This is a genomic window from Hydrogenophaga sp. (assembly GCF_019635465.1).
Lineage (GTDB): Bacteria > Pseudomonadota > Gammaproteobacteria > Burkholderiales > Burkholderiaceae_C > Hydrogenophaga.
Window position 1 is genome coordinate 109758 of sequence record NZ_JAHBZK010000003.1, and the last position, 54424, is coordinate 164181.

58 protein-coding genes and 1 pseudogene (1 of these 59 running past the window's edge) are annotated in these 54424 nt (G+C 66.6%); 32 read left to right on the top strand and 27 right to left on the bottom strand.

Annotation, left to right across the window (positions count from 1 at the left end):
• The 6 genes from KF871_RS03425 to KF871_RS03450 all read left to right on the top strand — a co-directional run.
• Positions 1 to 340: the end of an AAA family ATPase gene (locus KF871_RS03425; protein ID WP_291138346.1), read on the top strand. It extends 431 nt beyond the left edge of the window; the window shows 340 of its 771 coding nt (coding positions 432-771); its start codon lies beyond the left edge, outside the window; the stop codon is at positions 338 to 340.
• 19 nt (positions 341 to 359) lie between these two features.
• Positions 360 to 905, top strand: a complete 546-nt coding sequence (locus KF871_RS03430) for an alpha/beta hydrolase (RefSeq protein WP_291138349.1) — start codon at positions 360 to 362, stop codon at positions 903 to 905.
• Complete coding sequence (locus KF871_RS03435; RefSeq protein ID WP_291138352.1) at positions 905 to 1822, top strand: ParB/RepB/Spo0J family partition protein; 918 nt, start codon at positions 905 to 907, stop codon at positions 1820 to 1822. The genes KF871_RS03430 and KF871_RS03435 overlap by 1 nt, the downstream gene beginning before the upstream one ends.
• A gap of 81 nt (positions 1823 to 1903) precedes the next feature.
• Entirely contained in the window at positions 1904 to 2524 is a 621-nt protein-coding gene (locus KF871_RS03440) for a response regulator transcription factor (protein WP_291138354.1), read from the top strand.
• A gap of 5 nt (positions 2525 to 2529) precedes the next feature.
• A complete protein-coding gene (locus KF871_RS03445) occupies positions 2530 to 4272 on the top strand; it encodes a hybrid sensor histidine kinase/response regulator (protein ID WP_291138357.1) in 1743 nt (580 codons plus the stop codon).
• 113 nt (positions 4273 to 4385) lie between these two features.
• Positions 4386 to 6488 (top strand): hypothetical protein, encoded by a 2103-nt coding sequence (locus KF871_RS03450; protein WP_291138360.1) that lies wholly within the window; start codon positions 4386 to 4388, stop codon positions 6486 to 6488.
• A gap of 63 nt (positions 6489 to 6551) precedes the next feature.
• Here the strand turns inward: KF871_RS03450 and KF871_RS03455 are convergent, their stop codons facing one another.
• Positions 6552 to 7976: an FAD-linked oxidase C-terminal domain-containing protein gene (locus KF871_RS03455; protein ID WP_291138363.1), complete on the bottom strand. Its 1425-nt coding sequence runs from the start codon at positions 7974 to 7976 to the stop codon at positions 6552 to 6554.
• 67 nt (positions 7977 to 8043) lie between these two features.
• Positions 8044 to 8259 (bottom strand): hypothetical protein, encoded by a 216-nt coding sequence (locus KF871_RS03460; protein ID WP_291138366.1) that lies wholly within the window; start codon positions 8257 to 8259, stop codon positions 8044 to 8046.
• A gap of 174 nt (positions 8260 to 8433) precedes the next feature.
• Between KF871_RS03460 and KF871_RS03465 the strand changes: the two genes are divergently transcribed.
• The 3 genes from KF871_RS03465 to KF871_RS03475 all read left to right on the top strand — a co-directional run bounded on the left by KF871_RS03465 (position 8434) and on the right by KF871_RS03475 (position 10006).
• Positions 8434 to 9003, top strand: coding sequence for a cob(I)yrinic acid a,c-diamide adenosyltransferase (locus KF871_RS03465; protein WP_291138369.1), 570 nt, complete (start codon positions 8434 to 8436; stop codon positions 9001 to 9003).
• A complete protein-coding gene (locus KF871_RS03470; protein WP_291138372.1) occupies positions 9000 to 9344 on the top strand; it encodes a hypothetical protein in 345 nt (114 codons plus the stop codon). The genes KF871_RS03465 and KF871_RS03470 overlap by 4 nt, the downstream gene beginning before the upstream one ends.
• 137 nt (positions 9345 to 9481) lie before the next feature.
• Positions 9482 to 10006, top strand: coding sequence for a hypothetical protein (locus KF871_RS03475; RefSeq protein ID WP_291138375.1), 525 nt, complete (start codon positions 9482 to 9484; stop codon positions 10004 to 10006).
• Positions 10007 to 10043: 37 nt separating this feature from the next.
• On the opposite strand, the gene KF871_RS03480 is transcribed toward KF871_RS03475, so the two are convergent.
• The 3 genes from KF871_RS03480 to KF871_RS03490 form a co-directional block, all read right to left on the bottom strand.
• Entirely contained in the window at positions 10044 to 10469 is a 426-nt protein-coding gene (locus KF871_RS03480; RefSeq protein WP_291138378.1) for a hotdog fold thioesterase, read from the bottom strand.
• 2 nt (positions 10470 to 10471) lie between these two features.
• The gene (locus KF871_RS03485) at positions 10472 to 11842 is read right to left on the bottom strand and encodes a solute carrier family 23 protein (protein ID WP_291138381.1); all 1371 of its coding nucleotides are present in this window, start codon (positions 11840 to 11842) and stop codon (positions 10472 to 10474) included.
• 84 nt (positions 11843 to 11926) lie between these two features.
• Entirely contained in the window at positions 11927 to 12613 is a 687-nt protein-coding gene (locus KF871_RS03490) for a TetR/AcrR family transcriptional regulator (protein WP_291138384.1), read from the bottom strand.
• A gap of 104 nt (positions 12614 to 12717) precedes the next feature.
• On the opposite strand from KF871_RS03490, the gene KF871_RS03495 reads away from it, so the two are divergent.
• Positions 12718 to 14799: an acetoacetate--CoA ligase gene (locus tag KF871_RS03495; RefSeq protein WP_291138387.1), complete on the top strand. Its 2082-nt coding sequence runs from the start codon at positions 12718 to 12720 to the stop codon at positions 14797 to 14799.
• 126 nt (positions 14800 to 14925) lie between these two features.
• Positions 14926 to 15921 carry a tripartite tricarboxylate transporter substrate binding protein gene (locus KF871_RS03500; RefSeq protein WP_291138390.1) on the top strand — a complete coding sequence of 332 codons (996 nt, stop codon included), beginning with the start codon at positions 14926 to 14928 and terminating at the stop codon, positions 15919 to 15921.
• A 31-nt stretch (positions 15922 to 15952) separates the two neighbouring features.
• On the opposite strand, the gene KF871_RS03505 is transcribed toward KF871_RS03500, so the two are convergent.
• The 3 genes from KF871_RS03505 to KF871_RS03515 all read right to left on the bottom strand — a co-directional run bounded on the left by KF871_RS03505 (position 15953) and on the right by KF871_RS03515 (position 17872).
• Positions 15953 to 16855: a DMT family transporter gene (locus tag KF871_RS03505; RefSeq protein ID WP_291138393.1), complete on the bottom strand. Its 903-nt coding sequence runs from the start codon at positions 16853 to 16855 to the stop codon at positions 15953 to 15955.
• A 64-nt stretch (positions 16856 to 16919) separates the two neighbouring features.
• Positions 16920 to 17354 carry a MarR family winged helix-turn-helix transcriptional regulator gene (locus KF871_RS03510; protein ID WP_291138396.1) on the bottom strand — a complete coding sequence of 145 codons (435 nt, stop codon included), beginning with the start codon at positions 17352 to 17354 and terminating at the stop codon, positions 16920 to 16922.
• A complete protein-coding gene (locus tag KF871_RS03515) occupies positions 17351 to 17872 on the bottom strand; it encodes a flavin reductase family protein (protein ID WP_291138399.1) in 522 nt (173 codons plus the stop codon). The genes KF871_RS03510 and KF871_RS03515 overlap by 4 nt, the downstream gene beginning before the upstream one ends.
• Positions 17873 to 17948: 76 nt before the next feature.
• Here KF871_RS03515 and KF871_RS03520 point away from each other — a divergent pair, with 76 nt between their 5' ends.
• The 3 genes from KF871_RS03520 to KF871_RS03530 are packed head-to-tail and all read left to right on the top strand — an operon-like array spanning position 17949 to position 21099.
• On the top strand, positions 17949 to 18998 hold the full coding sequence (locus KF871_RS03520; RefSeq protein ID WP_291138401.1) for a peptidase M29: 1050 nt from the start codon (positions 17949 to 17951) through the stop codon (positions 18996 to 18998).
• Positions 18995 to 19810 carry an alpha/beta hydrolase gene (locus KF871_RS03525; protein WP_291138404.1) on the top strand — a complete coding sequence of 272 codons (816 nt, stop codon included), beginning with the start codon at positions 18995 to 18997 and terminating at the stop codon, positions 19808 to 19810. The genes KF871_RS03520 and KF871_RS03525 overlap by 4 nt, the downstream gene beginning before the upstream one ends.
• Before the next feature lie 23 nt (positions 19811 to 19833).
• On the top strand, positions 19834 to 21099 hold the full coding sequence (locus tag KF871_RS03530) for an acyl-CoA dehydrogenase family protein (RefSeq protein ID WP_291138406.1): 1266 nt from the start codon (positions 19834 to 19836) through the stop codon (positions 21097 to 21099).
• Here KF871_RS03530 and KF871_RS03535 read toward each other — a convergent pair.
• A complete protein-coding gene (locus tag KF871_RS03535; RefSeq protein WP_291138409.1) occupies positions 21072 to 22424 on the bottom strand; it encodes a D-amino acid dehydrogenase in 1353 nt (450 codons plus the stop codon). The two genes, KF871_RS03530 and KF871_RS03535, sit on opposite strands and share 28 nt — an antisense overlap.
• A 126-nt stretch (positions 22425 to 22550) precedes the next feature.
• On the opposite strand from KF871_RS03535, the gene KF871_RS03540 reads away from it, so the two are divergent.
• Both KF871_RS03540 and KF871_RS03545 read left to right on the top strand, forming a co-directional pair.
• Positions 22551 to 23468: a LysR family transcriptional regulator ArgP gene (locus KF871_RS03540; protein ID WP_291138412.1), complete on the top strand. Its 918-nt coding sequence runs from the start codon at positions 22551 to 22553 to the stop codon at positions 23466 to 23468.
• Positions 23469 to 23578: 110 nt separating this feature from the next.
• Positions 23579 to 24229, top strand: coding sequence for a TetR/AcrR family transcriptional regulator (locus tag KF871_RS03545; RefSeq protein WP_291138415.1), 651 nt, complete (start codon positions 23579 to 23581; stop codon positions 24227 to 24229).
• A gap of 63 nt (positions 24230 to 24292) precedes the next feature.
• Here the strand turns inward: KF871_RS03545 and KF871_RS03550 are convergent, their stop codons facing one another.
• The 3 genes from KF871_RS03550 to KF871_RS03560 form a co-directional block, all read right to left on the bottom strand.
• On the bottom strand, positions 24293 to 24715 hold the full coding sequence (locus KF871_RS03550) for a universal stress protein (protein WP_291138418.1): 423 nt from the start codon (positions 24713 to 24715) through the stop codon (positions 24293 to 24295).
• A 70-nt stretch (positions 24716 to 24785) separates the two neighbouring features.
• Positions 24786 to 25595 (bottom strand): metallophosphoesterase, encoded by an 810-nt coding sequence (locus KF871_RS03555; protein ID WP_291138421.1) that lies wholly within the window; start codon positions 25593 to 25595, stop codon positions 24786 to 24788.
• Positions 25592 to 26566 carry a LysR family transcriptional regulator gene (locus KF871_RS03560; RefSeq protein ID WP_291138424.1) on the bottom strand — a complete coding sequence of 325 codons (975 nt, stop codon included), beginning with the start codon at positions 26564 to 26566 and terminating at the stop codon, positions 25592 to 25594. Before KF871_RS03560 ends, KF871_RS03555 begins: the two co-directional genes overlap by 4 nt.
• A 105-nt stretch (positions 26567 to 26671) precedes the next feature.
• Here KF871_RS03560 and KF871_RS03565 point away from each other — a divergent pair, with 105 nt between their 5' ends.
• On the top strand, positions 26672 to 27211 hold the full coding sequence (locus KF871_RS03565) for a hypothetical protein (protein WP_291138426.1): 540 nt from the start codon (positions 26672 to 26674) through the stop codon (positions 27209 to 27211).
• Between the two features lie 70 nt (positions 27212 to 27281).
• On the opposite strand, the gene KF871_RS03570 is transcribed toward KF871_RS03565, so the two are convergent.
• The 5 genes from KF871_RS03570 to KF871_RS03590 form a co-directional block, all read right to left on the bottom strand.
• A complete protein-coding gene (locus KF871_RS03570; RefSeq protein WP_291138430.1) occupies positions 27282 to 29138 on the bottom strand; it encodes a phosphoenolpyruvate carboxykinase (GTP) in 1857 nt (618 codons plus the stop codon).
• 363 nt (positions 29139 to 29501) lie between these two features.
• The gene (locus KF871_RS03575; RefSeq protein WP_291138433.1) at positions 29502 to 29642 is read right to left on the bottom strand and encodes a hypothetical protein; all 141 of its coding nucleotides are present in this window, start codon (positions 29640 to 29642) and stop codon (positions 29502 to 29504) included.
• 59 nt (positions 29643 to 29701) lie between these two features.
• A complete protein-coding gene (locus tag KF871_RS03580; RefSeq protein WP_291138436.1) occupies positions 29702 to 30124 on the bottom strand; it encodes a PaaI family thioesterase in 423 nt (140 codons plus the stop codon).
• A 3-nt stretch (positions 30125 to 30127) separates the two neighbouring features.
• Positions 30128 to 31588, bottom strand: coding sequence for a mechanosensitive ion channel (locus tag KF871_RS03585; RefSeq protein ID WP_291138439.1), 1461 nt, complete (start codon positions 31586 to 31588; stop codon positions 30128 to 30130).
• Positions 31589 to 31680: 92 nt separating this feature from the next.
• On the bottom strand, positions 31681 to 32880 hold the full coding sequence (locus tag KF871_RS03590) for a threonine ammonia-lyase (protein ID WP_291138442.1): 1200 nt from the start codon (positions 32878 to 32880) through the stop codon (positions 31681 to 31683).
• 153 nt (positions 32881 to 33033) lie between these two features.
• Here KF871_RS03590 and KF871_RS03595 point away from each other — a divergent pair, with 153 nt between their 5' ends.
• Positions 33034 to 35421, top strand: a complete 2388-nt coding sequence (locus tag KF871_RS03595; RefSeq protein WP_291138445.1) for an AAA family ATPase — start codon at positions 33034 to 33036, stop codon at positions 35419 to 35421.
• 63 nt (positions 35422 to 35484) lie between these two features.
• Here KF871_RS03595 and KF871_RS03600 read toward each other — a convergent pair whose 3' ends face one another.
• The 3 genes from KF871_RS03600 to KF871_RS03610 all read right to left on the bottom strand — a co-directional run bounded on the left by KF871_RS03600 (position 35485) and on the right by KF871_RS03610 (position 38326).
• Positions 35485 to 35829 (bottom strand): hypothetical protein, encoded by a 345-nt coding sequence (locus KF871_RS03600; protein WP_291138448.1) that lies wholly within the window; start codon positions 35827 to 35829, stop codon positions 35485 to 35487.
• A gap of 188 nt (positions 35830 to 36017) precedes the next feature.
• Entirely contained in the window at positions 36018 to 37910 is a 1893-nt protein-coding gene (recQ, locus tag KF871_RS03605) for a DNA helicase RecQ (RefSeq protein ID WP_291138451.1), read from the bottom strand.
• Positions 37907 to 38326, bottom strand: a complete 420-nt coding sequence (locus tag KF871_RS03610) for a rhodanese-like domain-containing protein (protein WP_291138454.1) — start codon at positions 38324 to 38326, stop codon at positions 37907 to 37909. Before KF871_RS03610 ends, recQ begins: the two co-directional genes overlap by 4 nt.
• 71 nt (positions 38327 to 38397) lie before the next feature.
• Here KF871_RS03610 and KF871_RS03615 point away from each other — a divergent pair, with 71 nt between their 5' ends.
• The 11 genes from KF871_RS03615 to KF871_RS03665 all read left to right on the top strand — a co-directional run bounded on the left by KF871_RS03615 (position 38398) and on the right by KF871_RS03665 (position 49063).
• A complete protein-coding gene (locus KF871_RS03615; protein WP_291138457.1) occupies positions 38398 to 39471 on the top strand; it encodes a homocysteine S-methyltransferase family protein in 1074 nt (357 codons plus the stop codon).
• Positions 39472 to 39695: 224 nt separating this feature from the next.
• The gene (locus KF871_RS03620) at positions 39696 to 40646 is read left to right on the top strand and encodes a TerC family protein (RefSeq protein ID WP_291138460.1); all 951 of its coding nucleotides are present in this window, start codon (positions 39696 to 39698) and stop codon (positions 40644 to 40646) included.
• A gap of 141 nt (positions 40647 to 40787) precedes the next feature.
• Positions 40788 to 42008, top strand: coding sequence for a PAS domain S-box protein (locus tag KF871_RS03625; RefSeq protein ID WP_291138463.1), 1221 nt, complete (start codon positions 40788 to 40790; stop codon positions 42006 to 42008).
• Complete coding sequence (locus tag KF871_RS03630; protein ID WP_291138467.1) at positions 42005 to 42697, top strand: response regulator transcription factor; 693 nt, start codon at positions 42005 to 42007, stop codon at positions 42695 to 42697. The genes KF871_RS03625 and KF871_RS03630 overlap by 4 nt, the downstream gene beginning before the upstream one ends.
• A 143-nt stretch (positions 42698 to 42840) precedes the next feature.
• The gene (locus tag KF871_RS03635; protein ID WP_291138471.1) at positions 42841 to 44202 is read left to right on the top strand and encodes a CmpA/NrtA family ABC transporter substrate-binding protein; all 1362 of its coding nucleotides are present in this window, start codon (positions 42841 to 42843) and stop codon (positions 44200 to 44202) included.
• Between the two features lie 275 nt (positions 44203 to 44477).
• Positions 44478 to 45884, top strand: a complete 1407-nt coding sequence (locus tag KF871_RS03640) for a CmpA/NrtA family ABC transporter substrate-binding protein (RefSeq protein WP_291138474.1) — start codon at positions 44478 to 44480, stop codon at positions 45882 to 45884.
• A gap of 66 nt (positions 45885 to 45950) precedes the next feature.
• Positions 45951 to 46817, top strand: coding sequence for a nitrate ABC transporter permease (ntrB, locus tag KF871_RS03645; RefSeq protein WP_291138477.1), 867 nt, complete (start codon positions 45951 to 45953; stop codon positions 46815 to 46817).
• Between the two features lie 49 nt (positions 46818 to 46866).
• Entirely contained in the window at positions 46867 to 47676 is an 810-nt protein-coding gene (locus tag KF871_RS03650; RefSeq protein WP_291138480.1) for an ABC transporter ATP-binding protein, read from the top strand.
• 36 nt (positions 47677 to 47712) lie between these two features.
• Positions 47713 to 48156 carry a cyanase gene (gene cynS, locus KF871_RS03655; RefSeq protein ID WP_291138483.1) on the top strand — a complete coding sequence of 148 codons (444 nt, stop codon included), beginning with the start codon at positions 47713 to 47715 and terminating at the stop codon, positions 48154 to 48156.
• A 136-nt stretch (positions 48157 to 48292) separates the two neighbouring features.
• Positions 48293 to 48763 (top strand): nuclear transport factor 2 family protein, encoded by a 471-nt coding sequence (locus KF871_RS03660; protein WP_291138486.1) that lies wholly within the window; start codon positions 48293 to 48295, stop codon positions 48761 to 48763.
• Between the two features lie 63 nt (positions 48764 to 48826).
• Positions 48827 to 49063: a hypothetical protein gene (locus KF871_RS03665; RefSeq protein ID WP_291138489.1), complete on the top strand. Its 237-nt coding sequence runs from the start codon at positions 48827 to 48829 to the stop codon at positions 49061 to 49063.
• An 18-nt stretch (positions 49064 to 49081) separates the two neighbouring features.
• Here the strand turns inward: KF871_RS03665 and KF871_RS03670 are convergent, their stop codons facing one another.
• Positions 49082 to 49954, bottom strand: a complete 873-nt coding sequence (locus KF871_RS03670) for a pirin family protein (RefSeq protein ID WP_291138492.1) — start codon at positions 49952 to 49954, stop codon at positions 49082 to 49084.
• Positions 49955 to 50321: 367 nt separating this feature from the next.
• On the opposite strand from KF871_RS03670, the gene KF871_RS18760 reads away from it, so the two are divergent.
• A complete protein-coding gene (locus KF871_RS18760) occupies positions 50322 to 50726 on the top strand; it encodes a DUF2314 domain-containing protein (protein ID WP_367172034.1) in 405 nt (134 codons plus the stop codon).
• Between the two features lie 211 nt (positions 50727 to 50937).
• Here KF871_RS18760 and KF871_RS03675 read toward each other — a convergent pair whose 3' ends face one another.
• A complete protein-coding gene (locus KF871_RS03675) occupies positions 50938 to 51234 on the bottom strand; it encodes a hypothetical protein (protein WP_291138495.1) in 297 nt (98 codons plus the stop codon).
• Positions 51235 to 51390: 156 nt separating this feature from the next.
• On the opposite strand from KF871_RS03675, the gene KF871_RS03680 reads away from it, so the two are divergent.
• Positions 51391 to 51834, top strand: a complete 444-nt coding sequence (locus KF871_RS03680; protein ID WP_291138497.1) for a helix-turn-helix transcriptional regulator — start codon at positions 51391 to 51393, stop codon at positions 51832 to 51834.
• A 22-nt stretch (positions 51835 to 51856) separates the two neighbouring features.
• Here KF871_RS03680 and KF871_RS03685 read toward each other — a convergent pair whose 3' ends face one another.
• Positions 51857 to 52054, bottom strand: a complete 198-nt coding sequence (locus KF871_RS03685; RefSeq protein WP_291138500.1) for a transposase — start codon at positions 52052 to 52054, stop codon at positions 51857 to 51859.
• Between the two features lie 30 nt (positions 52055 to 52084).
• Between KF871_RS03685 and KF871_RS03690 the strand changes: the two are divergent.
• A pseudogene (locus KF871_RS03690) lies at positions 52085 to 52231 on the top strand (DDE-type integrase/transposase/recombinase); the annotation flags it as partial.
• Between the two features lie 5 nt (positions 52232 to 52236).
• Here the strand turns inward: KF871_RS03690 and KF871_RS03695 are convergent.
• The 4 genes from KF871_RS03695 to KF871_RS03710 form a co-directional block, all read right to left on the bottom strand.
• Positions 52237 to 52860, bottom strand: a complete 624-nt coding sequence (locus KF871_RS03695; RefSeq protein ID WP_291138502.1) for a hypothetical protein — start codon at positions 52858 to 52860, stop codon at positions 52237 to 52239.
• Positions 52861 to 53079: 219 nt separating this feature from the next.
• Positions 53080 to 53238, bottom strand: a complete 159-nt coding sequence (locus KF871_RS03700; protein WP_291138505.1) for a hypothetical protein — start codon at positions 53236 to 53238, stop codon at positions 53080 to 53082.
• Positions 53239 to 53243: 5 nt separating this feature from the next.
• Positions 53244 to 53870, bottom strand: coding sequence for a hypothetical protein (locus KF871_RS03705; protein WP_291138508.1), 627 nt, complete (start codon positions 53868 to 53870; stop codon positions 53244 to 53246).
• Positions 53871 to 53972: 102 nt separating this feature from the next.
• Positions 53973 to 54236, bottom strand: a complete 264-nt coding sequence (locus KF871_RS03710) for a hypothetical protein (RefSeq protein WP_291138511.1) — start codon at positions 54234 to 54236, stop codon at positions 53973 to 53975.
• Between the last annotated feature and the right edge of the window lie 188 nt (positions 54237 to 54424).

Genomic DNA, 54424 nt, shown 5'->3' on the forward strand with positions numbered 1-54424 from the left:
GATCGTGCCCATGCAGTGCGAATACTTTGCGCTCGAAGGCCTGACCGATCTGGTCAACACCATCAAGCAGGTGCATGCCAACCTCAACAAGGACCTGCAGATCATTGGCCTGCTGCGCGTCATGTTCGACCCCCGCATCACCTTGCAGCAGCAGGTGAGCGATCAGCTCAAAGCGCACTTTGCCGACAAGGTGTTCGACACCGTGATCCCGCGCAACGTGCGACTGGCCGAAGCGCCCAGCTATGGCTTGCCCGGCGTGGTGTTCGACCCGTCCGCGCGCGGCAGCCAGGCCTTCGTTGCCTTCGCCGAGGAGATGGTCCAGCGCATCAAGCGCATGTGAGGGCAGGGGGCTGTTCCACGTGAAACCACAGAACGTCCTCATCCTGCCCGGCTGGCAGAACAGCGGCCCCGAGCACTGGCAAAGTCGCTGGGAGCGCAGCCACGGCTACCACCGGGTGCAGCAGCACGACTGGATGCAACCCAGGCGTGGCGACTGGATGGCGCGGCTCGAAGACGAAGTGCTGGCCGCCGAAGGCCCGGTGGTGCTGCTGGCGCACAGCCTGGGCTGCATCCTGACGGCCGCCTGGGCGGCCCATTCGCAGAATACCCACCGCGTGCGCGGCGCCTTGCTGGTCGCCCCCGGCGACCCGGAGCGCGAAGAGCTTCAACCCCTGTTGCCGTCCTGGTCGCCCATCGTGCGCCAGCGACTGCCGTTCCCGGCGGTGCTGGTGGGCAGCCGCGACGACCCCTATTGCGGCTTCGACCGCGCGCAAGGCCTGGCCACCGACTGGGGCGCCCGCTTCATTGACCTGGGGCAGGCCGGCCATATCAACGCCGACTCCGGCCTGGGCGACTGGCCGCAAGGCCACGCCTGGCTCACCGAACTCATGAAAGAACCCCGCTGATGGTGAACAAAAAACCCAAGGGACTGGGCCGCGGCCTGGAGGCCTTGCTCGGCCCCAAGGTCGAAGACAAACCCGCGCAGGAAGCCGCGGCCGGCGCGCCGTCGACGCTGGCGCTCGACGAGCTGGTGGCGGGGCAGTACCAACCGCGCACCCGCATGGACGAGGGCGCGCTGTACGAACTGGCCGAGAGCATCAAGGCGCAGGGGATCATGCAACCGATCCTGGTCCGCAAGCTCACCAGCGGCCCGAACGCCGGCAAGCACGAAATCATCGCCGGCGAACGCCGCTTTCGCGCCTCGAAACTGGCCGGCCTGAGCGAGGTGCCGGTGCTGGTGCGCGAGGTGCCCGACGAGTCGGCAGCGGCCATGGCCCTGATCGAAAACATCCAGCGCGAAGACCTCAACCCGCTGGAAGAGGCTCACGGCCTGCAACGTCTGGTGAAAGAGTTTGGGCTCACTCACGAACAGGCTGCGCAAGCGGTGGGGCGCTCACGCAGCGCAGCCAGCAACCTGCTGCGCCTGCTGCAACTGGCCGACCCGGTGCAGACCATGCTGATGGCCGGCGACCTCGACATGGGCCATGCGCGCGCGCTGCTGCCGCTGGACAAGGCCACCCAGATCACCGCGGCCAACCAGATCGCCACCAAGCAGTACTCGGTGCGCGAGGCCGAGAACCTCGTCAAGAAGCTGGCCGCCGAATTTGCCCTGTCGCCGCAAAAGCCGCGCAAGGAGAAGTCGCGCGACGTGCGCCGGGTCGAAGAAGAACTGGCCGACCTGCTGACCGCCGAGGTCGAGGTGCGCGTGAAGAAGCGCGTCAAGCGCCACGGGCGTGTTGAAGAGATGGGCGAGCTGGCCATCCAGTTCGGCTCGCTCGAAGCCCTCAACGGGATCATCGAACGGCTGCGCGGGGGCGCCTGAGCGTGGCCTGGCCAGTGACTGCGGTCACATGGCGGGGCGGCGCATCGCCCTAAGCTTGGCGCGCACACCACACCTTGCGCCATGAAGCGGACCATTCTGTCCATCGATGACCATGCGCTGATCCGCCTTGGCCTGCGCCTGGCGCTGACACAGCGCTTCGAAAACCGTTTCGCGCTGGCCGAAGCGACGGACCTCGAGGGCGGCCTGCAGCAGATGCGGGACCACCCCGAAGACGTGGCCCTCGTGATCCTTGACCTGCAGCTGGGCGATGCGCGCGGCCTCGGTGGCCTGCAACTGATGCGCGAACACCACCCCGAGGTGCCGGTGGTGGTGCTGTCCGCCTCGCGAGACCAACGGGTGCAGGACGAGGCGCGCGCCCTGGGCGCCAGCGACTATGTGTGCAAGACCGGTGACGGCACGGAGCTTGAGCGCCTGATGCGCGCGGTGGAGCGCATCACCAGTTCCGATGCCCTGCCGCAGGCGCCGCGCCGACCCACGCGGCGCGCCCTGGGCGTCTATGAGGACCGGCTGGGCAAACGTCAGGTGCAGGTACTGGAGCTGATACTGGCCGGCCACGACAACCAGGCCATCGTCTGGGAAACGGGTCTGACACTGGGCTCGGTGAAGAACTGCGTGTCGTCGATCTTCCTGGTCTTCAACGTGCGCTCCCGTGCCGAGCTGATCGGCTTGTTTGCGGGCTGAGACCGGTGTCGCACGAACTGCCGGCGGTGCGCCGCGTCAAGCTCGAACTGCTGCTGCAGAAGTTCGGCCCCGGCGCGACCCTGGCGATCCTGCCCTTTGCCACCGCCACGGCCTTGTTCTTTCAGCACCTGCGCCCCGGACCGCTGGCGGGCGTGTGGCTGGGGGTGTTCTATGTGCTGGCGCTGGTGCGCTTTGTGCACATGCGCGCCATCGTGCGCATGGGGCGTCTGGGCGACGACGACATCGAGCCGGTGCTGCGGGTGGTGACGCGCTACATGGTGGTGACCGGTCTGGTCTGGGGTCTGGCGCCGTGGATGATCATGCCGCTCGACGACGGGCTCTACAAAGGCTTGATGACGGCCTTGATGCTGGGCGTGGTGTCCACGGCCGGCGCGGTCTACGCCTCGCACCGCCGCACCATTGCGGCCGTGCACGTGCCGGCGGCGATCGGGCTGATCACGGCGTTGATCTGGAGCGGCACGGCCCTGGACTGGCTGCTGGTGGTGACCACGGTGGCCTACATCGCCACCTCGCGGCGGCTGACCTTCAACCAGGCGGAACTGTTGTCCAGCTCGCTGGCCGCGCGCTTCGAGAACGAGGACCTGGCGCACAAGCTGGCGCAGCAGGTCGAGCTGGTGGAAGAGGCCAATCGAGAGAAGAGCCGGTTCCTGGCCTCGGCCAGCCACGACCTGCGCCAACCTCTGCACGCCATCTCGCTGTTCACCTCGGTGCTGCAGGGTGCGGGCCTGGGCGGATCGAACGGCGAGACAGTGAGTCGCCTGGGCCATTCGGTGCGCATGCTCAGCGAATCGCTGGACACCATGCTCGATGTCTCACGCCTGGACGCGGGCGCCGTGCAACCGCATTTGCAGGCCATCCGGCTGCATGCGTTGTTCGTGTCGTTGCACAACACCTTCGGCTTTCGTGCGCAGGAGAAGGGCCTGCAGCTTCGCATGCGTGCGCCGGGTGATCTGGTGGTGAGCAGCGACCCGATGCTGCTGGAACGCTTGCTGGGCAACCTGATCGACAACGCCATCAAGTACACCGAGCGGGGCGGGGTGGTGATCGCGGCACGCGCACCGGGTGTGGGTGCCCGAGCGGGCCGGTTGAGGATCGACATCGTCGACACCGGTGTCGGCATTGCGCCGCGTTTTCAGAAGCTTGTCTTCGACGAGTACTACCAGGTCGACAACCCGCAGCGCAACCGCACACGGGGCCTGGGCATCGGGTTGTCGATCGTGCGGCGTCTGTCGGAGCTGTTGGCGCACGAGGTGCAACTGCGATCGCGCCCAGAGCGTGGCACGCGCTTCAGCGTCTGGGTGCCGCTGGCGCACGCCAGGCCCGATGTGTCGGCCCCCGAGACCGGCATGGACTTTCCCATGGTCGACCGCCGCCGACTGCCCGCACAGGTGCTGGTGCTCGACGACGAGCCGGACAGTCGCGAGGCCCTGGCCTCCTTGCTCAGGTCTCACGGATGTCTGGTGCAAATGGCCGCTGACGTGGACGAGGCCGAGCGCGCCTTGCAGCACCACGACGTGCAAGCCGTGGTGGCCGATTTCCGCCTGCCCGGTGAGCGCAACGGGCTGGAGTTCCTGCTGGCCTTGCGCAACACCCGGCCCGAACTGCAAGGCTTGTTGGTAACGGGTGAAACGCTGCCCGCGCGCATCGCGGCCATCAAGGCCAGCGGTGTGCCCTGCCTGTTCAAGCCGGTGCGCGCCGAGGCGCTGCTGGCGGCCCTGGTGCGTTGATTTCGGCTCGTCATAGCCGCCTGGCCATGTGACCCGGGTCACTTCCCCGTCGCCGGCCCGCTTTTGATACTTCCCTGCAGTTGTCACATCGCGGCTAGCCGCAGGGAGTTGAGATGCAGAGGGAAATCAGGGAGCCGGTGGGCCAGCCGGGGGGCGTGGCCGCATCGGGGATGGAGCGGCGCCGATTGCTGCTGGCAGGCACAGCAGCGCTCGCGCTGGTGGGCTGTGGGGGAGGGGGTGGTGTTGGCACGGGGGGTGCCACACCAGTGCCCGGCGGCTCGGGGGGGCCGTCGGACCCTGGGGAGGGTGGTGATCCCAGCCAGTTCACGGCGCAGGAGCGCATCGCGGCCACCGAGCGGGTGGCTGAGCAGCTGGAGCTGCTGACCGGTGGCGCGGTGGCCACGCCTCAGGACTGGGCCACGTTGCGGGACTGGTTGCTCACGCAGCCGGAGTACACCGATGCGGGTGTGGGGGACGAACTGGTGTGGGCCCGGTTTCGCGACGGGCGCCATTTCGTCTACTCGGCCAACTGGCATGAGCTGCCACCCGATGCTGTGAAGCAGGGCCTGGACGCGGCCATGTCGCTGCGCGAGGAGAAGGCCGCGGTGGCAGGCACCGGCGAAGTGCCCGGCAGCTACGTGGCCACCATCCTCAGCTTCACCGGGCCCGAGTTCGAGCAGGAGGGCACCGCCTCGCTGGCGCGCATGGGCAAGGCGCTCGAAGAACGCGGCTGGGTGGTGGCCGAGGGTCGCGCGCTCACGGTGGAGCGGCTCATGTCGCTCGGCGAGCCGGGCTTCCTTTTCATGACCTCGCACTCGGGGCTGTTCGGGCCAGGCGAGGACAAGGAGTTCTCGGTCATGACCGACACCGTGGTCACGGTGGGCAACGAACTGGCGTTGATCGCCGAGCTGGCGACAGGTCGCCTGATCTACCACCGCGACCGCACGCTCTGGCAACGCCTGGGGCGCGGCAGCTCGCCGCGCTATGCCATCACCACCGCATTTGTGCGGCGCTACTTCAAGTTCGCCTCGAACTCGCTGGTCATCATGCTGTCGTGCAACAGCGGCGCTCCAGAGGCCGCCAAGTTCCAGCAGGCCATGGCCGCGCAGGGCGCGAGCACGCTCATCGGCTGGAGTGGCAACTCCAATGGCTACGCCTTCCAGATGGTCGACACGCTGATCGACCGGCTGACGGGCTTCAACGGCTACCAGCCGCCCGCACCGCGCGCGCGCGCCTTCGACATGGACGACGTCTGGTCGTACCTGTCCGCCAAGGGCCTGTTGGTGACGCCACCGGCCGAGCCTGGCGGCAAGGCGTCGCACGTCATGCGCTTCGGCGACGGCTTCAACCTGAGCAACCCGGTCATCACCGAACTGCAGGTCAAGGCGGATGACAGACTGGTGATCCATGGCAGCTTTGGCAGCGAGCCCGGCACAGTGACCATCGGCGGGACAGCCGTGGCGGTGTCGCAGTGGCGCAGCGACGCCGTCGAACTGGTACTGCCCACCGCGCCGAACGACCCGCCGGGTTCGCTGGGTGACGTGGTGGTGAAGGTGCGCGGTCGCACCAGCAACCCGCGCACGCTGGCCTCCTGGCGTGGGCTGGTCAGCTACCGCCTGGACTTCGTCGACGACGACGGCGTGCTCTCGCAGGAGATCAAGATCCGCCTGCACCTTCGGGCTGACGCCTATGCACGGCGTACCGCGGTCGATGGGGGTCTGCTGGCCAATACCTGGAACGTGCTGCCCGCGTCCGACACCACCATTACCTACGAGGGCAGCGGCACGCGCGACCGTGGCGACGGTGACGTCGAAATCTGGCGCGGCATCGGCGTGTACCAGCTCGCCAATGGCCCGTTCTCGGCGCAAGAGCCCAAGATGGCGCTGTACGTGCGGGTCGATGCCTTGCAGCAGCGCTTCGAGCTCACCGCGATCACCCCAGTGGTGGCGCCGGCCCTGGTGCGCACGCGCCCGGACCTGCCGCCCACACTGCCCACCGGCTTGATGTTCATGCCACCGTTCGAGATGCAGTTCATGAACGAGAACGGCACCCTCAACGACCACGAGCCGCTGGTGTACGGCAACTACGTGCCGTTTGGCACCAATGGCAGCGTAGCGGCGGGCCAGCACGTCGCGGTGCTGGACGAATTGCGGCGCACGGTGAAGTGGGAGGCCATGACGGCCCTGCCGGCCCTGACGGATCAGATCGGGCGCTGAGCGCGACCCCGCCACACGCGACAAGGCCCCGCATGCGGGGCCTTGTTCATGGGGTGCCTCGACTCACAGCGAGAAGATCTTGCCCGGGTTGAGGATGTTGTCCGGGTCGAGTGCGCGCTTGAGGGTGCGCATCATCTCGACGGCGGCAGCGCCGGCCTCGTCGACCAGGAAGCCCATCTTGTGCAGGCCCACGCCGTGTTCGCCGGTGCAGGTGCCTTCAAGCTTGAGGGCGCGGGTGACGAGCTTGACGTTGAGTTCTTCGGCCACGCGGCGCTCGTCGGCGTTGTCGGGGTCGATCAGGTAGCCGAAGTGGAAGTTGCCGTCGCCCACGTGGCCGACGAGGAAGTAGGGCAGGCCGCTGGCGTCGGCTTCGGCCACCGAGTCGAGCAGGCAGTCGGCCAGGCGGCTGATCGGCACGCAGGTGTCGGTGCTGACGGCGCGGCAACCGGGCTTGGTCTGGATGGCGGCGAAGTAGGCGTTGTGCCGCGCGGTCCACAAACGGGTGCGCTCCTCGGGCGTGGTGGCCCATTCAAAGGCATTGCCACCGAACTCGCTGGCGATCTCCTGCACGGTTTCGGCTTGCTCCTTCACGCTGGCGGGCGAGCCGTGGAACTCCATCAGCAGCATGTGTTCTTCGCGCAGGCCGAGCTTGCTGTGCGCGTTGACCATACGCACGGTGCCGGCGTCGATGAGTTCGCAGCGCGCGATTGGCACACCCAGCTGAATCACCTGGATCACGGTGCGCACCGCGGCCTCGATGGTGGGGAAGTAGCTGATCGCGGCCGAGATGGCTTCGGGCAGCGGGTACAGCTTGAGCGTGACCTCGGTGATCACGCCCAGCGTGCCTTCGCTGCCCACCATCAGACGCGTGAGGTCGTAGCCGGCGCTGCTCTTGCGGGCGCGGGTGCCGGTGCGGATGACCTCGCCCCTGGCATTGACCACTTCCAGCGCCAGCACGTTTTCGCGCATGGTGCCGTAGCGCACGGCGTTGGTGCCGCTGGCACGCGTGGCGGTCATGCCGCCGATGGAGGCGTCGGCACCGGGGTCGATGGGGAAGAACAGGCCTTCGCTCTTGACGGCCTCGTTGAGCGCCTTGCGCGTGACGCCGGGCTGCACGGTGACGGTCAGGTCTTCGGCGTTGATGGACAGCACCTGGTCCATGCGGCTCACATCGATGCTGATGCCGCCTTGCACCGCCAGCAGATGGCCTTCAAGCGACGAACCCACGCCGAAGGGGATGACGGGCACCTTGTGTTGCGCGCACAGGGCCACCGCGTCGGCGACGTCCTGCGTGCTTTGTGCGAACACCACGGCCGCTGGCGGCGGCACGGTGAAGGTGGACTCGTCGCGCCCGTGCTGTTCGCGAACCGCCATGGCGGTGGAGCACTGTGCGCCGAAGCGCGCTTGCAGGGCCGCGAGAAAGTCGGCGGGAATGTCGCGCTGCTGCACGGTGGGCAGCAGGTGGTGGATGTCGGTGGGGGCGTTCATGGGCGGTCTCCGGCGCACTGATTTTTCAGAGCCGGCCAGTGTACGCCTGCGCCCCCACCGGGCGCGATCATTTGCGGGGCAGGCGTGCGGGCAATGGGGGCAGGGTGCCGCCGGGTGCGGTGCTGCTCAGGGGTGGGGTGCTGGCGCCGGCGCTGCGGGGTGTGCTCAGGCCGTGCAGGGCACCGGCGCTGGCCATGGCCAGGGTCCAGGCGGCGACGATCTGCACGCTGCGGCTTTCGAAACTCGATCGAAACCGGGGAATGGGGAAATCGGTGGTACGCATCGGCACTCCGGGTGGAATGAAAGAAAGGCCATTGCAGCCCGACTCACGCTGCAAGGCCAGCGTTTTTGCCCGGCGTTGCCGGCTTGACCTGCGCTTGACGTCCGACACATTTGCCAGCCGCTCGTTACGGATCGCGTTTCACTCACAATCGTTCCCCTCTTGACAAGGAACACCATGGGCAACCGACTCACACAGATCGCCACCCGCACCGGTGACGCCGGCACGACGGGCCTGGGCGACAACACCCGCGTGTCCAAGGACAGCTTGCGTGTGCATGCCATGGGCGAGGTCGACGAGCTGAACTCGCACATCGGCGTGCTGCTGTGCGAGGCGCTGCCCGACACGGTGCGCAGCCTGCTGGTGGAGATCCAGCACCAGCTGTTCAACCTGGGGGGCGAGCTCTCCATCCCCGGTTTCGAACTGCTCAAACCCGAGGCCGTGCTGGCGCTGGACGAGGCCCTGGCCGCGCACAACGAAAACCTGCCGCGCCTGCAGGAGTTCATCCTGCCGGCCGGCACGCGCGCGGCCAGCCTGGCGCATGTGTGCCGCACGGTGGCGCGCCGCGCCGAGCGCGCCGTAGTGGCGCTGGGCAATGCCGAGCCGCTGAAAGACGCGCCGCGCCAATACCTCAACCGCCTGTCCGACCTCATGTTCGTGCTGGCGCGCGTGCTCAACCGTGTGGATGGCGGTGATGACGTGTACTGGAAGAGCGAACGCATGCAGCAGCAGGGAGATGGGTCGTGAGCACGCGCCAGGCCGCGCTCGCGCTTGCTGTGGTGGCCGCCGCGCTGGCGGTGCCCGCGAAGGCTGACGATGCTGCGCCGCAGCAGGTCACCCTGGTTTGCGACGCGGTCTACCTGCCGGCGCGCACGAACTGGGCGCGCGAGGTGCGCTTTGTCCTCGACGACACGCGCATCCGCCGGCTGGAGATCGACGGTGTGCCCGTCTACACCTTTGCCGTGTTCGAGACGGTCATCCTGACCTCGCTGGACAACGAACGCATCCAGCTCGACACCGCCTCACTCACCTGGCGCAGCGACTTTCGCGGCCAGGCGACATCGCAGGGCCACTGCGAGCGGCGCTGAAGAGGGCATCAGGCATCCACCACCCGACCGTCGGGCATGCGGCCGATTGCGGCGAGGCGTCTGCGCTGTCACCATGCGCAGCCTCAGGGCGTCGCGCCGTCGCCATCCCGGCGCCCTGCAAGGGAAGGGGGGGACGCATGGTCACCAACCGACACCTGGACCGGCTGGTCGAGTCCAGGAATCTCGCCGCATTTGTGCGCCGCCACCGCATGGCCGCGCACAACCTGGTCGGGCATGAGCACAGCGGGCTGCTGCTCACCCGCGGTGTTTTTCTGATCGACATCTCGGAGGCGCTGCGCGACATCAGCGTGGTCATCTCGTTGGTGGATGCGCGCCACCGCCTGTGCGTTGCCGCCGAGGGGGTGCGCGACATGTGTGCGCAACTGGGGGTGGCGGTGCCGACGCTGGACCTGGCCGTCGATGACGAGGCCTGCCTGCGCGACGCCTTCCTCAGCAACATGGACCAGAAGCTGCACAGCCTCATCGAAGAGCTGCCCGCGGTGGTTGCGTTGCTGAACCACGTGGACGGCCAGGGCGGCCTGCCCCTGGTGGCCACCCTGGCGCCCGCGGCGCCGTTCCATGAGCACCCCTACGTCAGGGCTCTGCCGGCCGAGCGCCTGGCGCAGTACCGCATGGCGGTGGTGCTCGACCCGTTGCACTGAGCCAGGGAGTCGGCACCAGCCCAGTATCAACGCGGCATCAACGCGGCGCCAGCACCGACATCGTGATGCGCGAGACGCAGGTGAGTTCGCCCGCGTCGTTGCGCAGGTCGATGTGCCACACCTGGGTGCTGCGGCCGATGTGCGCCGGCCGCGTGATGCCTGTGACCCAGCCGCTGGTGGCGCCACGGATGTGGTTGGCGTTGATGTCCAGGCCGACGGCGCGGTGGCCGTCCGGGCAGCAAAAGGCGGCGCCACACGAGCCCAGTGTTTCGGCCAGCACCACGCTCACGCCGCCGTGCAACAGGCCATAGGGTTGGCGCGTGCGCGTGTCCACCGGCACGCGCGCGGCGATGAAGTCGTCGCCCACCTCGGTGAACTCGATGCCCAGGTGGCGCACCGCGGTGTCGTGGTGCAGCTGCTGCAGGATGTCGCAGGAGATCGGGCGGGTCCAGATCGCGGCCATGTTCAACCCCTGCCTCGTGCGGCCTTGCCGCGGCTGAGCAGCCAGTACAGCGCGATGGCGCCGAAGGTGGCGGTGCCGATGCCGCCGAGGTTGAAGGCGCCGAACTTCAGCGTGTACTCGCCGGTGCCCAGGATGAGGGGCACCGCCGCCACCAGCAGGTTGCGGTTGTCCGAGAAGTCGACGCGGTTGTCCACCCAGATCTTGGCGCCCGCGATGGCGATGAGGCCGAACACCACGATGGACACGCCACCCATCACCGACAGCGGAATCGCCTGGATCAGCGCGCCGAACTTGGGGCTGAAGCCGAGCACGATGGCCACGACCGCGGCCACGACGAACATGGCGGTGGAGTAGATCTTGGTGGCGGCCATCACGCCGATGTTCTCGGCATAGGTCGTCACGCCGGTGCCACCGGCACCACCGCTCACCATGGTGGCGATGCCATCGCCGATGAAGGCCTTGCCGAGGTAGGGGTTGAGGTCGCGCCCGGTCATGGCGCTCACGGCCTTGATGTGACCCAGGTTTTCGGCCACGAGGATCAGCGCCACCGGGGCGATCAGCAACATGGCCTGCGGGTCGAACACCGGGGCCGCGAAGCTCGGCATGCCGAACCAGGGCGCGTTGGCGATGCCACTGAGGTCGATCGGCTTGCCCAGGCCCATGCCGTTGGTGAGCACGGCGTAGATCAGGCTGGCCACGATCAGGCCGACAAGGATCAGCAGGCGCTGCACCATGCCGCGCGTGTACACGGCCACCAGGCCAACGCACAGGAAGGTGATGGCCTGCATCCAGGCATCGAAGCTGGTGGGCGCCATGTTCTTGATCGGGATGGCGGCCAGGTTCAGGCCGATCACCGCCACCACGGCGCCCGTCACCACCGGCGGCATGAGGCGTTCAATCCAGTGCTCGGCCACGCCCTCGTCGATCTCGACCACCTCCACGCCACGCGCGGGCGTGGAGCGCCGCTGCCGCACATTGGTGGCCTGCACGATCACGCCAATGAGGGTGTAGATCGCGCCGCAGGCGATGATGCCGCCCAGGGCCACGCCGAGGTTGGTGTTGGGGCCGCTGCCGCCGTAGCCGCTGGCCGCGATCACCACGCCGATGAAGGCAAAGCTCGACCCCAGGTAGCTGGGCACCCTGCCACCAGTGATGACGAAGAAGATCAGGGTGCCGATGCCGCTCATGAGGATGGCCACGTTGGGGTTGAAGCCCATCAGCAGCGGCGCCAGCACCGTGGCGCCAAACATGGCGATCACGTGCTGCACGCCCATGATGGCCGTTTGCGGCCACGGCAGCCGCTCGTCGGGCGCGATGACGCCCCCTTGGTTCAGCGTGTCGGCGCCGCGCTCTGTCCAGTTGAACAAGCCCATCTTGTTTGCTCCTCGGGGTATTTGTGTGGCCGCGATTGTGCAAGCAAGCCGAGCGCGCGGAGGGTCACCCGCGCGCGCGCCGTGTCAGGCCGTTTGTTGCGGTGCAGCGGCGTCGCGCTGCATGGCCAGCGTGTGCTGCAGGCCACCCACCAGATAGCGCACCAGCCGCTCGGGTGCGCTGCTGTCGCCATGGCGAACACGCCCCTGCGACATCCGTTCGATGTGCTCATCGCGCAGGTGCAGTGCGACGGCGCCCAGCGTGAACTGGCTCGCCCAGGCCAGGCCGTTGCTCGTGGCCTGCGGGTGCAGCACGTGCAAGGCATCCATGAAGCGCTGCACCAGCGGATCGAAGCCTTCGCGCAGCGGGTGGTCGGGCGCGTTCGAGCCGATCAGGATTTCGCGCGCCAGCAAGCGCGCATAGGGGCGGGTCTCGCCACCCTGCTTGAGGCGCAGCAAGGGCAGCACGAAGGCCTCGACGAGGCGCACCAGCCCTTCCTTGCGGTTGACCTGGCGGCGAGCCTCATCGATGGCGTTCAACCGCTCCAGGTGCCAGTGGCGGCGGTGGCGGAAGATGGCCTGGAACAGATCGTTTTTGCGGCCGAAGTAGTAACCCACCAGGGCCAGCGGCACATCGGCCGCGTCGGCGATCTGGCGCAGGGTGACAGCGTGAAAGCCGTGGTCGGCAAAGAGACGCTCGGCGGCTTGCAGGATGCTCTGCTGGCGGCCGTTGCGCATTTCCGGTGCCCGCTCGGGATGGGATTCGTCGTACATGTGATGGGTGCTCCCTGAATGTGTGGCCGACCTCATGGGTGACAGACAGCGATGGCAAGGGCCGCTACGCTGCGCGGCTTCGCGACCTTTGCCCCACCGTTGCCATGACGCCTTTCGTGCCCCAGATCCGCCGCTACACCGAATGGCTTGCGACCCACCGGGGCCTGCGCTTTGATGACTACCCTGCGTTGTGGCGCTGGTCGGTGACCGACCTGGAGGCCTTCTGGAGCAGCATCGACGCGTACTTTAGTTTGAACATCCAATCAGAACAGGGGCGGGTATTGGCGGCCAACACCATGCCGGGCACCCAGTGGTTCCCGGGGGGGCGAGCCAACTACGCGCGCCAGGTGATGCGCCATGTGCAGCCGGCCCACGCGGCCGGCCTGTCGGCACTGATCGTGGGTAACGAAAAGGGCAGCGTGGTCGAGCTGTCCTGGCCCGAGCTGCAACGCCGTGTCGCTGCCCTCGCGCTGCATTTGCGGGCCCAGGGCGTGCAACCGGGCGACCGCGTGGCCGCCTACCTGCCCAACATCGCCGAGACGGCCATTGCCTTTCTGGCGGTGGTCAGCATCGGCGCGGTGTGGAGCGTGTGCGCGCCCGACATGGGCAGCAACGCCGTGCTCGACCGCTTCCGCCAGATCGAGCCGGTGGTGTTGATCGCCTGCGATGGTGTGACCTACGGGCGGCGCGACATCGACCGCCTGGGCGTGGTGGCCGAGCTGCGTGCAGCGCTGCCATCGGTGCGCCACGTGGTGCTGCACACCAACCTGGCCGGGACCGACGCCGAACAGGCGCAGGCCCTGGCGCAACTCGCGCCCTGCGCCCACTTCGCAGAGGTGTGCGCGCGCGACGATGCCGAGACGGCCGCCTTCGAGGCCGTGGCGCTGCCCTTCGACCACCCGCTGTGGATCGTCTATTCCAGCGGCACCACCGGTCTGCCCAAGCCGATCGTGCACAGCCATGGCGGCACCGTGCTGGTGGCGCTGGCGCTCAAGACCCTGCACAACGACATCGGCTGCAGCTACGAGCCCAACAGCTTCGGCGAGCGGTACCACTGGTACAGCTCGACCGGCTGGGTGATGTGGAACGCGCAGGTCAGCGGCCTGCTCAACGGCACCACCTGCGTCATCTACGACGGCAACCCCGGCGGTGCCAAGGACGCGCCCGACTGGACCACGCTGTGGCGCTTTGCCGCCAGCCAGGGGGTGACCTTCTTCGGCGCCGGCGCGGCGTTCTATGCCAACTGCCAGAAGGCCGGCGTGGACTTGTCCACCTGCGGCGATCTGTCCAGCGTGCGTGCGCTCGGCAGCACGGGTTCACCGCTGTCGGAGGACGCGCAGCGCTGGGGCAGCCAGGCTTTTGCCGCCATCGCCTCCAACGAAGCTCAGCGAGACATCTGGTGGTGCAACATCAGCGGCGGCACCGACTTTGCGGGCGCCTTCATCGGCGGCAACCGCGAGCTGCCGCAAGCGCCCGGGCGCATGCAATGCCGCTTGCTGGGCTGCGCGGTCGAGTCCTGGAACGAGCAGGGCGAGCCGGTGATCGACGAGGTTGGCGAACTGGTGTGTGCGCAGCCGATCCCTTCGATGCCGCTGTACTTCGTGGGCGACAAGGACAACCAGCGCCTGCTGGGCAGCTACTTCGACGCCTACCCACCCGGCCATGGCCGCAAGCCCGGCGGTGGCGACCTGGGCCCCGAAGCGGGCGCCGTCTGGCGCCACGGCGACTGGCTGCGCATCCTGCCCGATGGCTCCTGCGTCATCTATGGCCGCTCCGACGCCACCATCAACCGCCACGGCCTGCGCATGGGCACGAGCGAGATCTACAGCGCCGTCGAGGCCCTGCCCGAGGTGCTGGACTCGATGGTGATCGACCTGGAGTACCTCGGCCGCGACAGCTGGATGCCGCTGTTCGTCGTGCTGCGCGAAGGTGTCGCGTTCGACGACGCTTTGCGCGAACGCCTGCGCGGCGCCATCCGCAGCGCGCTGTCGCCACGCTTCGTGCCCGACGCGATCTACCAGGTGGCCGAGATCCCGCGCACCCTCTCGGGCAAGAAGCAGGAGCTACCGATCAAAAAGCTGCTCCTGGGCCAGCCGATCGACAAGGTCATCAACCGCGAAGCCATGGCCAACCCGGGCTGCCTGGACTGGTACGTACAGCTCGCCCGCGAGCGCGCCGCCGCCTGAGCGGAACTCCGCAGTCCCGCAGGGGACTGATTCGCGCGGGCCCTCATGGCCGTCCCGCTGTTGCGAAACGAAGGCTTGCGCTACAAGAGCGCGCGTTCGTTCCACAGACCCCAACGGAGACAAGCCATGACCACGACCAAGGACCAACACGTCACCCGCCGCCAGGTGCTCGGCGCCGCCGCCGCCGTGGCAGCCCCCGCGCTGTTGCCTGCGGGCGCACTGGCGCAGGACAAGTACCCCTCGCGTCCGATCACCTTGATCGCGCCCTGGCCGGCCGGCGGCAGCAGCGACGGCGTGATGCGCGCCTTTGCCAAGAGCGCCAGTGCCAGGCTGGGCGTGCCGGTGATCATTGAGAACAAACCCGGTGTGGGCGGCACGCTGGGAGCCAGCGCCATGCTGCAGGCCAAGCCCGATGGCTACACGCTCACGCAGTTGCCGCTGGGCATCTACCGCCTGCCGCACATGCGCGACATGCCGTTTCACCCGGTCAATGACCTCACCCACATCGTCTGCCTGACCGGCTACACCTTCGGCATCGCCTGCGTCGCCGACGCGCCGTTCAAGACGCTGCAGGAAATGGTGGCCTACGCCAAAGCCAACCCCGGGCAACTGGAATACGGCCACACCGGCACCGGCACCACGCCCCATCTGGCGATCGAAGAGTTCAGCGAAAAAGCGGGCATCAAGCTCAACCCGGTGCCTTTCAAAGGCTCGGCCGAGATCATGCAGGCCATCCTCGGGGGCCACATCCGCATGATGAGCGGCACCACCGAGTTCGCACCGCACGTGCAAAGCGGCAAGCTGCGCCTGCTGGCCACGCTGGGCAGCCAGCGCAACAAGGCCTTTGCCGACACGCCGACCGTCAAGGAAAGCGGCTGGGACACCATCAGCGAATCACCCTTCGGCATCGGTGGCCCCAAAGGCATGGACCCGACGGTCGTTCAGGCGCTGCACGACGCCTTCAAGGCCACGCTGGACGACCCCGAGGTCAAGAGCGCGCTCGACAAGTTCTTCCAGCCCGTGATCTACATGAACACGGCGGACTACACCGCCTACGGTGCGCGCACTTACGCCGCGGAAAAGGCGACGATCGAGCGCCTGGGGCTGGCGAAGAAAAGTTGAGCCCCCACGCTGCACCGCTGCGCGTGACCGCTCAGCGCCGGCTCACCAGCACGATGCCGGCGGCCACGCCAAGCAGGGCCAGCACCAGCTTGGCGGTGAGCGGCTCGCCCAGCAGCACCACGCCGAACACCAGCGCGAACACCGGCGTCAAAAAGGTGAAGGTGCTCATCTGCGTGGCCGGGTAGTGGCGCAGCATCCACATCCAGGTGAGGTAGCTGGCAAACGCGCCCACGGCCGTCTGCAGCGCGATCGACGTCCACGCCTGCGTGGAATATGACAGCCCCCAGGGCTCGCCCAGTGCCAGCGACAACAGCGGCGCAACAACAGCGGTCACGGCCACCTGGTAGAAGAGCGTCTTCTCGGCGCTGGCTGTGGCCATGCGTGTGGCGCGGATGGTGAGCGTGGTCAGGCCCCACAGCATGCCCGCGCCCAGCGCCATGGCGTCACCGCGCCATTGACCCGCCACCGGTGATGCATGGGTGAAGCCTTCGCTGAACGCCAGTGCCACCGCGGCAAACGCGATCACCAGGCCCACCCATTGCACGCGGCGCAGCGTCTCGCCGGGCACCACGCGCGGCAGCAGCACGGCCACCACGAAGGGGCTGGTGTAGAGAAACACGGTCAGCCGCGATGCGCTGGTGAACTGCAGCCCGAGGTAGATGAAGCAGAACTCGCCCGAGAACAGCAGGCCCGCCAGCAAGCCCGCGCGCAGGGTGCCGTCGCGCTGGAACAAGGGCACGCCGCGCAGCTGGCACCACAGCCACAGCAAGGCCGTGGCGCCCCAGAAGCGCAGGCTCGCCTGCCACAGCGGCGGCACTTCACCCACGGTGGACTTGATGAGGATTTGCTGAAAGCCCCAGAACGCGCAGCACACGATGAGCAGCGTGATGGCCAGGGAATCGAGGTGCGGCTTGCGCGCGACAGTGGTGGACATGTGGGCGATTGTGGTGCGTGACGGTGGCGGACATCTGTCGCGCCGGTGCGCCAAAACGCCGGGCTCAGCGCGGCTGGGCGAGTTCGCGCAACTGCCGTTTCAGGCGCTGCACCTCGGCCGCGCTCAGCGCGCCGAGCACTTGCGCCTCGTGCTCGCGGGCGCGGCGCATCAGGGGCGCCACTTTGCGTTGTCCGGCCGCCGTGATGGCCACCAGCGTGCGGCGCTGATCGGCAGGGTCGGCCTGCATCGCCACCCAACCCTGGGCCAGCAGGCGCTGCAGCAGCTTGGTCACTGTGGGTTGCTGGCTCAGCACCTCTTGCGCCAGCGCGCCCACGCTCAAGGGCGAGTCGCCACTGAGCACGGCCAGCACGCGCCACTCGAGCGAGCCCAGCCCGGCCTCACGCACCTGGGCGTCGAAGTCCTTGAACAAGGCGTGGTTCGCCTGGCCCAGCAGGTAGCCGAGGTAGTCGTTGGTGAAGCGCTCGGCGGGCTCGCTCACAGCGGGTGCTCCGCGTAGAAGCGCCCACCGTGAAACAGCAGTGGCGAGGCGTCCGCGCGGTGCGAGCAGCGCTCCACCTCGCCCACGAAGATCACGTGATCGCCCTCGGTGTACTGGCTGCGGTTGAAGCATTCGAACACCGCGGCTGCGCCCTGCAGGACCGGCGCGCCGTTGACGCCTTCGGTGTGCGGCACGCCGACCCAGCGATCGACGCCCCGCGCCGCAAAGCGTTCGGCCAGTGCCTGCTGATCGGCCGCGAGCACGTTGATGGCGTAGTGCAGGCCATTCTGGAAAGCCGCCATCGACCCCGCCTGGTGCGCCAGGCTCCACAGCACCAGCGGCGGCGACAGCGACACCGAGTTGAACGAATTGGCCGTGAGGCCCACCAGTGTCCCTTCGGCTGTGCGCGCGGTGACCACGGTCACGCCCGTGGCGAACATGCCCAGCGAGGCACGGAACTCCTGCGCCGAGAAATCGGGGGGGCGGGCCGAATGGCCGGACAGACGGGCAGGCGACATGGGCTGCAATTTACATGAATATTCATGAATAATGGGCCGCTACGCCCATCCACCCCACACACAACGAGGAGACCCGATGCTGCAGGAGCGGATCGAACCCGCCTGGATCGACGCATTCGACACGCTGTTGCGCCGCTGCGATCTACAGGCCGGCGACACGGTGGCGATTCTGGCCGAAACGCAGAGCCGGCCCGTGCTGGTCGAGCTGGCCCGCCTGGCCGCAGCGCGCCTGGGCGCCCGCTGCTTCGAGCTGGTCCTGCCCTCGGTGTTCAGCACCGACGCGCCGGTGCAGCGCTCAACCGGCGCCTGCACCGCCATCCAGCAGCTGCAACCGGTGATCACCGCACTGGCCGGCTGCCAGCTGGTGGTCGATTGCACGGTCGAAGGCCTGATGCACGCGCCCGAGCTGCCGGCCATCCTCAAGGGCAATGGGCAAACCCAGCCGCGTGTGGTCTACGTCAGCAACGAACACCCCGAGGCGTTGATGCGATTGCAGCCCGACGACGCCACCGAAGCGCGCGTCAAGGCGCATGTGAAACGCCTGCGCTCGGCCAGCGCCATGCACGTGCGCTCCGCCGCCGGCACCGACCTGCACATCGACCTGCGCGGCGCCGTGGTGGGCGGCAACTGGGGCAGCACCACGCGCCCCGGCACGCTCACGCACTGGCCCGGCGGTCTGGTGCTGGGCTTTCCCGCCGGCGGCACCGTCAACGGCACGCTGGTGCTGGCCGAAGGCGACGTCAACCTGACCTTCAAGCGCTACATCGAGCGGCCGATCACGCTCACCATCGAGCGCGATGTGGTGACCCGTATCGACGGCCAGGGCGTGGACGCCGATCTGCTGCGCCACCACTACGCCGCCTGGAGCGAGCCCGAGGCCTACGCGGTGAGCCACGTGGGCTACGGCCTGAACGAACACGCGCGCTGGGACAGCATGGCCCTGTACGACAAGCGCGACTTCAACGGCACCGAGCTGCGCGCGTTCGCCGGCAACTTTCTCTACAGCACCGGCGCCAACGAGGTCGCGGGCCGGCACACGCGCGGGCATTTCGACTTCCCCCTGCGGGGCTGCACCGTGACGCTCGACGGAGCGGTGGTTGTCGACGCCGGCAAGGTGGTGGCATGAACGCGCTGCCCACCTTCACCACACTGGGCAGCGGGCCGACCGTGCTGATGCTGCACGGCATCGGCGGCGGCCACCTGGCGTTCGCGCCGCAGGTCGAGACCCTGGCCGGCGCCGGCTACCGCGCCGTGGCCTGGGACATGCCGGGCTACGGGCACAGCGCACCGATCGAGCCCTACACCTTCAAGGGCCTGGCGCAATGCTGCATCGACCTCATCGATGCGCTGCAGTGCGACAGCGTGACGCTGGTCGGCCACAGCATGGGCGGCATGGTGGCGCAGGAAGTGATTGCGCGCCGACCCGACCGGGTCAACCGACTCGTGCTGGCCGGCACCTCGGCCGCCTTCGGGCGCACCACCGACGGCCGCCAGGCCGACGCGTGGGCCCAGCGCTTCATTGCCGAGCGCACCGCGCCACTGGACGCCGGCAAGACCATGGCCGACGTGGCCCGGCAGGTGGTGCCGCGCATGGTGGGCCCAGGCGCGCTGCCCGAGGGCCTGCGCCTGGCCGAGCACTGCATGGGCGGCGTGCCTGCGGCCACCTACCGCCGCGCGCTCGACTGCCTGGTGACCTTCGATCGTCAGGCGCAACTGCGCGACATCCGGGTACCCACGCTGCTGATCGGCGGCGAGTTCGACCGCGTCGCCGCGCCATCGGTGATGAAGCAGATGACCGAAACCATTCCCAACGCCCGCTACACCGAACTCAAGGGCATCGGCCATCTGATGAACCTGGAAGCACCCGAACTGTTCGATGGTTTGCTGCTCGACTTTCTGGTCGAGCCCGCGCCCGGCCTGGCCGTCGACCTGCACTGACACCGACCCCACAGGAGACACGCATGCACCGCGACCCCCAACCGACCGGCCTGGACTTCACCCCCGCCGTGGGCGACATGGCCTTCACCCCCTTGCAGCGCGAGCTGCTGACCGTGGCCAACCGCCTGGGCCGCGAGAAGTTCGCGCCCCGCGCGGCCCAATGGGACCGCGAGGCCAGCTTCCCCTTCGCCAACTACGACGACTTGCGTGACGCGGGCTTTCTGCGCCTGTGCGTGCCCAGGGAGCGTGGTGGCCTGGGCGCCGACTACCCGACCTACATGATGGTGGCGGCCGAGATCGGTCGCTTCTGCGGAGCGACGGCACTGACGTGGAACATGCACATCTGCAGCACCATGTGGACCGGCGTGCTGGCCGACGGCATTCCCATGACCGACGTCCAGCGCAGCGAGCACGCTGCGCGTCGCGAGTTGCACTTCCAGCGCGTGGTGAATGATGGCGCCATCTACGCCCAACCTTTCAGCGAAGGCTCGGCCGCGGCGGCCGGGCGCGCGCCGTTTGGCACCACGGCCAGGAAGGTCGACGGTGGCTGGCTGGTCAACGGCCGCAAGATCTTCGCCAGCCTGTCGGGCGCGGCCGACTACTACGGCGTGCTGTGCACCGAAGACGTGGAGGGCAAGGACCCCGATCCGCGCGACACCATGTACATCAGCGTGCCGGCCACCAGCGCAGGGCTGACCATCTCGGGCGAATGGGACCCGCTGGGCATGCGCGGCACGGTCAGCCGCAACCTGCTGTTCAAGGACGTGTTCGTGAGCGACGCCGAGCAGCTCATGCCGCGCGGCATCTACTTCGTCGGCGCGCAGACCTGGCCGGCCATGTTCTTCACGCTCGCGCCCACCTACCTGGGCCTGGCCAATGCGGCCTACGACTTCACGGTGCAGTACCTGCGCGGCGAGGTGCCGGGTGAGCCACCGGTCAAACGGCGCCAGTACCCCACCAAGCAGATCGCCGTGGCCCAGATGCGCATCCAGCTCGAGGCCATGAAGAGCCTGTTCGTGCGCGCCATCCAGGAAGCCCGACCCAACCCGGGCAAGGACGAGAAGCTGCGCCTGTACGCGGCGCACCACTCGGTGATGGAAGGCGCCAACGACATCGCACGCCTGGCCATCCGCACCTGCGGTGGCCAGAGCATGATGAAGCACCTGCCGCTGGAGCGGCTCTACCGCGACAGCCGCTGCGGCTCGCTCATGCTGCCCTGGACGGCCGAGCTGATCGTCGACCGCATGGGCCGCGAGACGCTTTACGAACCCGGCGAGAAGGACGCCTGAGCGCCTTGCGCCACGCGTGTCGTGCGCGCGTCGGCATCGATGCCTTGAAACCCGAAGGCCATGGCCGGGCGCTCACCGCTGATGAGCTCGGCCAGCGCCTTGCCCGAGCCAGCACCATGGGTCCAGCCCAGCGTGCCGTGCCCGGCGTTGATCCACAGCCCTTTGACGGGCAGGCGCCCGATCATGGGGATGTTGGTCGGCGTGGCCGGGCGCAGGCCGGTCCAGAACTGCGGGTTGCCACCTTCTTCCGGCAGGCGCGTGTCGGCCACGCCCGGAAACACCTCCTCGATGCGGCGCACCAGCATCTCGCAGCGCCGACGCGCCAGCGGCGTGTCCAGCGAGAGGTCGAAGCCGCCAAGCTCGATGGTGCCGGCCACGCGCAACTGGTTGCCCAGGCGCGAGAAGGCGATCTTCAGGCTGTCGTCGATCATGCTCACGAACGGGGCGCGTTCGGGCTTGAGCAGCGGCAGCGTGGCGCTGTAGCCCTTGCCGGGGTAGATGGGCACGCGCACGCCGATGCGCGCCAGCAGCGGGGTGGTGTAGGAGCCGCAGGCCACCACGGTGGCATCGGCCTTGAGCGCGCTGAGCAGACCGGTGTCGCGGTTGCGCACATGCACCGCACTCACAGCGCCGGCCGCGGTGTCGATGCGCTCGATGTCGTGGCCAAACAGCATCTGCGCCCCACGCTGCGCACACAGTGCGGCCAGCTGTTGCGTGAACATGCGCGCGTCGCCGGACTCGTCGCTTTCGGTGAAGGTGCCGCCCACGATGCGATCGGCAAAGGCCGAGAGGGCGGGCTCGATGCGCAGCAGCTCCTCGCGCGAGACGACCCGACGCTGCACGCCGTGGCGGGCCATCAGCTCGGCTGCGCGGGCCGCACCTTCGAACGAAGCCTGGTCGACAAAGTAGTGCGCGATGCCACGTTCAAGCCGGTGGTAGTCGATACCGGTCTCGCGCACCACGTCCTTGAGCGCGGCGTGGCTGTACGCACCCAGGGCCACGATCTGCGCCACGTTGCGTTCGAAGGCAGCGTCGTTGCACTGACCCAGGAACTGCAGGCCCCAGCGCCATTGGGCCGGGTCCATCTGCGGGCGAAACAGCAAGGGCGAGGTGGCCGAGAACATCCACTTCAGGGCCTTGAGCGGCGCGTCCTTGTTGGCCCAGGGTTCGCAGTAGCTCACCGAAATCTGCGCAGCGTTGGCAAAGCTGGTTTCCAGGGCGGCATCGGGCTGCCGATCCACCAGCGTGACGTCGTGCCCACGCTGCAGCAGGTGCCAGGCGGTGCTGACGCCGATGATGCCGGCGCCCAGAACAGTGACTTTCATGGAGGAACTCCAGACGGATTCGCGATGCCCGCAGTGTCGGGAAATCCCCGCCCGCAGTGAAGGCAGATTCAAGCAAAATCCGATCCATCAGTTTTGCTGATGAAAGCACGCACAGGCGATCCTTCGATGAGCACCTTTGACCCCGACGCCCTCGAATGCCTGGCCGCCATCGTGGAAGAAGGGGGGTTCGAGCGGGCCGCCAAACGCCTGTCCATCACCCAGTCCGCCGTGTCGCAGCGTCTGCGCGCCCTGGAGGCCCAGGTGGGCACAGTGCTCATCGTTCGCAGCCGCCCCCTCAAGCCCACGCAGGCGGGGCAGCTCATGATCAAGCACGCCAAGATGATGCGGCTGCTGCGCGCCGATCTGGAGAAAGACCTCAAGGAGTTGGCGCCCAGCACCGCGGCCACCGGCCGTGGCGAGGAGCGCATTTCCGTGGCGATCAACGCCGACAGCATTGCCACCTGGGCCTTGCCGGCGCTGGACGGGCTGGCCTGCGGCGGCCTGCCGATCGAGATCATTGCGGACGACCAGGAATTCACCCACGAATGGCTGCGCGAGGGCCAGGTGCTGGGCTGTGTCACCTCGCTGGGTCAACCGCTCAGGGGCTGCCGCATGGAGCCGCTGGGTGTGATGGACTATGTGCTGATCGCGCAGCCTGCGTTTGTGCGCGCACATTGCCCGAACGGGCTGACCACGCAGAACTTTCACCGCCTGCCTTTCATTGCCTTCAACCGCAAGGACCACCTGCAGCACGCCTTTGTCGAGCAGACCTTCGGCTTGTCGCATGTGGTGCTCAAGCAGCGCTTCGTTCCCACAAGCGAGGGGCAGGTGCGGGCGGTGCTATCCGGCTGGGGCGTGAGTGTGGTGCCGGAACTGCTGGTGCGCGGCCTGATCGAGCGCGGCGACCTGGTGGACCTCGCGCCAGGCCGGCGTCTGGGCGTTGCCTTGCACTGGCATTGCTGGAACCTGAGCTCTGACGTGCTGGATGGCCTGTCGGGCGCACTGCGTGCGGCGGCGGCATTGCAGTTGAGGCCCACCGGGTGAACCGGCGCCAACCTCCCTGTCGCCGTCCAGACCAAACAGTCTTCGAATCGACGCCACGGTTGCGCTGGGGCAGAATCGGACGCTTCGTCACGGGTCGCTCCCTGCCAACCATGTCTGCTTCCGCTTCCGCCTCCGACACCCCCGCCAAGGCTGCGCCGCGGCGCAGCTTTCGCGAGCGCATGCACCAGGCGCGCGAGGACGCAATCATCACCACGGTGAACCGCCTGCTGGCCGAGAAGGGCTACGAAGCCATGACGGTCGATGAGGTGGCGGCCGAGGTAGGCATTGCCAAGGCCAGCCTGTACAAGCACTTTCCCAGCAAAGAGGATTTGGCCGCGGCGGCCATGGTGCGCGTGATGGAGCGCGCCCGGGCGTTCATCGCCGAACGCCGAGGCTTGTCGGCCGTGGCGCCGATCGAGCAACTGAAGGCGGTGGCGCGCTGGACGATGGAAGTTCAGCTTGACGGCGAAATGCCCTCCCTGCCCAGCGAGAACTCGACGCTGCGCACGGCGCTCATCGACAACAAGGCCTACATGGATGGTCTGATGGAAGTCAGCGACCAGCTGGGCGAATGGATTGGTGCCGCGCAATCGGACGGCAGTCTCAACCCGGCGCTGCCACCCATCGCGGTGCTCTACACCTTGTATGCGCGGGCATGCGACCCGGTGCTGGGCTTTCTCAAGACCGGTGGCCTGTTCGACCGCGAGCAGATCGTGGACCTGGTGCTGTCGACCTGCTTTGAAGGGCTGCGCGCCCGTTAGTGGCACAGATCGCCCATGCAAAAGGCCGCCCTTGGGCGGCCTTTTGCGTTCCGCGCGTGCAGGTCAGCGCACGATCAACAGCGGCGATTTGGCATGGGCCAGGACCTTGGTGGTCACCGAACCCAGCACCAGGTTGCCCAGTGCGCCATGGCCATGCGAGCCCATGATCACCAAGTCGAATTTGCCGGCGTTGGCCGCTTTGGCAATGATCTCGCCAGGGGCGCCCACCTTGTGGATCACCTTCGGCTCGATGCCGTGGCGCTGGAGGAACTTGGTCACCGGCGCGGTGACCTTGTTGGACTCGTCTTCGTAGTAGCCGTTGGCGATGTCGGCGCCCACTGCCGCGCGTGCCCGGGGTGGCAGCGGCGCCTGCACCGTGATGGTGGTGTATTGGTGCCGAGTGCCGAAGAGTTCGTCGTGCGCGGCCAGATAGCCCAGCATCTTCTTGGTGTAGGTGCTGCCGTCAACAGCCAGCAGGATCTTCATCGCGCATCTCCTAGGTTGGTGTAAGTCCGGCGAGTGTACGGGCCGGGTTGGCGTCTGCGTTTGCGCCCCATCAACTCGCCGCGTCGGGCAGCGCCACCGTGCACAAGGGGTCGAAAGCGGCCTGCTCGCCCTTGGCGTGGTACCCCAGCGGATTGGCCTTGATGCGGCACCGGCCAACGCGCACATCGGTCGGGCAATGCAGGTGACCATGCAGCCACAGATCGGCGTGCTCGAGCAAATCGTCCAGCGCGTTGCAAAAGCCCGCCGTGCCCGGGGTGAGGCCGTAGCGCGGATCGGCGCTGTGCAGGGTCGGCGCGAAGTGGGTCACTACCACCGTGGGGCCATCATGGGTGGAGGCCAGCGCGTTGCGCAACCAGGCCTGCGCGTCCAGGCCCAGCTCGCGCATGGCCGCGGCATCGAATGGTGCGCCCCGGCGTGTGCTGCCCATGGTGCTCAGGTAGTGGTTGGCCGCCCGAAACGCCTTCTCCCGTTGCACGAGCCGATCCGTGCCAGGTGGGCGGACGGCGTCGTAGTCGGTCCACAACGTAGCGCCGACAAAGCGCACGCCACGCCAGACCCAGGTCTCGCGGTCGAGCCAGCGCAGACCGAGCCTGTCGCACGTGGTGCGCAGCTGGGAGAGCGCCGTGTCCACATCGAGCGCGTCGTATTCATGGTTGCCCGGCACAAAGAGCACAGGCACCGGCCAGTTGGCAAATCGACGCAGGCCCCAGTCGGCTTCGGCCATGGTGGTGCCATCGCGCCGACGTTGGTAGGAGCCGACGTCGCCAGCCAGCACCAGCAGGTCGGCGTCGGGTGCGGGCCGGGCCTGGAAGTCGGGATTGGCCTCCAGGTGCAGGTCGCTCAACAACTGAATCTTCATGGATCGATTGTGGCTGTGGCCGCGAGTTCCACCCTCGCGGCGCGCGATACCGCCTCCCGCAGCCACTGATGCGCTGCATCGTGCTGGCGCTGTCGGTGCCACAGTGCGTCCACATGCACATCGTGCACAGGCAAGGGCAGCTCGGTGATGGCGAGCTCGTCTTCCATGCCGGTGGCCGACAGGAAGTGGCGCGGCAGCACCGTGAGCAGGTCGGTGGTGGCCACCACGCGGCCGGCGGTGAAGAACTGGTTGACCGTGAGCACCACGCGGCGCGTGCGCCCCCGCGCTGCCAGGGCCTCGTCGACGAAGCCGAAGGGTTTGCCCGAAAAGCTCACCAACAGGTGCCGCGCCTGGCAATACGTGTCCAGCGACAGCGGCTTACCCGCCAGCGGGTGGCCGCGACGCATCACCACCACGTACTGACCGTCATACAGACGCTCGAAGCCGAAGCGCGGCAGTTCGTCCTGCTGCTGCAAGGCGCCCAGCTCGGCGATCACGGCCGGAAAGTGGCCAATGGCAATGTCCACCGTGCCGTTGTCAAGCCACTCGCGCGGATCACGCGTCGTCAGCGGCAGCACACGCAGGTTCACCCCGGGAGCGTCGAGCTCGCAGATGTCGATCAATGCCGGCACCAGCTTGGCCCCGGTGGCGTCGGCCATGGCGAGGTGAAAGGTGTTGCCGGCCGACGCAGGGTCGAAGTCCCCGGGTGACAGCACCCCCCGCAGCAGGGCCAAAGCCTCCCGAACGGCGGGCCAGATGGCTTGGGCGGCTGGCGTGGGTTCCACGCCAAAGCCCGAGCGGCGCAGCAATTCGTCTCCCAGCAACTCGCGCAAACGTCGCATGGCGTTGCTCACCGCCGGTTGCGTCATCGCCAGATTCGCGGCTGCCCGCGTAAGGTTGCGCTCACTCATGACCTCATCGAACACGCGCAGCAGGTTGAGGTCCAGGGTCCGGAAGTTGGGTGTTTTCATCACAGAGACGAATGGTATCCATCATCAAAATAAAGTGGTGAGATACCAGGGTTAACCCTATATTCTCGCCATCCACCCCACCGGGTGTCCCTTCAAGGAGTTGCCATGAGCACCACTCTCTCCGCCCCATCGCTGTCACCTGTCCGCGCGCCGCGCCTGCCCTCCGCTCCCAGCTCACCCGAAGGCGCCCGCCGCCTGAGCGCGCTGTTGCTCGCTGCCGCTGTCGCCACCCTGGTGGTCATCGCCGACCAGGTCATCGATTCGTGGGCCGACGGACATCTGATGCTGGCCTGGGTGATGCTCTGGGCCCTGATCTTCGGCGGCATCGCCCTGTTTGCCGACAGCGCCCGCCGGGTTGCCCGTCGCGCCGTGGTCGCTCTGGACGGCTGGTCGCGCTCGATGGCGGAAGCCCGCGCCGAAATGCGCCTGTGGGAACTGGCCAAGCAGGATCCCCGCCTCATGAGCGAGCTGGTCGCTGCCCGCAGCCGCGACGAAGCAGAGGAAGTGGAGTCCGCGGTCGCCAGCAACGACTTCAGCGACGCGCTGGCCCCGATCGGGCTGCCCCACTCGGCCGTGCGCAGCCCCAGCTACTGGGAGCGCCTGTCGGAGAGCCGCAGCCGCAACGCGCACCTGTTCTACATCTGATGCTCTGACGTCGGCGCAATGCAAAAAGGCCACCCAAGGGTGGCCTTTTTGTTGTCCAGGCCTGAGCCGATCAGGCGGCCAGGCGTTGCTCGATGCGCGCCTTGGTGTCCTGCAGTGCCTGCGGCAGGTGGTAAGCCAACTGCTGGAACAGCTCGGCGTGCAGATCGAGTTCCTTGGCCCAGGCGCCTTTGTCGATGCCGGTGACGGTGGCGTACTGCGCGCGGGTGAAGTCCAGTCCGTTCCACTGGATGTCTTCGTAGCGCGGGCTCACGCCAAAGGCGTGCTCCACGCCTTCGCCACGGCCCTCAAGACGATCGATCATCCACTTGAGCACGCGCATGTTCTCGCCGAAGCCCGGCCACACGAACTTGCCGTTCTCATCCTTGCGGAACCAGTTGACGCAGAAGATGCCCGGCAGCTGCGCACCCTGGCTTTGCAGCTTGGCGCCCAGGTCCAGCCAGTGCTGGAAGTAGTCGCTCATGTTGTAGCCGGTGAACGGCAGCATGGCGAACGGGTCGCGACGCACCACACCCTGCGCGCCAAAGGCCGCTGCGGTGGTTTCCGAACCCATGGTGGCCGCCATGTAGACGCCTTCGGTCCAGTCGCGGGCCTGCGTCACCAGGGGCACGGTGGTCGAGCGACGGCCGCCGAAGATGAACGCGTCGATGGCCACGCCTTTGGGGTCGTCCCAGGCGCTGTCGAGCGCTGGGTTGTTGGTCGCTGCAACGGTGAAGCGCGCATTGGGGTGGGCGGCCTTGGCGCCGGTTTCCTTGCCGATCTGGGGCGTCCAGTCCTTGCCCTGCCAGTCGATCGCATGCGCCGGGGCTTCGCCCATGCCCTCCCACCAGACATCACCGTCGTCGGTGAGGGCGACGTTGGTGAAGATCACATCGCTCTTGAGGCTGGCCATGCAGTTCGGGTTGGTCAGCGAGTTCGTGCCCGGGGCCACGCCAAAGTAACCAGCCTCGGGGTTGATGGCGTACAGCTTGCCGTCCTGAGCGGGTTTGATCCAGGCGATGTCGTCACCGATGGTGGTCACCTTCCAGCCCTCGAAGCCCTTGGGCGGGATCAGCATGGCGAAGTTGGTCTTGCCACAAGCGCTGGGGAAGGCCGCAGCCACGTGGTACTTCTTGCCTTCGGGGTTGGTCACGCCCAGGATGAGCATGTGCTCGGCCAGCCAGCCCTGCTCGCGACCCATGGTGGATGCGATGCGCAGGGCAAAGCACTTCTTGCCCAGCAACGCGTTGCCGCCGTAGCCGGAGCCGTAGCTCCAGATTTCGCGCGTCTCGGGGTAATGAACGATGTACTTGAGCGTCGGGTTGCACGGCCACGTGGTCTGGTCGGTTTGGCCGGACTGCAGCGGCGCGCCGACCGTGTGCACGCAGGGCACGAAGTCGCCGTCGGTGCCCAGCACGTCGAACACCGCTTTGCCCATGCGCGTCATGAGCTTCATATTCACCGCCACGTAGGCGCTGTCCGAGAGCTCCACGCCGACGTGGGCGATCGGGCTGCCCAGCGGGCCCATGCTGAACGGCACGACGTACATGGTGCGACCGCGCATGCAACCGTCAAACAGCGGTTGCAGGGTGGCGCGCATCTCGGCCGGCGCTTTCCAGTTGTTGGTGGGGCCCGCGTCCTCTTCTCGTTCGCAGCAGATGAAGGTGCGGTCTTCGACACGGGCCACATCCGATGGGTCGGTGCTGGCCAGGTAGCTGTTGGCACGTTTGGCCGGATTGAGTCGCTTGAAGGTGCCGGCGTCGACCAGTTGCTGACACAGGCGGTCGTACTCGGCATCGCTGCCATCGCACCAGACGATCTGGTCGGGCTTGCACAGGGCCGCCATGTCGGCCACCCACGCAATCAGGCGCGCGTGCTTGACGTAGGCGGGGGTGTTGAGGGCCAGGCCCTGCATCACGGGTGAGTTCATCGGACAGACTCCAGAGGTTGAAAACCAGCGGCGGCCCAAGACGCCAACAGCCGCATCTGCGGCTGTCATCGAGGCTGGCCTTGGGCGGCGAATCGGGTCGGTCGGCGCCGGGTTGCGGGGCGGTGAGCACGCAAAGCGGATGCCCGGCGTTGGGTCGTTTGGACCCACATACGGGGGCGCGTATCGGCCAATGGGCGAATTTTAGGTGGGGGGCCTTCGGGTTACAGCCTGGTTACATGCAAAACCCGCATAACGTGATGCAGTTGGCGCGCCCAAGTGCGTAAGTATGCAAACGAAAGACCCCAAAACAAAGGGCCGAGACGCTGTGCGCGCCGTCGGCCCTGGAGCGGGTAGGCGCCGGGCTCAGGCCATCATCACCGCAATGAAGGCCAGCAGGAACATCAGCACGCCACCGGCGATGGGCAGCACGATGGGCATGAGCGGCGTGATGGACTCGACCACGTCGTCGGTCTGCTCGGGGGTGTGATGCTCGTGGTGGGCCATGGATTGCTCCGGTACGGTGACGTCAAAACGCGCGATTTTAGTGGAAATGGCGCGGTGGCCTACAGCAGGGCGTAGGTCGTGGTCGCACGGCAGATGCTCTTGCCATCGTTCGCCCCACGGATGTCGATCTCGCCGAAGGCCAGGCTCTTGCCTGCGCGGATCACCGTGGCCTGCACCAGCGCGTCCTGCTGCGACAGAGGTTTGAGAAAGCTGGTGTTCATCTGCACCGTGGTGCATGGGCGAAAGGCCCCGAAATGGCCGATCAGCGCCAGCACCATGGCCGTGTCGGCAGCGGCCATCATGGCTTGCCCGCACAACATGCCACCCACGCGGCTGAGTTGGTCACTCTGCGGCAGGCGCAGGGTGACGGAGGTGTCATCGCGGCCTTCCACGCGCAAGCCCAGGGCCTGCACCCAGGGCGCGAAGTACTCGGCCAACGCCCCCTGCAAGGTGTCCATTTCCGCATCCGCCGATGCCTGCATGCATTACTCCTCTTTGCGCCAGCGCGCGAGCCAATGGTCCATGAGTTTGCCGGCGGCTTCGCGTCCGCCGAGGCCGAACGAGAGTGCCACCGCCACCGCAATCGCACCCAGCGTCAGGCCGAAGGCGAGATTGACGATGTCGTCGGCGATACCCATGGCACGCAGGCCCATGGCCACCACCAAGGCCAGGATGGCGAAGCGCCCGATGCGCGCCAACCCCTTGGTGTTGGCGCCACTGGCGCGGTCGATGGCCTCGTAGGCCACATTGGCCAGCCAGAAGCCGATGACCAGAATCGCCGACCCGAGCAGGATATCGCCGCCAAAGCGGATGAAGCTGGACACGATGTCGCTCACCTGATCGAAACCCAGTCGGGCCGCGGCTTCGACCGTGGCAAACAGCATGGCAAAGAACAGGGCCACGCGTCCGACCACGACCGACGCCGCCGTCTTCTCGAACGCGTGCGCCATCTGGATGCGTTGCGGCAGCGTGTCGAAGCCCAGCGCCGCCAGCAGGCTGGCCAGCAGGCGCGTCGCAAACGACGCGACGATCCAGGTCACGAACAGAATCAGTCCCGCCGCAATGATGTCCGGCACGGCCGACATCATCATGCCCAGCATGTCGGTGGCCGGTTTCGAAATCGCTTCGACCTTCAGCGCGTCCAGTGCCGCAATCAGCGAGGGCAGGAACACCACCACGAACACCAGCAGCCCCACCACATTGGACAGCTGCACCGAGCTGGCCAGACCGGCCTCACTGCCCAGGCGGTCTATGCCCGCCGTTCGGGTCAAGGAAGTCACCAGGCGACGCAGCACCGTGGCCACGATCCAGCCCACCCCACCGATGATGAAGGCGGCCAGTGCGTTGGGCAGCATGTCCAGCGTCTTGGCCACCATGTCGCGCAACGGGTCCAGCAGGCCCTGCATCTGCAGAGCGCCCAGGACGGCCGGCAGGAACAGCAGCACCACCAACCAGAAGAGCGCACCCGCCAGGCTTTCGCCAATCGGGGCCATGTCGGCGTGCGCGGACAGCTTCTCGTCCAGCGACGTGCGGTCCAGCAGCTTCTGCGCCACCGTGCGGACCACACTGGCGACCAGCCAGGCCACCAGCGCCAGCACCAGACCGGCCAACAGCCGCGGCGCGTAGTCGAACAGTTGGGTGGTGAAGGCAGAGAACGGTCCCGACACGACCGTCAGGTCAAGCGCGTTGAAGACCGCAACCAGGGTCAGCAGCAGCACCACCCAGAACAGCGCCAGGGCAACGCCACCCTCGATGTCCATCTGCGTCCTGGTGAGCTCGCCAAAACGCCGGTTGACGCCGACGAGGCCCAACCCATGGCGCACCGCGGCGCGAACAAGCACGGCCACAAACCAGCCGATCACGAACACGGCGAGCGCGCCGAGCAATTGGGGGATGTGATTTCCGAAGCTGCTTTGCAGCGCGCTCCACAGGGCAGTGGTGTCCATGACGCGTCCTCCTGTCGTGGTGGTGAATCGGCCGGGGCATCATGCAGACGCATCGGCCGCGCGTCAAATGCGGGCAGGTGCCCGCGGGGAAGTCACTGCGCCTGGGCAGAGAAGCCCGCGGCGCTGAGCTTGTCGATCACTTGTTGCACGTGCTCCCGTCCGCGGGTCTGCAGCACGAGCTCGATCTCCACGTTCTGCGCCGCCAACAGGGTGAAGGCACGCTGGTGATGCACCTCGTCGATGTTGGCGCCCGCTTCGGCCACCAGCGCCGTGATGCGGGCGAGACTGCCGGGGACATCGCGCGAACTGACGGCAATGCGCGCGAGACGGCCTGCGCGGACCATGCCGCGCTCGATGATCGAGGCCAGCAGCATCGGGTCGATGTTGCCGCCACAGAGCACCAGACCCACCCGCCGCCCCGCAAATCGCCTGGGGTGCTTGAGCAGCGCCGCCAGACCGGCTGCACCGGCGCCTTCGACCAGCGTCTTCTCGATCTCGAGCAGCATCACGATCGCCTGCTCGATGTCGCCCTCGTCCACAAGCAGCAGGTCATCGACCCGTTCGCGCACGATGGGCACGTTCACCTCACCCGGTGTGCCCACCGCAATGCCCTCTGCAATGGTGCTGGCACCCTGGGGCAGATGGGTCCCCTTGATGGCATTGACCATGGCGGGGAAGCGCTCTGTCTGTACCCCCACCACCTCAATGCCCGGACGCAGGGCCTTTGCCACCGTGGCCATGCCGGCGATCAGGCCGCCGCCGCCCACCGCGATCACCAGCGTGTCCAGGTCGGGTACGTCCGCCAGCATCTCCAGCGCCACTGTGCCCTGGCCGGCCACAATGGCTTCGTCGTCGTAGGGGTGCACGAACACCAGCCCCTGCTCGGCCGCAAGCTGGCGGGCGTGGGCGCGGGACTCGTCCAGGGTGTCGCCATGCAGCACCACCTCGGCGCCGAAGCCTCGGGTTCGCTCCACTTTCACACCTGGGGTGAAGCGTGGCATCACGATGACGGCGCGCAGTCCGAGCCGTTGCGCGTGGTACGCCACGCCTTGTGCATGGTTGCCTGCGCTCATTGCGATCACGCCGCGCGCGCGTTCGTCGGCCGTGAGCTGGCTGAGCTTGTTGCAGGCACCTCGCTCCTTGAAGGAAGCGGTGTACTGCAGGTTCTCGAACTTGAGGAAGACCTGGCAGCCGGTCAGCTGCGAGAGCGTGCGCGATTCCACGCAGGGGGTTCGCAGCACTTGTCCGTCGAGGCGTTGTGCCGCACGCCGTATGTCGTCGATCTGGATCATGGCGCGATTGTGGCGCGGCAATTGTGGAAAAAGCCCCGAAACGCCCGTCATCACGCACTTCCATCGCGCATCAAGCTGCGTTATGGTGCGCCGCAAAGGGGGTGCTCTGGCACCTCTGGCGTTGAACCCCCATACCCCCCAGGAGGTCTTTGCATGAGCAAACGGCCACTGCTGTCCGGCACGACAACCCGCACCCAGGAGGTGCGCCCCGCCGGCGTGGGCGAAGGACGTTTGCATGTGCCACACGGCCTGCGCCAGGCACCGGTGCTCGACCTCATGTGCTCGCACTTCGTGCTGACGCTGGCGGCACGCCAGGGTCCGCGTTTCAATGTGCGGCGCGACCTCAATACGCTGTTGTCGCTGGCGGGTCGTCACCTGGTCTGGCCGCACACCGTGCTGCAACGTCTGCGCGAATTCCTGCAGCGCCGTTGCCGGGACAACGACCTCTGGAGCGGTCACGACAAACTGGCCACCGGCGCCTTCATGGACCGCTACGGCGTCTGGCGGGGTCCTTATGAAGAAGGCACGCTGTTCTTCTACCTCGACGAATACGCCAAGGAAGCCCCCAAGGACTTGCTGTCGGTGCTGGCCGTGACGGGCGACTGGCTGAGCCAGGCGCTCAAGAAGCAGAGCACCCTGGTCGAGAAAAACATCGACGCGCTGGCGGGCTTGCTGCAGTTGAACCGCGCCGAGCGTGCGCTGCTGCTCTACGGCACGCTGGCGCGGTACCAGCGCGACCTGCGCTCCATCCTGGTCGAGTTCAAGGTCAACAACGCGCCCGAGGCCTATGCCGCGATCGCCGACGTGGCTGGCGTCAAGGCCAGCGAAGTGGGCGAGGCGCTGCGCGCCGGTTCGCGCCTTGAGCGCATCGGCATGGTCGAGAACCTGATCTCCGAGCACAACATCACCGATCTGGCCGACCTGATGAAGGTCAGCGAAAAGCTGCCGCCGGTGCTCATGCGCGAGTACCGCTCGCAAAGCGAGCTGATGGCCGTGTTCACCCGGCCGGCGGCCAAGTCCACGCTGCTGCCGACCGACTTTGACTACGTGGCCGATGACGTGCGCCTGCTCTGCGGCCTGCTGCGCGAGGCCGTGGCCCGCAAGGAGGCCGGCGTCAACGTGCTGCTGTACGGCCCGCCCGGCACCGGCAAGACCGAACTGGCCCGCGTGGTTGCCAATGCAGCGGGGCTGGCCTTGTACGAAGTGGAATACGCCGACCGCGACGGCAACGCCCTGTCCGGGCGCGACCGCTACCGTTCACTGCAGATCGCGCAGGTGTTCCTCAAGGGCACGGCGCAGTCGGCCCTGTTGTTCGACGAGGTCGAAGACGTCTTCCCGCCCATCTCCAGCGAGGCCGCGCAATTCATGGCGCGCGCCGAACAGGTTCCCGCCCCGCACAGCCATTCGGTCAGCGGCAAGGCGTGGGTGAACCAGGTGCTCGAGTCCAACGCGGTGCCCACCATCTGGATCACCAACCGCATCGAACAGATCGACCCGGCCTTCCGTCGCCGGTTTGCGTATCACCTGGAGCTCAAGAGCCCGCCGCCCGGTGCGCGCGAGCAACTGGTGCGCAAGACGCTCGATGGCGTGCAGGTCAGCGATGCCCTGGTGGCCCGGCTGACCGAGCGCAAAGGGCTCACGCCGGCACAGATCCGCACCGCGGTGCGTTTTGCGCAACTGGCGGCGGCCCCGACCCGCACCGCCGGGCGCCGCAGCACCAAACAGGCTTCTGCGCCGGTGCTCGACGACCTGATCGAGCGCCAGCTGCGCCATGCAGACCATGCGCTGGGTCGCGCGCCCGACTCGGTGGCCCGGCCCAGCGTCACGCAGTACAGCCTGGACATGCTCAACGTCGAGTCGCGCCACCCGGTGCCGCGCATCATCGAGGCGCTCAAGGCCCGCGGTCACGGCTGCCTGTGTTTCCATGGCGCACCCGGCACCGGCAAGACGGCGCTGGCCGAGCACCTGGCGCAGCAGCTGGGGCGGCCCTTGATGATCCGGCGTGCCAGCGACCTGGTCAGCAAATTCGTGGGCGAGACCGAGCAGCACATGGCGGCCATGTTCCGTGACGCCGAAGCCGAAAGCGCGGTGCTGCTGCTCGACGAAGCCGACAGCTTTCTGCAGGACCGCCGTGGCGCGCAGCGCACCTACGAGGTCACCGAGGTGAACGAGATGCTGCAGGGCATGGAGCGCTATGCGGGCATCTTCATCTGCACCACCAACCTGATGGACAGCATCGATCAGGCGGCGTTGCGGCGCTTCACCTTCAAGATCCACTTCAAACCGCTGACGCGCGCCCAGCGCGAGACCATGTTCGTGGTGGAGGCGCTCGAAGGCGACCACAACCGCCTGGACGACGGCGTGAAGCGCCGTCTCGGCTTGCTGGAGCAGTTGTGCCCCGGCGACTTTGCGGCCGTGAAGCGCCAGACCGAGATCCTGGGCACCACGATGGCGCCGGACGAGTTTCTGGACCAGCTCGAGGCCGAGCACCGCATCAAGCCCGAGGTGCGCGAGTCGCGCTCGATGGGCTTCATGCACTGAGTCGCGCTCAGCGCCCAGCAAAAAGGCCACCCGAGGGTGGCCTTTTCATTGGGGATGCGCCGCTCAGTGCACGAGCGCCATCGGCTTGCTGGGCAGTTCGTCCGCGTCGTAGTCGGGGTGGTTCTCCACAAAGAAGCGCAGCTTGGCATCAAGGCGACCCAGGCGGCGGTTGGCTTCGCCTTCGTGGTGGTGCTTGGAGATCAGGCTGAACAGCTTGCCGCGCAGGAACCACAGCTCCTTGGGGGTCTGACAGGTCATCAGCGCCGCGTGCAGGCGTGCGCGAAGCGGGTCCTGAATGTCGGCCATGGCGGCATGGAACTCATCGACGAGGTAGTCGAGTTCAAGCACCTGGGTGTCGTGGTAGCTGGGCGTCTTGCGCTTGGCCAACCAGGGAAGTCGAAAAAACATTGCCGCACTCCTTGAGCCGCTTCTGTGAGCCTGCGTGTCTGGTCGGGAACGGGTCGTTCCCCTGACTCCTACATCGGCAGGGGCGCGGGCGGCTTGAGCGGCGGGAGATGTATGACAGGCGGTAGCCCGACGGGCGGTCGGGCATGTCACACAGAGGTTTTCGGCTGGGGCGGTTTGAACTTGAGGGCTTAAATGAAAGCACTCACCACCTGCACCACGGCATCACCGTAGGCGGCCCGCTTTTTCTGCCCGATGCCGTCGATCCCGTCCAGATCGGACAGGCTGGCGGGCTGGCGGCGGGCGATGGCGCGCAGGGTGGCGTCGTGAAAAATCACATAGGCCGGCAGGTTGTGCTCGCGTGCCACCTGCGCGCGCCAGGCCTTGAGGGCGTCGAAGCACTCCCGCTCGGCCAGGCTCATGGGCGGGCCATCGACCTCGGCGTTGGCGCGGCTGCGGCTGGTGCGTGAGCGCGCGGGCGCGCGCTCGGCCTGGATGCGCAGGCGCACCTCGGCGTCGCCTTTGAGGATGGCGCGCGCGCCATCGGCCAGGTTGAGCGTGTTGTAGGGCGCGTCGTCCACCCGCACCGCCTCCACCGCGATCAGCTGGCGCAGCAGCGCGCGCCACTGCGTTTCGCCCCAGTCGGCGCCGATGCCGAAGGTGCTCAGCGTGTCGTGGCCGTGCTGTGCGACCTTGTCGGTGCGTTTGCCACGCAGGATGTCCATGATGTGGCCGGCACCGTAGCTGTGTCCGCTGGCCTGTTGCACCCGGTAGATGCAAGAGAGCAGCTTGCGCGCGGGCTCGGTGGCGTCGAACAGCTCGGGCGGGTTCAGGCAGTTGTCGCAATTGCCGCAGGCTTCGCTGTCTTCGCCGAAGTACTTCAGCAAGCGCACGCGCCGGCACTCACTGGTTTCGGCCAGCGCCAGCAACGCATCAAGCTTGCCTCGCAGCACCTGCTTGAACTCGTCGCCGGCCGGGCTGTCGTCGATCATGCGGCGCTGGTTGACCACGTCCTGCAGGCCATAGGCCATCCAGGCGTTGGCGGGTTCGCCGTCGCGCCCGGCACGGCCCGTCTCCTGGTAGTAGCCCTCGATGTTCTTGGGCAGGTCGAGGTGGGCGACGAAGCGCACGTCGGGTTTGTCGATGCCCATGCCGAAGGCGATGGTGGCCACCATGATCACGCCGTCTTCGCGCAGGAAGCGGTCCTGGTTGGCCTGGCGCAGCGCAGCGTCGAGACCCGCGTGGTCAGGCAGGGCCTTGAAGCCGGCGCTTTGCAGCAAGGCCGCCACCTCTTCGACACGGCGGCGCGACTGGCAGTACACGATGCCGGCGTCGTGCCCGTTGGCGTCGCTGTGTTCGTCGCGGATGAAGCGCTGCAATTGCGCGCTGGCGTCCTTCTTCTCGACCAGCACGTAGCGGATGTTCGGCCGGTCGAAGCTGCTCACGAAGGTGCGCGCCGACTGCAGTTGCAGCCGCTCGACGATGTCGGCGCGGGTGAGCGCATCGGCGGTGGCGGTCAGCGCGACGCGCGGCACGCCGGCAAAGCGCTCGGGCAGCACCGCCAGCTCGCGGTACTCGGGCCGGAAGTCGTGGCCCCACTGGCTCACGCAGTGCGCTTCGTCGATGGCAAACAAGCTCAGCCGCTGCTGCTCGTGCAGGCTGTCGAGCATGGCCAGGCAGCGCGGCGTCAGCAGGCGCTCGGGCGCCACGTACAACAAGGTCAGTTCGCCACGGCGCAGCTGCTGCTCGATGCGCTGCGCCTCGTCCAGCGACAGGCTGCTGTTGAGGTAGGCCGCGCTCACGCCGGCTTCGGTCAGCGCGCCCACCTGGTCGTGCATCAGCGCAATCAGCGGCGAGACCACCACCGCCACGCCACGCCCGGCGCGCTCGCGAACGATGGCCGGCACCTGGTAGCACATGGACTTGCCGCCGCCGGTGGGCATCAGCACCAGCGCATCGCCACCTTCACTCACGTGCCTGACGATCTCGGCCTGCGGGCCGCGAAAAGCCTCATGGCCAAACACCTCGCGCAGCACGTCGAGGCAGGCCTCCTGCGTCTCGGCGCCGTCGGCGATATCGATCACATCTGTTCCCAGGGCAGACCGTCGAAGCGCCAGCCGTTGATGCTGGAGCGCTTGAACTGGTCGTTGAGCTCGCCCTCGAAGCCATGCACCACGTGCTGCACGTCGGTGAACCCAGCGGCCTCCAGGGCGCGCGCTGCATCCAGCGTGCGCTTGCCGCTGCGGCAGATCAGCAGCACCGGCCGCCCGGTCGTGCCGGCCTCGTCGGCCACCGTGCGTGCGAAGCGCTCGGGGTCGGGCGTGAGGTCGGGGTATTCGTACCAGGGGATGTTTTCCACGCCGGGCGGGCGGCCCACATAGAGCGATTCGATCTCCATGCGCACGTCCACGAACAGCGGCGGCTCCTGGCCCGCCGCGGTGCGGCGTTCGGTCTCGGCCTGCAGCCAGGCCCAGGCTTCCTTGGGGGTCAGGTGCTTCATGGGCGCGTATTGTCGGGCATGCGCTGCCCCCACCACCCTTGCGGCTAGATCGCGCTTCTTACAATCGCGCGATGGATTCCACCGCCACCTACACCCGCGCCCAGGCCCTGCCGGCCATCCTCGAGCAACGCATCGCCATCCTCGATGGCGCCATGGGCACGATGATCCAGCGCTTCAAGCTCGGCGAGGCGCAATACCGCGGCGAGGGCTATGCGGGCCCCGGCGCGGTGGGTGACCGGTTCAAGGATTTTCCCAAGGACGTCAAGGGCAACAACGAGCTGCTCAGCCTCACCCGTCCCGACGTCATTGCCAGCATCCACGAGGGCTACCTCGCCGCCGGCGCCGACCTGATCGAGACCAACACCTTCGGCGCCACCACCATCGCCCAGGCCGACTACGACATGGCGCACCTGGCGCGCGAGATGAACCTGGCCTCGGCCCGCCTGGCGCGCGCCGCCTGCGACAAGTTTTCCACCCCCGACAAACCGCGCTTCGTGGCCGGTGCCCTGGGCCCCACGCCCAAGACCGCCAGCATCAGCCCCGACGTGAACGACGCCGGTGCGCGCAACGTCACCTTCGACGAGCTGCGCGCCGCCTACCGCGAACAGGTCGAGGCGCTGATCGAAGGCGGCGCCGACGTGCTGCTGGTCGAGACCATCTTCGACACGCTCAACGCCAAGGCGGCGCTGTTTGCCATCGACGAGGTGTTCGAGGCCACCGGTGAACGCCTGCCGCTCATCATCAGCGGTACCGTCACCGACGCCTCCGGGCGCATCCTCAGCGGCCAGACCGTGAGCGCCTTCTGGGCCAGCGTGCGCCATCTCAAACCCATGGCCGTCGGCTTGAACTGCGCGCTGGGTGCGGCGCTCATGCGCCCCTACATCCAGGAGCTGGCCAAGGTCGCGGGCGACACCTTCATCAGCTGCTATCCCAACGCCGGCCTGCCCAACCCCATGAGCGAGACCGGCTTCGACGAAACGCCCGAGGTCACCAGCCGCCTGCTGCACGAGTTCGCGGCCGAGGGGCTGGTCAACATCGTCGGCGGCTGCTGCGGCACCACGCCCGACCACATCGCCGCCATCGAGCGCAGCGTGTCGCCGCTGGCGCCGCGCCACCGCGGCGCCTTTTACCGCGAAGCCGCCTGAAAAACCGACACCGGCCCGGGTCATTGCCGGGTCGGTGACAATCGCGCTTCCCTTCAAGGGGAGTAGTCGGCCCGCCACCCTGCTTGCAGCAAGGCCTCGGCGGCGCGGCGTTCTCGTCAATTCGTGCCCGGTGGCAACGCCGGTCGCCGGGAACGTCCAGCCACCCAGCGGGTGGCGGCGGCAAGACCTTGGGGTGTTTGTTCAACACCAAACCGAGGTCTTTCATGCAAAGCATTGCCCCACTGTGGCTGTGGCTGGTCTTCGTCGCGTTCGTCCTGGCCGCCCTGTTCGTCGATTTCGTGCTGCTGCGCAAGCAGGGCGCCCACACCGTGGGTGTCAAAGAGGCGCTCAACTGGTCCATGGTCTGGATCGCGCTCAGCTTCCTGTTCAACGGCCTGCTCTGGTGGGCCATCAAGGACAGCACCGGCTCCACCGCGCTGGCCAATGAGAAGTCGCTGGAGTTCCTCACCGGCTACCTGATCGAGAAGAGCCTGGCGGTCGACAACATCTTTGTCTTCCTGCTGATCTTCAGCTACTTCGCGGTGCCGCCGGCGTACCAGAAGCGGGTGCTCATGATCGGCATCCTGGGCGCCATCGTGCTGCGCACGGTGATGATCCTGCTGGGTGGCTGGCTGCTGGCGCAGTTCCACTGGATCCTTTATGTGTTTGGCGGCTTCCTGGTGCTCACCGGCATCAAGATGTGGTGGGCCGCCGGGCAGGAGCCCAGCCTGGACGACAACCCCGCGCTCAAGCTGCTGCGCCGCCTCATGCCGGTGAGCGAGCGCTACGACGGCGAACGCTTCTTCACGATTGCGAACGGCAAGCGCATCGCCACGCCCTTGCTGATGGTGATCGCGCTGATCGGCGTCACCGACGTGATCTTCGCGGTCGACTCCATTCCGGCGATCTTCGCCATCACGCGCGACCCCTTCATCGTGCTCACCAGCAACGTCTTCGCCATCCTGGGCCTGCGCGCGATGTTCTTTCTGCTGCAAGCGGTGGCGGGCAAGTTCCACCTGCTCAACTACGGTCTGGCCGTCATCCTGGTGTTCATCGGCACCAAGATGATGCTGATCGACGTGTTCAAGATCCCGGTGGCGGTGTCGCTGGGGGTGGTGGTGGGCATCCTGGCCATCACCATGGTCTGGAGCGCAAAGACCGCACCGAACGCATGAGGCCCCCACACTCCGCCGCTGCACGAGTCGCTGCCCCCGTGGGGTGCTGATCCGCCTCGCGGCGGCCCGGCGGCGGATCGGTGGTGCGCTGGCCATAGCGCGGCGCACCACCGTGGCACGTCCGTTGCTTCAGCCTGGGGCATGCGCATCGACCTGCCCGATCTCGTCAGCACCACGGAAGCGCCATCGGCCGCCGCCTGGCGCGACCCGCTGGGCTTGCTGCTGGCCAGCACGGGGGAGGGCGTGTTCGGTGTCGACCTGGATGGGCTGTGTGTGTTCATCAACCACGCCGGCGCGCGCATGATCGGCTACGAACCCGCCGAGCTGCTGGGCTGCAACATGCACGAGCTGACCCACCACTCGCACGCCGACGGCGCGGCCTACCCGGTGGAAGACTGCCCCATCTTCAACGCCTTTCGCCAGGGCGAACCCTGCCGCATCGACACCGAGGTGTTCTGGCGCCGCGACGGCAGCGCGTTTCCGGTCGAGTACAGCAGTCACCCCATCGTCGACGGCGGCGAGGTGCGGGGCGCGGTGGTCACCTTCATCGACATCACCGAACGCCGGCGCGCGGCCGATGCCCTGCGTGCCGCCAAGAACGAGCTGGAGCTGCGTGTGCGTGAGCGCACGCACGCGCTGGAGACGGCACTGCATCAGGTGCGCGAGCTGGCCGCCCGCACCGACGCCGTTCGCGAAGAGGAGCGCACCCGCATCGCGCGCGAGGTGCACGACGAGCTCGGCAGCCTGCTGGTGGCGCTCAAGATGGACGTCAACTGGATGGACAAGCGCCTGTCCGAGCAGGCCCAGCGCCGCCCCGAAGACGCCGAGGGCATGCGCGAGCGCATGCGCTGCAAGTGCCAGAACATGAGCCACCTGATCGAGCGCGCGGTCGACAACGTGGGGCGCATCATCACCGACCTGCGTCCCAGCATCCTCGACCACCAGGGCCTGTGGGCGGCGCTCGAATGGCAGGCGCAGGAATTCGTGGCCAGTGCCGAAATGGCGCTCGACTGGCGCATGGACGTGGACGACGCCCCCGAGCCGCCCGAGGCGCTGGCGATCGCCGTCTTCCGCATCTTTCAGGAGATGCTCTCCAACGTCGGGCGTCACGCGCGTGCCCGTCGGCTGGCGGTGCACATCCGTCACCACGCCGGCCTGCTGCAGCTGTCGGTGCAGGACGATGGCGTCGGTGCACCCCCGCAGGCCTTCGAATCCGCCAATGCCTATGGCGTCATGGGCATGCGCGAACGCGCGCGGCACTTCGGGGGCGACATCCGGATCCACAGCAGCCTGGGCTGCGGCACGCACATGGAGCTGAGCATCGCCTTGTCCAGTGCGCCCGCGCCCGGGGAGGGCACATGAACAGCCAATTCAGCGAGGCCAGCCGCTTTGACTTGCTGGCCGACACCATCCGCGTGCTGATCGGCGACGACCACCGCATCGTGCGCGAGGGGCTCAAGCAGATCCTGGCCGACGCGCCCGATGTGACCGTGGTGGCCGAAGCGCAGAACGGCGAAGAGGTGCTGGCCAAGGTCTACGCGCTTGGCGGTGTCGAGGGGCTGGACCTCGTGCTGCTCGACGTTGCCATGCCGGGCATCGATGGCCTGGACGTGCTGCAGCGCCTGCGCAAGGAGCACCCGCAACTGCCGGTGCTCATGCTCAGCACCTACCCCGAACGCCAGTACGCGGTGCGCTGCATCCGCATGGGTGCCTGCGGCTACCTCAGCAAGAGCGCCGACCCCGACGACATGCTGCTGGCGGTGCGCAAGTGCGCCGGCGGCGGTCGCTACCTCACGCCCGCCACGGCCGAAGCGCTGGCCGCTGCCGTGGGCAGTGGCACCGCCCAGGCCGGGCCGGAGTCGCTATCGCATCGAGAGCACCAGGTTTACCGTCTGCTGACCCAGGGCCTGACCGTGAGCGAAATTGGTGCGAAGCTCGGCCTGGCACCCAACACGGTGAGCACCTACCGCGCACGCATCCTCGAAAAGACCGGCACCAAGAACGACGTCGAGCTCGCGCTGTACGCCGAACGGCACCGCGCGCAGCCCTGATCACGGATCGTCGACGCCGTTTGTAGGGGCGCCCCTACGTCGGCGCCGACAAGACTGCCGCGATTCGCCGGACGGTCGCTGCCCGGGCCGGCGTGGCCTGTCGATTGCAAGTCCCGACACCAGTTCAACGACGGAGGTGTCCCATGCAATCCACGCCCGAATCCCACGAGCCCGACCAACGCCTGCGGCTGCGCTGCGGCTGCGGCCTGCCCCACACCGTGGCCGAGCACATCGCCGATGCCGCGGCGTCCGAAGAGTCCACCGGGCTCGCGCTGCTCGAAGAGAGCCTGCTCAAGGCCCTGCTGCCGCAGGCGCCGGTGCGCCGCGCCTTTTTGAAGGCGGTGGGCCGGCGTACGGCGATGGCCGCCATCGCCAGCCTGTTCCCCATGGCCTCGCTGCAGGCCATGGCGCAGGACAAGGGCAAGCTGGAAAAGAGCGAGCTCAAGATCGGCTTCCTGCCCATCACCTGCGCCACGCCGCTGGTGGCCGCCGACCCGCTGGGCTTCTACGCGCGCGAAGGCCTAAAGGTCACGCTCAACCGCACCGCGGGCTGGGCGGTGGTGCGCGACAAGACGCTGGCCGGCGAGTTCGACGCCGCCCACATGCTCTCGCCCATGCCGCTGGCCATCAGCATGGGCCTGGGTGCCAACGCCACGCCCATGGTCATGCCCGCCATCGAGAACGTGAACGGCAACGCCATCACGCTGCACGTCAAGCACAAGGACAAGCGCGACCCCAAGCAGTGGAAGGGCATGCGCTTCGCGATCCCGTTCGACTACTCGATGCACAACTTCCTGTTGCGCTACTACCTGGCCGAGAACGGGCTCAACCCCGACACCGACGTGCAGCTGCGCGTGATGGCGCCGCCCGACATGGTGGCCAACCTGCGCGCCGAAAGCATCGACGGCTTCATCGTGGCCGAGCCTTTCAACCAGCGCGCGGTGTTCGACGGCGTGGGCTTCATCCACACCCTCACCAGCGAGATCTGGGACAACCACCCCTGCTGCGCCTTTGCCGCCACGCGCGGCTTCGTGGACACCAACCCCAACACCTTTGCGGCGCTGTTCCGCGCCATCGTGAGCTCCACCCTTCATTGCTCGAAGATGGAGAACCGCAAGGACGTGGCCAACGCCATCGCCGGCCCCAACTACCTCAACCAGCCCATCACCGTGCTGGAGCAGGTGCTGCTGGGCCGCTTCGCCGACGGCCTCGGTGCCGTGCGCAACGAGCCCAACCGCATCAACTTCGACCCCTTCCCGTGGCAGAGCATGGCCGTGTGGATGCTCACGCAGATGAAGCGCTGGGGCTACGTGAAGCAGGACATCCAGTACGCGCAGCTGGCCGAGCAGGTGTTCCTGGCCACCGACGCGCGCCGTCGCATGAGCGAGCTGGGCTTCACCGCGCCCACGGCCAACAGCAAGACGCACGTGATCATGGGCAAGACCTTCGACCCGGCCCAGCCCGAGGCCTATCTCAAGTCGTTTGCCATCGCCTCGCGCGGTTGAAGGCGTGCCGTTGCGTGCACCAAGTTGCACGCATCACGCCCACCGCGTTCACTTCTGGTGCGCTGCACCATCGCCCCAAGGCCCCGCTCGTCGGGGCCTTGCTGCTTGCGTTCGTGCAGCACAGAGCGCACAGGCACCGTTGGTCCGCCATTTGTAGGGCCACCCCTACAAGGCCTCGATAGCACCGGCACGAAATGCCCCGGTGGCCGTGCGTTGGCATGCCCACTGGCACGTCATCTGCAAAGGGAATGGCGTCTTCACTCAAGAGGTGCGCCATGTCCGAATTCTTCGATCCGTACAACGCCGACAAGCCCCTGATGCTCAAGTGCAGCTGCGGGCGCGACCACACCGTGGCCGATCACCAGGCCGAAGAAGCCAGTGCCACACAGGCCGCGGCCACGCTGCGCGAGCGCAGCGAAACCAGCGAGTTCGAGGCCTACAGCCGCGAGTTCATCGAGGCCACGCTGGTCAAGGCGCTGTTCCCGCAGGACGCGGTGCGCCGCAGCTTCCTGCGCGCGGTGGGCAAGGGCACGGCCATGGCTGCCATCGCCAGTGTGCTGCCGGTGGCCAGCCTGCAGGCCATGGCGCAAGAGAAGAAGTCGCTCGAGAAGACCAACCTCAAGATCGGCTTCATCCCGATCACCTGCGCCACGCCGCTGATCATGGCCCACCCCCTGGGCTTCTACAAACGCGAAGGCCTCAACGTCGAGGTCATCAAGACCGCAGGCTGGGCGCTCATCCGCGACAAGATGATCAACAAGGAGTACGACGCCACGCACTTCCTGTCGCCGATGCCGCTGGCCATCTCCATGGGCGTGGGCTCCAACAGCGTGCCCATGAACGTGGCCACCATCCAGAACACCAACGGCCAGGCCATCACGCTGCACGTCAAGCACAAGGACAAGCGCGACCCGAAGGAGTGGAAGGGCTTCAAGTTCGCCGTGCCGTTCGAGTTCTCGATGCACAACTTCCTGCTGCGCTACTACGTGGCCGAGCACGGGCTCAACCCCGACACCGACATCCAGATCCGCGTGGTGCCGCCGCCCGAGATGGTGGCCAACCTGCGCGCCGGCAACATCGACGGCTACCTCGGCCCTGATCCGTTCAACCAGCGCGCGGTGTACGACGAGGTGGGCTTTCTGCACGTGCTCACCAAGGACCTCTGGTACGGCCACCCCTGCTGCGCCTTCGGCACCAGCACCGAGTTCATCAAGCAGAACCCCAACACCTTCGCGGCGCTGTACCGCTCGGTGCTCACGGCCGCGGCCATGGCGCGCCAGGCCAAGAACCGCGAGCTCATTGCCAAGGTGATCTCGCCGCAGGCCTACCTCAACCAGCCCGAGACCGTGGTGGCGCAGGTGCTCACGGGCCGCTTTGCCGACGGCCTGGGCAAGATCCAGAACGTGCCCGACCGCGCCGACTTCGACCCGATGCCGTGGCAGAGCATGGCGGTGTGGATGCTCACGCAGATGCAGCGCTGGGGCTACGTCAAGGGCGACGTCAACTACAAGCAGATCGCCGAGCAGGTGTTCCTCATCACCGATGCGCGCAAGTACATGAAGGAGCTCGGCCAGGACTTCAAGGCCGGCCCCGCGTACGAGAAGCACACCATCATGGGCAAGGTGTTCGACCCGGCCAAACCGGTCGAGTACCTCAACAGCTTCGCCATCAAGAAGGCGTGACGCACCACCACCCGGGTGGGCGTGCACCGTCGCGCCGGCCCGGGTGGGTCAATCAGGACCCTGGCCATGAATCTCAACCTGCACTTGCGCGCCGCGCTGGTCTCGCTGTTGCTGCTGTTCGTCTTTGTGGGCGTGTGGCAGCTCGGCACCAGCACGGGCGACAGCGGCGCCGCCGTCTCCAACCTCACGCCGGAGGAGATCGAGTACGCCAAGCTCATGGGCAAGGACCCCACCGGCGCCACCACCAAGGCCTCCGGCTTCCCGCGCCCGGGCGATGTGGCCAAGGCCAGCTGGGGCCACCTGTCCAACCCGTTCTACGACAACGGGCCCAACGACAAGGGCATCGGCATCCAGCTCGGGCACTCGCTGGCCCGCGTGGGCCTGGGCTTTCTGCTGGCCATGCTGGTGGCCATTCCGCTGGGCTTTCTCATCGGCATGTCGCCGCTCATGCAGAAGGCCTTCGACCCCTTCGTGCAAGTGCTCAAGCCCATCAGCCCCCTGGCCTGGATGCCGCTGGCGCTCTACATCCTCAAGGACTCCAACGTCAGCGGCATCTTCGTGATCTTCATCTGCTCCATCTGGCCCATGATGATCAACACCGCCTTCGGCGTGGCCTCGGTCAAGCGCGACTGGCTGGCCGTGGCCGCCACGCTCGAGGTCAACCCGGTGCGCAAGGCCCTGCGCGTGATCCTGCCGGCGGCCGCACCCACCATCCTCACCGGCATGCGCATCAGCATGGGCATCGCGTGGCTGGTCATCGTCGCGGCCGAAATGCTCGTGGGCGGCACCGGCATCGGTTACTTCGTCTGGAACGAGTGGAACAACCTCTCGCTCACCAACGTGATCTTTGCGGTGCTGGTGATCGGCGTGGTCGGCATGTTGCTCGACCTGATGTTCGCGCAGCTGCAGAAGGCGGTGACCTATGTGGAGTGACAGCCGACAGTTCGGCGCGCCCGGCGCGTCCTTGAAGAAAGCCCCCGCCATGAGCGACACCACCTCCCGAGCCTTTCTGCAGATCGAGCAACTGAGCAAGGCCTACCAGGCCGACAAGCCGGTGTTCGCCGACGTGAGCTTCGGCATCGACAAGGGCGAGTTCGTCTGCATCATCGGCCACAGCGGTTGCGGCAAGACCACCATCCTCAACGTGCTGGCGGGTCTGGACACCGCCAGCTCGGGCCACGCGTTCATGGACGGGCGCGAGATCGCCGGGCCCAGCCTGGAGCGCGGTGTGGTGTTCCAGGGCCACGCGCTCATGCCCTGGCTCACCGTGCGCCAGAACATCGCCTTCGCGGTCAAGTCGCGCTGGCCCGATTGGGGCAAGGCCGAGACCGATGCACAGGTCGAGAAGTACGTCGCCATGGTTGGCCTGGCGCACGCCATCGACAAGAAGCCCTCGCAGCTCTCGGGCGGCATGAAGCAGCGCGTGGGCATTGCGCGCGCCTTCGCCATCCAGCCCAAGATGCTGCTGCTCGACGAGCCCTTCGGCGCGTTGGACGCGCTCACGCGCGGCACCATCCAGGACGAGCTCATGGCCATCGTGCGCGAGACGCACCAGACGGTGTTCATGATCACGCACGACGTGGACGAGGCCATCCTGCTGGCCGACCGCATCCTGCTCATGACCAATGGCAGCGAGGCCGATGGCGTCTACAAGCCCGGCGGGCTGGCCGAGGTCGTGGTCAACCCCTTGCCCCGCGAGCGCACCCGCACGCAGCTGCACCACCTCGATGGCTATTACGCACTGCGCAACCACATCGTCGATTTCCTCGTCACCCGGGCAAAGGCCCATTGATCCACCCCACCCACAACACAGTTCAAGAGGCAAACCATGAGCCGCATCGAAGTCACCGAAAAAATCGTCACCGCCAAGGTCTCCAAAGGCCTCAAGTGGGAAGACGTCGCGAAGAAGGTCGGTCAGTCCAAGGAATGGACGACCGCGCTGTGCCTGGGTCAGATGACCGCCACGCCCGCGCAAGCCAAGGTGCTGGGCAAGATCTTCGGCCTCACCGCGGAAGAGCAGAAGTGGCTGCAGGTCGTGCCCTACAAGGGCTCGCTGCCCACCACCGTGCCGACGGACCCGCTGATCTACCGCTTCTACGAACTGGTCAACGTCTACGGCACCACCTTCAAGGAACTCATCCACGAAGAGTTCGGCGACGGCATCATGAGCGCCATCGATTTCAAGATGGACCTCAAGCGCCAGAAGGACCCGAACGGTGACCGCGTGAACATCGTGATGTCGGGCAAGTTCCTGCCGTACAAGCAGTACTGACCCCCCGCGGCGCTGCGCGCCACCCCCCTGGGAGGGGGGCGACACCGGCGGACCGGCGAAGCCGGCTCCGTGGTGTCTGCTGGAGAACTCCCCTTCCTGCGTTGCGTCGCTCCCTTCTGAGCAGGAGTGCTGGCGCATGACCGATCAACGTCCCCCGATTCCACCGTTCACGCGCGAGACGGCGGTGCAGAAAGTGCGCATGGCCGAGGACGCGTGGAACACGCGCGACCCCGACCGCGTGGTGCGCGTCTACACCGAGGACACGCGCTGGCGCAACCGCGCGGAGTTTCCGACCGGGCGCGCCGAGGTGCACGCCTTCCTCACGCGCAAGTGGGCGCAGGAGCTGGACTACCGGCTCATCAAGGAGATCTGGGCCTTTGACACGCACCGCATCGCGGTGCGCTTCGTCTACGAATGGCGCGACGACTCGGGCCGCTGGTACCGCTCGCACGGCAACGAAAACTGGCAGTTCGACGCCGACGGCTACATGAGCCGTCGCCACGCCAGCATCAACGACCGACCCATCCACGAGAGCGAGCGGCTGTTCCACTGGCCATTGGGCCCGCGCCCGGCCAACCACCCCGGGTTGACCGAACTCGGGCTCTGAGAACGCCGGGCGGGAACCGGGCGCGCGCTACGGTGACTCAGGGGCTTGCCACGCAAGCCCGCCATGTACTGCCGCACCCTCAAATACCGCGATCCCTACGGCCGCTTCGACCTCCTGGTCGAAGAGCAACCCGACGGCTCCCTGCAGCTCTGGGAGTTCGACGTGCCCGGCGACCCGGCGCGGCGCCAGTACATCATCGACAAGATCGCCGACGGCCTGGTCAAGCAGGGCAAGCAGCTGCGCGTGGTGTGGGGGCAGAAGCGGGTGCAGCGGGCCAGTGCCAGCGGGCTGCCCTGGTAAGCGCCGAAGACGCGGGGCCTAGGCCTTCGGCAGCGGAATCCACTCGTCGTGATCGTCCGGCGGCAGCGCCATGCGCCCGGCCTGCCAGTCGGCCTTGGCCTGCTCGATGCGCTCCTTGCGCGAGGACACAAAGTTCCACCAGATGTGGCGCTCGCCCAGCGGCTCGCCACCAAAGAGCATGAGCGTGGCGTCGCTGCGCGCGGTCACCGCCGCATCGCCATCGTTGCCGAACACCAGCAACTGGCCGGGCACATAGACCTGGCCCGCGTGCTCGACTTCACCCTTGGCCACGTACAGCGCCTGCTCGGCGTGCCCGCCCGGCAGGCGCACCCGCGCCCCGGCGCGCGCCTGCACATGCACATGGAACAGCGGCGAGCGAGTCGCCACCGGGCTGGTCGCGCCAAAGGCCGAACCCACCACCAACCGCATCCACACACCGTCTTCGTCGATCGTCGGCAGCTCGGCCTTGCCCGTATGTGCAAACGCCGGCGCCATCTCCTCGTCTTCGGCCGGCAGCGCCACCCAGCTCTGCATCAGCTCCAGCCCGCCGCCCGCAAACGACTGCGGGTGCGTGAAGCGCTCGCTGTGGCTGATGCCCCGGCCCGCGGTCATCCAGTTCACGTCGCCGGGCTCGATGTCCATCACCGTGCCCAGGCTGTCGCGGTGCGTCATCGAGCCACTGAGCAGGTAGCTCACCGTGGCCAGGCCGATGTGCGGGTGCGGCCGCACGTCCGCGCCCTTGATGGCATCGGCCGGCAGCGTCACCGGCCCCGCGTGGTCCCAGAAGATGAACGGCCCCACCATGCGCCGCTTGGCATAAGGCAGCACCCGCCGCACCGTCAACCCATGGCCCAGGTCGGCGGCGCGCGCGGTGATGACGGTCTCAAGCATGGGGGTCTCCTTGGTTGGAGCGGCGATTGTGGCGGGCGGGGGCGAGTTTGTCCGCAGGCGCGCGGGTTGACCGCACGGGCGGGTGCGGCAAGGGGGAAGGTGGTGGGCGCGTCTGGCAGCTATGGGCCTGGCGCTGCCTCGGCTAGCATGACGGTCATCGGCCAGAAGCGGACATTCTTACCGCGAACGGTGAAGCTCTTTAGGTAATCGTGACCTGAATAGGGATGGGCAAGGAATGCAGGCATCACTACTTGGCACAGCGGTCGCCGTTTCGCTTGCGATTGGCGCTGCAGGCTGCACTTCTGAAGGACCGGCGCTGGTCCAGGGGAAGAACGGTGCTGTGGTTGACCAGCCGAGGTTCATGGCCATGCCCGGGAAAGATCTAGAACTGGCTGCGATGGAGGCGAGGAATAGCCTTCCGGAGTTCAGGAAGCTAATTCAGGTACTTGGGGACGGTGCTTACCCACCACTGGTTAAATTTCGCATACCAGATGCCGAAGACACTTGGCTTTGGCTCGTCGTCCAAGAGGCTAAAGAAACGGGTTTTGTCGCGGCGGTATTCGAGGCTCCTCCCGAATTGCCACAGCTGAAAGTCGGAACTCGTCGGTGGCTCCCAGACACTGAAGTTGGCGACTGGATGATTGTGGGAAAGCAAGGGGTTGTACACGGCGCCTACTCGCTGCGCCTCCAAAGGGAGCGACTACCACATGATCAGCGGGCAACCTTTGATCTACACATCGGTGCGCAAAGTTATGCACCGTTGCCACGCTAGCCCTTCGTGCGTGAGGACACCTCTGTCATTTCGGTTTTCTCCGCAATCAGTTCCCCAGTCGGGAGTGTCGCAGATGGGCCCGAAGCAGAAACTCAACCAGGAGCCTTGGATCGTCGAAGCAACCTGCCAGCTGTCAGTCTGGGCTGCTGCCGGTTTCAAAGACACCTTGTTAAGGTGGAAGATCAAACCGGCAGGCGCCCACAGGCCACGATCATGTGAGTGGATCGTCGGCAACTTTGGGCTCGTTCTTTTGCTCATGCACGATGGCTAGCGCTACTTGCACTGCAATCGTTTCCGCAGCCTTCTGCCATGACCAGCCCTCTGGCATGCACGCGGTGTCGACCTCAGATAGGGCGAACATCACCCGCTCCTCGATGGTCTCGCGCGCCCAAGTCACTCGCTCCCTATCGAGGCTCAGACCTTTAGCTATTCGATGCGCTAGAACCAGGTCGTTGGCCAAACGCAGGTGTTTTCGCAGCTCGCTGACGTCAATGCCGTCGATGTCCATGGGGCGATTTTGATTCGTGCTCCACTGGTCGACTAGTCCTTCGATCACCTCCGACACTGGCTGCGTCAGGTATGCCAGACGCGCCTCGCGCATCTCTGGGTACTGTGAAGCAGACGTGCGCTGCCTTGAGTCAGAGATGAGAAGTACCATAGTCGCATGCCTAACCTCGCTCAAACGCTCAAACAAGAGATATCGCGCATCGCTCGCAAGGAGGTCCGAGAGGACATTGCGGCACTTCGCAAGGCCGTTACAGCCCATCGGTCTGAAATCGCCTCATTGAAGCGGACAGTCAAAGAGCTCGGCACTCAGCTCCGTTCGGCGCAGAAAGCAGCGAAGCGTGCCGCGCCTCAAGCTGTTGAGCAAATGGAAACGAGCAGGCCAGGGCGCAAGCGAAGCTTCAGTGCCGATCGACTAAAGGCGAAGCGCCAGGCTCTAGGGATGAGTCAGGCGCAGATGGCGCAACTCCTCGGCATTTCTTCTCTCAGCTTGTGGAAGTGGGAGTCCGGGCAGGTAAGTCCGCGCGCTTCAATGCTTGAGCGGTACTTTGTGGCGATGAACATGGGTAAGCGCGAGGCGTGGAACGTGATCGACGCCAACTGACCTCAACGTCGGCTTGCTCGCACTAGACAGCGGATGCGGCACGGTTGTAGGCCAGCACAGTCAGGCTCACCTCCGTGCTCACGCCGTCCAGTCGCCTGGTCAGGAAGTGGGTGTGGCACATCCAGTGTTTGAAGGTCCCGAAGTCGTGCTCCACCGTGCGCCTGCGCACGCGCATGGCCTCTGGCATGCGATCCAGACACCGCTGGGCGGCCTCCAGCACATCCTCATGCTCCCAGCGGCTGATGCGCCTGTGGCCGACATGACCTACGTGCTCACCTGGACAGGGATCCTGTACCTGGCGGTGGTCATCGACGTGTGGAGCCAGCGTGTGGTGGGTTGGTCCATGGGGGAGCGCATGACGGCCGACCTGGTGCTCTCGGCGCTCAACATGGCGCTGCTGGGCTAGTCGTCTCCGCCAAGCTCCCAGAGATAGATATCGAAGACGCGTTCCGTGAACCACGGTCTTTGAACCAGGGCAAGCAATCGATCGTCATCCGGCGCGTCCGCAGGCAAGAATGCCCGAATCTTTGGAAGCCGTATTGCCGCATCGAGTATGGCTTGCTTGTTCTCCTTGTATGCCTTCTTCCAGGATTTGCAGTACGCGCCGTAGTCCCCCCGCCTTCCCTCGTGGCCAAACACATCTCTGAGCGCGTCGAACGCCCGAGCGTCATAGATGATCGGCTTGCGATTGGAGAGCCACAACAACTTTGAGGCTGCAGAGACGTTGTATCGAAATCCAGCCTTCTCATAGAAACGAGCAAGGGCCGACACCTTTTGTTCAACAGAAAGGCCGCTTTGTGCGCGCACTTCAAGAAGCTTGCCTCGCACGACCCTGGCTCTTGGCTCTTTGTCGAGTCCCCTGAAATTGCGCGCGATCATGAAGTAGCTCAGAGCGGCGCGAAGATAGTCAAGCTTCGGCTCGACCTGGCGAACTCTCAGATAGTGCGTCTGCTCCTTACGCAGCCATTGGTGAAGGTATCGCAATGCACAGTACTCAAACGTGTCTTTGCCCTGAGTTGATGCCATGTGGGTTGTTGCCGCTTGAGTTGAGTTTTACCCAAGTCCTTCGAAATCCTGCTTGGGTGCCATCGTGAATCAATGGGCGCATTGTGGAGCCCCGCTTCTGCTCGATGGCAGGGATACTAACGCAGGCCTATGGAGGCAGGGACTGCGGTCATCAAGCGCCGACCTGCCAATGACAAAGCTCCCAGCAGATTGCGCTGCATGGGGGCTTGTTCAATGTTTTCAGGCGAACGCGATTTGCTCGCGTGTGGCCAGGTGTTCAGCGACCACAGCGAACCCGGCGCGCTCAATGCTCGACAGGTTCTTCATCGCCAGCTTGACGATCCGTTGCGCGTCTTGCGAAATGGCGCTCGAAATGTGTTCGAAGGCCTTCGAAAGCAAGATGGCTAGAACTTGGCGCTCTCCTTTGCTTTCTTTGCATCCTCTTCGAGCCGTTTCTTCCTTTGGCTTGCCTCGTCCGCGGCTTTTACCTGCTGCGCTAGGCGGTTTAACGTGGGAGAGGAGTATTCGATCTCAACGACCCGCGCTTTGAGTTCTCTGTTATCTAGGACGGTGATCTCCAGCGTCTCATCGGGGGAGTATCCCCATCCGTACTTCGTTCGAATGCTGCCATCGCGACCTCTCTCCAGATGGCGCCCCTTGCCATACTTGCGCTTAACAAGACTCTCAATCTCCTGAATCTGATCGCCCATTGATAGAGGGTTAGGGATAAACTGCAGTCTGACGCCCACCAGTCGCGAGTCTACAAATTGCGCACTTCCCGTGAACGGCAGATCGGATATCACGCCTTTGAAAGCGACCACGAACCTGCCCCTCGTCTTGTCGAATTCGAAATATTTGTCGAGGCTGTAGCCGGCGGCCTTGATCTTCTGTTCTGCCTGGTCTCGGTTGTCGCCCCAAGCAAGGTTGGAAAAGCTGTACTTCTGAGCCGCGTGTGCGCGCGCGAGCGATCCCGATAGGACAGCCGCCAAGAGTAGCGATCTCCTCTTGATTCCCCACCGGTGGGTTGGCATCGATTTGGCCCTTTCGTAGGTGAACTGAGTCCCTATGCTCAATGGCTGCGCGCAGCGGGCGCGCATTGCTCGCACGGGGAACATGCTATTCGATCTGATCCTCTACTCGGTACAGATGTTGGGTGAACCGTTCGCATGGAATGGCTTGCAGTTCGCCAATGAAAAAGCCCCCAGCAGATTGCTCTGCGTCGGGGTTTGTTCAATGGTTTCAGGCGAACGCGTGTCGCTCGCGTCCAGCCAGGTGATCAGCGACCACAGGGGTTGCGTAGCGGCCGTCGCGACACTGGCCAGCAGGACTTTGAGGCGACGCTCGAACACCAGGTGCGCGATGAACAGAAGGCCGAGCGCCCCGGCGAAAGCCGCCATGGCCGACAGCGGGCCGACCGTGAAAAGCAGAAGGATGCTCCAGGACAGGAGCGAGCAGCCAATCGCGAAGAAGATTTCGCGCCCAGCGCGTATGGGGTGACAACCGACTTAACAGCGCCGGACGTCTTCTACCCCCGAAAGCGAATGCTTCCACACTGACCAAAACGCCCGCTTCGGGCCGATGTCCG

What these genes read in the sequence shown, in the direction of transcription:
- KF871_RS03435 (WP_291138352.1), top strand. Translation starts at nt 905, where the DNA reads ATGGTGAACAAAAAACCCAAGGGACTGGGCCGCGGCCTGGAGGCCTTG.
- KF871_RS03440 (WP_291138354.1), top strand. Translation starts at nt 1,904, where the DNA reads ATGAAGCGGACCATTCTGTCCATCGATGACCATGCGCTGATCCGCCTT.
- KF871_RS03450 (WP_291138360.1), top strand. Translation starts at nt 4,386, where the DNA reads ATGCAGAGGGAAATCAGGGAGCCGGTGGGCCAGCCGGGGGGCGTGGCC.
- KF871_RS03455 (WP_291138363.1), bottom strand. Translation starts at nt 7,976, where the DNA reads ATGAACGCCCCCACCGACATCCACCACCTGCTGCCCACCGTGCAGCAG.
- KF871_RS03460 (WP_291138366.1), bottom strand. Translation starts at nt 8,259, where the DNA reads ATGCGTACCACCGATTTCCCCATTCCCCGGTTTCGATCGAGTTTCGAA.
- KF871_RS03465 (WP_291138369.1), top strand. Translation starts at nt 8,434, where the DNA reads ATGGGCAACCGACTCACACAGATCGCCACCCGCACCGGTGACGCCGGC.
- KF871_RS03475 (WP_291138375.1), top strand. Translation starts at nt 9,482, where the DNA reads ATGGTCACCAACCGACACCTGGACCGGCTGGTCGAGTCCAGGAATCTC.
- KF871_RS03480 (WP_291138378.1), bottom strand. Translation starts at nt 10,469, where the DNA reads ATGGCCGCGATCTGGACCCGCCCGATCTCCTGCGACATCCTGCAGCAG.
- KF871_RS03485 (WP_291138381.1), bottom strand. Translation starts at nt 11,842, where the DNA reads ATGGGCTTGTTCAACTGGACAGAGCGCGGCGCCGACACGCTGAACCAA.
- KF871_RS03490 (WP_291138384.1), bottom strand. Translation starts at nt 12,613, where the DNA reads ATGTACGACGAATCCCATCCCGAGCGGGCACCGGAAATGCGCAACGGC.
- KF871_RS03495 (WP_291138387.1), top strand. Translation starts at nt 12,718, where the DNA reads ATGACGCCTTTCGTGCCCCAGATCCGCCGCTACACCGAATGGCTTGCG.
- KF871_RS03500 (WP_291138390.1), top strand. Translation starts at nt 14,926, where the DNA reads ATGACCACGACCAAGGACCAACACGTCACCCGCCGCCAGGTGCTCGGC.
- KF871_RS03505 (WP_291138393.1), bottom strand. Translation starts at nt 16,855, where the DNA reads ATGTCCACCACTGTCGCGCGCAAGCCGCACCTCGATTCCCTGGCCATC.
- KF871_RS03515 (WP_291138399.1), bottom strand. Translation starts at nt 17,872, where the DNA reads ATGTCGCCTGCCCGTCTGTCCGGCCATTCGGCCCGCCCCCCCGATTTC.
- KF871_RS03520 (WP_291138401.1), top strand. Translation starts at nt 17,949, where the DNA reads ATGCTGCAGGAGCGGATCGAACCCGCCTGGATCGACGCATTCGACACG.
- KF871_RS03525 (WP_291138404.1), top strand. Translation starts at nt 18,995, where the DNA reads ATGAACGCGCTGCCCACCTTCACCACACTGGGCAGCGGGCCGACCGTG.
- KF871_RS03530 (WP_291138406.1), top strand. Translation starts at nt 19,834, where the DNA reads ATGCACCGCGACCCCCAACCGACCGGCCTGGACTTCACCCCCGCCGTG.
- KF871_RS03535 (WP_291138409.1), bottom strand. Translation starts at nt 22,424, where the DNA reads ATGAAAGTCACTGTTCTGGGCGCCGGCATCATCGGCGTCAGCACCGCC.
- KF871_RS03540 (WP_291138412.1), top strand. Translation starts at nt 22,551, where the DNA reads ATGAGCACCTTTGACCCCGACGCCCTCGAATGCCTGGCCGCCATCGTG.
- KF871_RS03545 (WP_291138415.1), top strand. Translation starts at nt 23,579, where the DNA reads ATGTCTGCTTCCGCTTCCGCCTCCGACACCCCCGCCAAGGCTGCGCCG.
- KF871_RS03550 (WP_291138418.1), bottom strand. Translation starts at nt 24,715, where the DNA reads ATGAAGATCCTGCTGGCTGTTGACGGCAGCACCTACACCAAGAAGATG.
- KF871_RS03555 (WP_291138421.1), bottom strand. Translation starts at nt 25,595, where the DNA reads ATGAAGATTCAGTTGTTGAGCGACCTGCACCTGGAGGCCAATCCCGAC.
- KF871_RS03560 (WP_291138424.1), bottom strand. Translation starts at nt 26,566, where the DNA reads ATGAAAACACCCAACTTCCGGACCCTGGACCTCAACCTGCTGCGCGTG.
- KF871_RS03565 (WP_291138426.1), top strand. Translation starts at nt 26,672, where the DNA reads ATGAGCACCACTCTCTCCGCCCCATCGCTGTCACCTGTCCGCGCGCCG.
- KF871_RS03570 (WP_291138430.1), bottom strand. Translation starts at nt 29,138, where the DNA reads ATGAACTCACCCGTGATGCAGGGCCTGGCCCTCAACACCCCCGCCTAC.
- KF871_RS03575 (WP_291138433.1), bottom strand. Translation starts at nt 29,642, where the DNA reads ATGGCCCACCACGAGCATCACACCCCCGAGCAGACCGACGACGTGGTC.
- KF871_RS03580 (WP_291138436.1), bottom strand. Translation starts at nt 30,124, where the DNA reads ATGCAGGCATCGGCGGATGCGGAAATGGACACCTTGCAGGGGGCGTTG.
- KF871_RS03585 (WP_291138439.1), bottom strand. Translation starts at nt 31,588, where the DNA reads ATGGACACCACTGCCCTGTGGAGCGCGCTGCAAAGCAGCTTCGGAAAT.
- KF871_RS03590 (WP_291138442.1), bottom strand. Translation starts at nt 32,880, where the DNA reads ATGATCCAGATCGACGACATACGGCGTGCGGCACAACGCCTCGACGGA.
- KF871_RS03595 (WP_291138445.1), top strand. Translation starts at nt 33,034, where the DNA reads ATGAGCAAACGGCCACTGCTGTCCGGCACGACAACCCGCACCCAGGAG.
- KF871_RS03600 (WP_291138448.1), bottom strand. Translation starts at nt 35,829, where the DNA reads ATGTTTTTTCGACTTCCCTGGTTGGCCAAGCGCAAGACGCCCAGCTAC.
- KF871_RS03610 (WP_291138454.1), bottom strand. Translation starts at nt 38,326, where the DNA reads ATGAAGCACCTGACCCCCAAGGAAGCCTGGGCCTGGCTGCAGGCCGAG.
- KF871_RS03615 (WP_291138457.1), top strand. Translation starts at nt 38,398, where the DNA reads ATGGATTCCACCGCCACCTACACCCGCGCCCAGGCCCTGCCGGCCATC.
- KF871_RS03620 (WP_291138460.1), top strand. Translation starts at nt 39,696, where the DNA reads ATGCAAAGCATTGCCCCACTGTGGCTGTGGCTGGTCTTCGTCGCGTTC.
- KF871_RS03625 (WP_291138463.1), top strand. Translation starts at nt 40,788, where the DNA reads ATGCGCATCGACCTGCCCGATCTCGTCAGCACCACGGAAGCGCCATCG.
- KF871_RS03630 (WP_291138467.1), top strand. Translation starts at nt 42,005, where the DNA reads ATGAACAGCCAATTCAGCGAGGCCAGCCGCTTTGACTTGCTGGCCGAC.
- KF871_RS03635 (WP_291138471.1), top strand. Translation starts at nt 42,841, where the DNA reads ATGCAATCCACGCCCGAATCCCACGAGCCCGACCAACGCCTGCGGCTG.
- KF871_RS03640 (WP_291138474.1), top strand. Translation starts at nt 44,478, where the DNA reads ATGTCCGAATTCTTCGATCCGTACAACGCCGACAAGCCCCTGATGCTC.
- ntrB (WP_291138477.1), top strand. Translation starts at nt 45,951, where the DNA reads ATGAATCTCAACCTGCACTTGCGCGCCGCGCTGGTCTCGCTGTTGCTG.
- KF871_RS03650 (WP_291138480.1), top strand. Translation starts at nt 46,867, where the DNA reads ATGAGCGACACCACCTCCCGAGCCTTTCTGCAGATCGAGCAACTGAGC.
- cynS (WP_291138483.1), top strand. Translation starts at nt 47,713, where the DNA reads ATGAGCCGCATCGAAGTCACCGAAAAAATCGTCACCGCCAAGGTCTCC.
- KF871_RS03660 (WP_291138486.1), top strand. Translation starts at nt 48,293, where the DNA reads ATGACCGATCAACGTCCCCCGATTCCACCGTTCACGCGCGAGACGGCG.
- KF871_RS03665 (WP_291138489.1), top strand. Translation starts at nt 48,827, where the DNA reads ATGTACTGCCGCACCCTCAAATACCGCGATCCCTACGGCCGCTTCGAC.
- KF871_RS03670 (WP_291138492.1), bottom strand. Translation starts at nt 49,954, where the DNA reads ATGCTTGAGACCGTCATCACCGCGCGCGCCGCCGACCTGGGCCATGGG.
- KF871_RS18760 (WP_367172034.1), top strand. Translation starts at nt 50,322, where the DNA reads ATGCCCGGGAAAGATCTAGAACTGGCTGCGATGGAGGCGAGGAATAGC.
- KF871_RS03675 (WP_291138495.1), bottom strand. Translation starts at nt 51,234, where the DNA reads ATGGACATCGACGGCATTGACGTCAGCGAGCTGCGAAAACACCTGCGT.
- KF871_RS03680 (WP_291138497.1), top strand. Translation starts at nt 51,391, where the DNA reads ATGCCTAACCTCGCTCAAACGCTCAAACAAGAGATATCGCGCATCGCT.
- KF871_RS03695 (WP_291138502.1), bottom strand. Translation starts at nt 52,860, where the DNA reads ATGGCATCAACTCAGGGCAAAGACACGTTTGAGTACTGTGCATTGCGA.
- KF871_RS03705 (WP_291138508.1), bottom strand. Translation starts at nt 53,870, where the DNA reads ATGCCAACCCACCGGTGGGGAATCAAGAGGAGATCGCTACTCTTGGCG.
- KF871_RS03710 (WP_291138511.1), bottom strand. Translation starts at nt 54,236, where the DNA reads ATGGCGGCTTTCGCCGGGGCGCTCGGCCTTCTGTTCATCGCGCACCTG.